Annotated in this window: 50 protein-coding genes (2 of these 50 cut by a window edge); 24 read left to right on the top strand and 26 right to left on the bottom strand. The window is 66.2% G+C overall.

Annotated features, from left to right (window positions below; all coding sequences use genetic code 11):
- A protein-coding gene (locus tag AC07OC_RS17295; protein ID WP_218339757.1) for a cysteine hydrolase family protein crosses the window boundary here: on the top strand, window positions 1–18 show its 3' end. Its footprint begins 558 nt before the window's first position; only the last 18 of its 576 coding nucleotides appear in the window; its start codon lies off the left edge, out of view; the stop codon is at window positions 16–18.
- 198 nt (window positions 19–216) lie between these two features.
- Window positions 217–696: a DUF421 domain-containing protein gene (locus AC07OC_RS17290; RefSeq protein ID WP_218339758.1), complete on the top strand. Its 480-nt coding sequence runs from the start codon at window positions 217–219 to the stop codon at window positions 694–696.
- Between the two features lie 20 nt (window positions 697–716).
- Here the strand turns inward: AC07OC_RS17290 and AC07OC_RS17285 are convergent, their stop codons facing one another.
- From AC07OC_RS17285 to AC07OC_RS17275, 3 genes are all read right to left on the bottom strand, one after another.
- Complete coding sequence (locus AC07OC_RS17285; protein WP_255591045.1) at window positions 717–1,100, bottom strand: surface-adhesin E family protein; 384 nt, start codon at window positions 1,098–1,100, stop codon at window positions 717–719.
- 285 nt (window positions 1,101–1,385) lie between these two features.
- Window positions 1,386–1,679: a DUF4148 domain-containing protein gene (locus AC07OC_RS17280; RefSeq protein ID WP_218296153.1), complete on the bottom strand. Its 294-nt coding sequence runs from the start codon at window positions 1,677–1,679 to the stop codon at window positions 1,386–1,388.
- A gap of 298 nt (window positions 1,680–1,977) precedes the next feature.
- Window positions 1,978–2,574, bottom strand: coding sequence for an ATP-dependent Clp protease proteolytic subunit (locus tag AC07OC_RS17275; RefSeq protein ID WP_218296154.1), 597 nt, complete (start codon window positions 2,572–2,574; stop codon window positions 1,978–1,980).
- A 95-nt stretch (window positions 2,575–2,669) separates the two neighbouring features.
- On the opposite strand from AC07OC_RS17275, the gene AC07OC_RS17270 reads away from it, so the two are divergent.
- The 4 genes from AC07OC_RS17270 (at window position 2,670) to AC07OC_RS17255 (ending at window position 6,637) form a co-directional block, all read left to right on the top strand.
- On the top strand, window positions 2,670–3,464 hold the full coding sequence (locus AC07OC_RS17270; protein WP_218339760.1) for a sigma-70 family RNA polymerase sigma factor: 795 nt from the start codon (window positions 2,670–2,672) through the stop codon (window positions 3,462–3,464).
- A 379-nt stretch (window positions 3,465–3,843) separates the two neighbouring features.
- Window positions 3,844–4,077 (top strand): hypothetical protein, encoded by a 234-nt coding sequence (locus AC07OC_RS17265; RefSeq protein ID WP_218339761.1) that lies wholly within the window; start codon window positions 3,844–3,846, stop codon window positions 4,075–4,077.
- Between the two features lie 134 nt (window positions 4,078–4,211).
- The gene (locus AC07OC_RS17260) at window positions 4,212–5,168 is read left to right on the top strand and encodes a universal stress protein (protein WP_218339762.1); all 957 of its coding nucleotides are present in this window, start codon (window positions 4,212–4,214) and stop codon (window positions 5,166–5,168) included.
- Window positions 5,169–5,374: 206 nt separating this feature from the next.
- Window positions 5,375–6,637: an MFS transporter gene (locus AC07OC_RS17255; RefSeq protein WP_218339763.1), complete on the top strand. Its 1,263-nt coding sequence runs from the start codon at window positions 5,375–5,377 to the stop codon at window positions 6,635–6,637.
- Between the two features lie 63 nt (window positions 6,638–6,700).
- Here AC07OC_RS17255 and AC07OC_RS17250 read toward each other — a convergent pair whose 3' ends face one another.
- Together AC07OC_RS17250 and AC07OC_RS17245 are read right to left on the bottom strand one after the other, a co-directional pair.
- A complete protein-coding gene (locus AC07OC_RS17250; RefSeq protein WP_255591046.1) occupies window positions 6,701–8,818 on the bottom strand; it encodes a putative bifunctional diguanylate cyclase/phosphodiesterase in 2,118 nt (705 codons plus the stop codon).
- Window positions 8,819–9,095: 277 nt separating this feature from the next.
- Window positions 9,096–9,908, bottom strand: a complete 813-nt coding sequence (locus AC07OC_RS17245) for an alpha/beta hydrolase (RefSeq protein WP_494601815.1) — start codon at window positions 9,906–9,908, stop codon at window positions 9,096–9,098.
- Window positions 9,909–10,161: 253 nt separating this feature from the next.
- Here AC07OC_RS17245 and AC07OC_RS17240 point away from each other — a divergent pair, with 253 nt between their 5' ends.
- From AC07OC_RS17240 to AC07OC_RS17225, 4 genes are all read left to right on the top strand, one after another.
- Window positions 10,162–10,455 (top strand): DUF4148 domain-containing protein, encoded by a 294-nt coding sequence (locus AC07OC_RS17240; protein ID WP_369641186.1) that lies wholly within the window; start codon window positions 10,162–10,164, stop codon window positions 10,453–10,455.
- Window positions 10,456–10,766: 311 nt separating this feature from the next.
- The gene (locus tag AC07OC_RS17235; RefSeq protein WP_492244617.1) at window positions 10,767–11,738 is read left to right on the top strand and encodes an AraC family transcriptional regulator; all 972 of its coding nucleotides are present in this window, start codon (window positions 10,767–10,769) and stop codon (window positions 11,736–11,738) included.
- 97 nt (window positions 11,739–11,835) lie between these two features.
- Complete coding sequence (locus AC07OC_RS17230; RefSeq protein ID WP_492244618.1) at window positions 11,836–12,759, top strand: leucine-rich repeat domain-containing protein; 924 nt, start codon at window positions 11,836–11,838, stop codon at window positions 12,757–12,759.
- Between the two features lie 115 nt (window positions 12,760–12,874).
- A complete protein-coding gene (locus AC07OC_RS17225; protein ID WP_218296164.1) occupies window positions 12,875–13,552 on the top strand; it encodes a hypothetical protein in 678 nt (225 codons plus the stop codon).
- Window positions 13,553–13,630: 78 nt separating this feature from the next.
- Here AC07OC_RS17225 and AC07OC_RS17220 read toward each other — a convergent pair whose 3' ends face one another.
- A complete protein-coding gene (locus AC07OC_RS17220; RefSeq protein ID WP_218296165.1) occupies window positions 13,631–14,002 on the bottom strand; it encodes a YciI family protein in 372 nt (123 codons plus the stop codon).
- A 125-nt stretch (window positions 14,003–14,127) separates the two neighbouring features.
- Between AC07OC_RS17220 and AC07OC_RS17215 the strand changes: the two genes are divergently transcribed.
- Window positions 14,128–15,201, top strand: a complete 1,074-nt coding sequence (locus AC07OC_RS17215; RefSeq protein WP_218339769.1) for a hypothetical protein — start codon at window positions 14,128–14,130, stop codon at window positions 15,199–15,201.
- 40 nt (window positions 15,202–15,241) lie between these two features.
- Here the strand turns inward: AC07OC_RS17215 and AC07OC_RS17210 are convergent, their stop codons facing one another.
- Window positions 15,242–16,474 (bottom strand): helix-turn-helix transcriptional regulator, encoded by a 1,233-nt coding sequence (locus tag AC07OC_RS17210; RefSeq protein WP_255594772.1) that lies wholly within the window; start codon window positions 16,472–16,474, stop codon window positions 15,242–15,244.
- Between the two features lie 282 nt (window positions 16,475–16,756).
- On the opposite strand from AC07OC_RS17210, the gene AC07OC_RS17205 reads away from it, so the two are divergent.
- Both AC07OC_RS17205 and AC07OC_RS17200 read left to right on the top strand, forming a co-directional pair.
- Window positions 16,757–19,642 (top strand): IPTL-CTERM sorting domain-containing protein, encoded by a 2,886-nt coding sequence (locus AC07OC_RS17205; protein WP_494601811.1) that lies wholly within the window; start codon window positions 16,757–16,759, stop codon window positions 19,640–19,642.
- Between the two features lie 57 nt (window positions 19,643–19,699).
- A complete protein-coding gene (locus tag AC07OC_RS17200) occupies window positions 19,700–22,057 on the top strand; it encodes a glycosyl hydrolase family 18 protein (RefSeq protein WP_494601809.1) in 2,358 nt (785 codons plus the stop codon).
- A gap of 168 nt (window positions 22,058–22,225) precedes the next feature.
- Here the strand turns inward: AC07OC_RS17200 and AC07OC_RS17195 are convergent, their stop codons facing one another.
- Window positions 22,226–22,801, bottom strand: coding sequence for an IPTL-CTERM sorting domain-containing protein (locus AC07OC_RS17195; RefSeq protein ID WP_492253894.1), 576 nt, complete (start codon window positions 22,799–22,801; stop codon window positions 22,226–22,228).
- Complete coding sequence (locus tag AC07OC_RS17190) at window positions 22,798–23,001, bottom strand: hypothetical protein (protein ID WP_494601807.1); 204 nt, start codon at window positions 22,999–23,001, stop codon at window positions 22,798–22,800. The genes AC07OC_RS17195 and AC07OC_RS17190 overlap by 4 nt, the downstream gene beginning before the upstream one ends.
- Before the next feature lie 108 nt (window positions 23,002–23,109).
- Here AC07OC_RS17190 and AC07OC_RS17185 point away from each other — a divergent pair, with 108 nt between their 5' ends.
- The 8 genes from AC07OC_RS17185 to maiA all read left to right on the top strand — a co-directional run bounded on the left by AC07OC_RS17185 (window position 23,110) and on the right by maiA (window position 30,153).
- Window positions 23,110–24,372, top strand: coding sequence for an aromatic ring-hydroxylating dioxygenase subunit alpha (locus tag AC07OC_RS17185; protein ID WP_494601805.1), 1,263 nt, complete (start codon window positions 23,110–23,112; stop codon window positions 24,370–24,372).
- A 2-nt stretch (window positions 24,373–24,374) separates the two neighbouring features.
- A complete protein-coding gene (locus AC07OC_RS17180; protein WP_056417184.1) occupies window positions 24,375–24,848 on the top strand; it encodes an aromatic-ring-hydroxylating dioxygenase subunit beta in 474 nt (157 codons plus the stop codon).
- Window positions 24,849–24,857: 9 nt separating this feature from the next.
- The gene (locus tag AC07OC_RS17175; RefSeq protein ID WP_492806882.1) at window positions 24,858–25,172 is read left to right on the top strand and encodes a non-heme iron oxygenase ferredoxin subunit; all 315 of its coding nucleotides are present in this window, start codon (window positions 24,858–24,860) and stop codon (window positions 25,170–25,172) included.
- Between the two features lie 27 nt (window positions 25,173–25,199).
- Window positions 25,200–26,477, top strand: coding sequence for an NAD(P)/FAD-dependent oxidoreductase (locus AC07OC_RS17170; RefSeq protein WP_494601801.1), 1,278 nt, complete (start codon window positions 25,200–25,202; stop codon window positions 26,475–26,477).
- Window positions 26,478–26,549: 72 nt separating this feature from the next.
- Window positions 26,550–27,257, top strand: coding sequence for a fumarylacetoacetate hydrolase family protein (locus tag AC07OC_RS17165; protein WP_218339774.1), 708 nt, complete (start codon window positions 26,550–26,552; stop codon window positions 27,255–27,257).
- Window positions 27,258–27,288: 31 nt separating this feature from the next.
- Window positions 27,289–28,413 carry a cupin domain-containing protein gene (locus AC07OC_RS17160; RefSeq protein ID WP_494601799.1) on the top strand — a complete coding sequence of 375 codons (1,125 nt, stop codon included), beginning with the start codon at window positions 27,289–27,291 and terminating at the stop codon, window positions 28,411–28,413.
- 97 nt (window positions 28,414–28,510) lie between these two features.
- Window positions 28,511–29,512 (top strand): Bug family tripartite tricarboxylate transporter substrate binding protein, encoded by a 1,002-nt coding sequence (locus AC07OC_RS17155; RefSeq protein ID WP_494601797.1) that lies wholly within the window; start codon window positions 28,511–28,513, stop codon window positions 29,510–29,512.
- A gap of 2 nt (window positions 29,513–29,514) precedes the next feature.
- Window positions 29,515–30,153, top strand: coding sequence for a maleylacetoacetate isomerase (maiA, locus tag AC07OC_RS17150; RefSeq protein ID WP_218296177.1), 639 nt, complete (start codon window positions 29,515–29,517; stop codon window positions 30,151–30,153).
- Window positions 30,154–30,156: 3 nt separating this feature from the next.
- On the opposite strand, the gene AC07OC_RS17145 is transcribed toward maiA, so the two are convergent.
- Complete coding sequence (locus AC07OC_RS17145) at window positions 30,157–31,143, bottom strand: 2Fe-2S iron-sulfur cluster-binding protein (RefSeq protein WP_218339778.1); 987 nt, start codon at window positions 31,141–31,143, stop codon at window positions 30,157–30,159.
- A gap of 97 nt (window positions 31,144–31,240) precedes the next feature.
- Between AC07OC_RS17145 and AC07OC_RS17140 the strand changes: the two genes are divergently transcribed.
- Window positions 31,241–32,170 carry a LysR family transcriptional regulator gene (locus AC07OC_RS17140; RefSeq protein WP_218296179.1) on the top strand — a complete coding sequence of 310 codons (930 nt, stop codon included), beginning with the start codon at window positions 31,241–31,243 and terminating at the stop codon, window positions 32,168–32,170.
- 157 nt (window positions 32,171–32,327) lie between these two features.
- Here the strand turns inward: AC07OC_RS17140 and fusA are convergent, their stop codons facing one another.
- From fusA to AC07OC_RS17075, 13 genes are all read right to left on the bottom strand, one after another.
- Window positions 32,328–34,361 carry an elongation factor G gene (fusA, locus tag AC07OC_RS17135; protein WP_218339779.1) on the bottom strand — a complete coding sequence of 678 codons (2,034 nt, stop codon included), beginning with the start codon at window positions 34,359–34,361 and terminating at the stop codon, window positions 32,328–32,330.
- A 706-nt stretch (window positions 34,362–35,067) separates the two neighbouring features.
- On the bottom strand, window positions 35,068–36,720 hold the full coding sequence (locus tag AC07OC_RS17130) for a hypothetical protein (RefSeq protein WP_494601795.1): 1,653 nt from the start codon (window positions 36,718–36,720) through the stop codon (window positions 35,068–35,070).
- A gap of 286 nt (window positions 36,721–37,006) precedes the next feature.
- Window positions 37,007–38,539, bottom strand: a complete 1,533-nt coding sequence (locus AC07OC_RS17125; protein WP_218339781.1) for a RimK family ATP-grasp domain-containing protein — start codon at window positions 38,537–38,539, stop codon at window positions 37,007–37,009.
- 1 nt (window position 38,540) lies between these two features.
- Complete coding sequence (locus tag AC07OC_RS17120) at window positions 38,541–39,653, bottom strand: GNAT family N-acetyltransferase/peptidase C39 family protein (RefSeq protein ID WP_494601793.1); 1,113 nt, start codon at window positions 39,651–39,653, stop codon at window positions 38,541–38,543.
- Window positions 39,650–39,772: a hypothetical protein gene (locus AC07OC_RS17115; RefSeq protein ID WP_255591048.1), complete on the bottom strand. Its 123-nt coding sequence runs from the start codon at window positions 39,770–39,772 to the stop codon at window positions 39,650–39,652. The genes AC07OC_RS17120 and AC07OC_RS17115 overlap by 4 nt, the downstream gene beginning before the upstream one ends.
- An 81-nt stretch (window positions 39,773–39,853) precedes the next feature.
- Window positions 39,854–40,246, bottom strand: coding sequence for a hypothetical protein (locus AC07OC_RS17110; RefSeq protein ID WP_218339783.1), 393 nt, complete (start codon window positions 40,244–40,246; stop codon window positions 39,854–39,856).
- 148 nt (window positions 40,247–40,394) lie between these two features.
- Window positions 40,395–41,099: a two-component system response regulator KdpE gene (kdpE, locus tag AC07OC_RS17105; RefSeq protein ID WP_255591049.1), complete on the bottom strand. Its 705-nt coding sequence runs from the start codon at window positions 41,097–41,099 to the stop codon at window positions 40,395–40,397.
- Window positions 41,071–43,866, bottom strand: a complete 2,796-nt coding sequence (locus AC07OC_RS17100) for a DUF4118 domain-containing protein (protein ID WP_218339784.1) — start codon at window positions 43,864–43,866, stop codon at window positions 41,071–41,073. Before AC07OC_RS17100 ends, kdpE begins: the two co-directional genes overlap by 29 nt.
- A gap of 59 nt (window positions 43,867–43,925) precedes the next feature.
- Entirely contained in the window at window positions 43,926–44,498 is a 573-nt protein-coding gene (gene kdpC, locus AC07OC_RS17095; protein WP_218339785.1) for a potassium-transporting ATPase subunit KdpC, read from the bottom strand.
- A gap of 10 nt (window positions 44,499–44,508) precedes the next feature.
- Entirely contained in the window at window positions 44,509–46,602 is a 2,094-nt protein-coding gene (gene kdpB, locus AC07OC_RS17090; protein WP_218339786.1) for a potassium-transporting ATPase subunit KdpB, read from the bottom strand.
- 9 nt (window positions 46,603–46,611) lie between these two features.
- Window positions 46,612–48,417, bottom strand: a complete 1,806-nt coding sequence (kdpA, locus tag AC07OC_RS17085) for a potassium-transporting ATPase subunit KdpA (protein ID WP_218296188.1) — start codon at window positions 48,415–48,417, stop codon at window positions 46,612–46,614.
- Window position 48,418: 1 nt separating this feature from the next.
- The gene (gene kdpF, locus AC07OC_RS17080; protein WP_218296189.1) at window positions 48,419–48,517 is read right to left on the bottom strand and encodes a K(+)-transporting ATPase subunit F; all 99 of its coding nucleotides are present in this window, start codon (window positions 48,515–48,517) and stop codon (window positions 48,419–48,421) included.
- A 277-nt stretch (window positions 48,518–48,794) separates the two neighbouring features.
- A complete protein-coding gene (locus tag AC07OC_RS17075) occupies window positions 48,795–49,769 on the bottom strand; it encodes a magnesium and cobalt transport protein CorA (RefSeq protein ID WP_218296190.1) in 975 nt (324 codons plus the stop codon).
- 182 nt (window positions 49,770–49,951) lie between these two features.
- On the opposite strand from AC07OC_RS17075, the gene AC07OC_RS17070 reads away from it, so the two are divergent.
- Window positions 49,952–50,662: a TorF family putative porin gene (locus AC07OC_RS17070; RefSeq protein ID WP_218296191.1), complete on the top strand. Its 711-nt coding sequence runs from the start codon at window positions 49,952–49,954 to the stop codon at window positions 50,660–50,662.
- Window positions 50,663–50,818: 156 nt separating this feature from the next.
- Here the strand turns inward: AC07OC_RS17070 and AC07OC_RS17065 are convergent, their stop codons facing one another.
- The 3 genes from AC07OC_RS17065 to AC07OC_RS17055 all read right to left on the bottom strand — a co-directional run bounded on the left by AC07OC_RS17065 (window position 50,819) and on the right by AC07OC_RS17055 (window position 54,945).
- Complete coding sequence (locus AC07OC_RS17065) at window positions 50,819–52,951, bottom strand: TonB-dependent receptor (protein WP_218339787.1); 2,133 nt, start codon at window positions 52,949–52,951, stop codon at window positions 50,819–50,821.
- Between the two features lie 174 nt (window positions 52,952–53,125).
- Window positions 53,126–54,658, bottom strand: a complete 1,533-nt coding sequence (locus tag AC07OC_RS17060) for a PepSY-associated TM helix domain-containing protein (RefSeq protein ID WP_218339788.1) — start codon at window positions 54,656–54,658, stop codon at window positions 53,126–53,128.
- On the bottom strand, window positions 54,655–54,945 hold the full coding sequence (locus AC07OC_RS17055) for a hypothetical protein (protein ID WP_218296194.1): 291 nt from the start codon (window positions 54,943–54,945) through the stop codon (window positions 54,655–54,657). The genes AC07OC_RS17060 and AC07OC_RS17055 overlap by 4 nt, the downstream gene beginning before the upstream one ends.
- 1,429 nt (window positions 54,946–56,374) lie before the next feature.
- Between AC07OC_RS17055 and AC07OC_RS17050 the strand changes: the two genes are divergently transcribed.
- On the top strand, window positions 56,375–57,138 hold the 5' portion of the coding sequence (locus AC07OC_RS17050; protein ID WP_494601788.1) for an IPTL-CTERM sorting domain-containing protein. It continues 2,029 nt past the right edge of the window; the window shows 764 of its 2,793 coding nt (coding positions 1–764); it begins with the start codon at window positions 56,375–56,377; its stop codon lies off the right edge, out of view.

Genomic DNA, 57,138 nt, shown 5'->3' with positions numbered 1-57,138 from the left:
TCCATCCGCAAGGCATGACGTTCTTCGCGGCCGTGCTCGCCCTGAGCGGCCACGAGGGCCACCAGAACACCACCTGTAGGACACGCCCAGCCGGCAAGCCGGCATTCCTCTGACGCCCGCTTCGCGGGGCGCTCGGATAGTCTAGCGATCACCGGCGCATCGGAAGGATGTCGATGCCGGTCGGTTTCACGGGTGCAGATCGAGACGGGTAAGCCTATGGACGTTTTTCAGCTGGGCGGTGCGTGGTGGGAGATGCCATTGCGGGCCGCCATCATCTATGCGGTGCTTCTCCTGCTGGTACGGATTTCAGGCAAGCGGACGGTGGGCCAGTTCACCCCCTTCGATCTTCTGGTGGTGATGCTGCTGAGCGAGTCGGTGTCCGCAGGTCTGAACGGTGACGAGAAGTCCGTCACGGCAGGGCTGCTTTCCGCAACGACGCTGATTGCGCTGAATGTCGCCGTCGCGGTCATCACCTCCCGCAGCGAACGGGTTCAGCAGTGGGTGGAAGGCCGTCCGGTCCTGATCGGCAGCAACGGGGAAATCTTCACGGATGTGCTGCGCAAGCACCATGTACCGCTGTGCGACGCGCAGCGTGCGCTGCGTGAAGCGGACTGCGACCCGAAAGACATGCAATTTGCGTTTCTTGAAGCAGACGGGCACATCAGCATCCTGCAGAAATCCGGGAAGAATGCGTGAGGCAACCGCACCGGCGGGCGCTACCCACGCACCTTGCATGCCGCAGAGATCATTCCCTTGTAAGGCTCTCCCGGCACATCCTTGAACAGCACGGGGGCCTTGCCTTCGGCGTACTCCTCGCGGCCCACGGCGTCGCCCTTCCAGGCCGGCAGCCCATAGTAGGTGAGCCACACATACCACGCCGTTCGGGAAGGGCAATGGACCACCACCCTGGCATAGTACGAGCGGTACTTCTGCCCCTTGAAGGAAGTCCGGGTCCTGTCTCTTGAAACGCGCAGATCGAGTACCACGCGGTGGTCCAGGCCCACGGGCTCGGGGCGCACCTCGATCAGGTTCTTTTCACCCTCCTGGCGGTCGCCATGCAACGTGAACCAGACGTCCTCGGCCTGCGCCGGAGACGACATGGCGGCTATGCACAGGAAAGTGGCGCAGATCATTGGGAGAACCCCGCTCTGGGACAAGGCCGTGTGGGAGGGTGGCAGGCAAGAGGCCCCCGCGCGCCCTCAATGGCGCCAATGCGGCCTCGGCAGCAGTTTATCGGTGCTTGCCGCCACGTGGAGACCACCCACAAAAAAAGGCCCCGATGGGGCCCGTTGTACTGCCTTGCGCTGCGGTGAAAACACTTCCCATGGCAGCGGCACCCGCGAAGTGCCGCCACCATGGAAAGGCCCGCAACTGCGTCAATTCAATTACATGGCGCTGAATTCGCCGTGAGGGATCTGGCCGGTGCGCACGGCTTCGGCTGCCTGGGCGCGCACGGCGCTGCGGTCGGCCGTGGATTGGTAGGTCACCACGCGGGAGCCTGCTGGCTCCATGTTGTGGGTGCGAGCTTCGACAACGGCTTCCGCCTTCACTTCGGCACGGGTGCGGTTCGTATCGAACTGCAGGGCGAACTGCGAGGAGTCGGCTTCGTCGGCGTGGGCGCCAAAAGAGGCGAAAGCGGCAACAGCGGCGATGGAGAGAAAACGGGCGGTGGTGTTCATGATAGAAATCCTTAAAGAAAAGCGTCTCAAAAAAAGCCGGAACAAAGCGCGAAGAGCCATGCTCACGACTGCTTCAAACCGGGTTCGGTGAGTCGCCTTGCGGGTTCGGCTCATCGATGGGTTGAACTGTACGCCGGTGGCGTGCACAGAAAAACCATCTGGTCGCGAACTAACCGTTCCAGTATCGGAAACAATCTCCGGGAACCAAATCCAAGGCCGGGTTTCCGGCCGCACCGGTGAAGGCTACCCAGCCTCGGCGTCCTTCGGACGGCCCTCCTTCGCCGCGTGCGCCACCAGATCAAGCGGCCCGCAGCTGGCTCTTGCGCTCGATGATCCGCGACACGAGTCCGTACTCGACCGCTTCCTCGGCCGACAGCCACCGGTCCCGCTCGATGTCCGCCAGCACCACGTCCAGCGGCTTGCCGGTTTCCCGCGCGATCGTGCGCGCGATGCGCTCCCGGGCCTTGACGATCTCGCGGGCCTGGATGGCGATGTCGCTGGCCGGCCCGCCGGAGCCGCCGCTGGGCTGGTGGATCAGAAAGCGTGTGTTGGGCAGGCAGTAGCGCCGCTCGCGTGGGGCCGCCAGGTAAAGATGGGTGGCCGCGCTGCCGACCCAGCCAGTGCCGATCATGTTCACCGGTGCTGCGATGAAGCGCACCATGTCGTGGATGGCGTCGCCCGATTCCAGGTGTCCGCCGGGCGAGCTCACCAGCACGTCGATGGGTTCGGCGCTGTCGGCGTCCAATGCGATAAGCCGGCGCGCCACGTCGGCGGCCACCAGGTCGGTGACGGTGCCGAAGATCAACAGGGTGCGCGACTTGAACGCCTTTTCCTCCAGATAGGAAGTGCGCGGCTCGGTGGCGCTGGGCGTCGTGGCGGTGTCTGGGGTGTTCATGGGCGGGATTCCTCGGGGTGGTGGAACTGCCTTGACGAACGAAGCGCGGATTTCGTGACACGCGGGCCCCGGCACGGCTGTGGCAAGATTTGCAGATGCATGACGAACGCCAGCCGGCCCTGATCGACGCTGACCGCCGCCGCCTGGTGCGCGCGGCCTCCCGCCTGCTGGGCCCCTCGGATGCCGAGGACGCCGTGCAGGACGCCTATGTCCGCGCGCTGGAGGCCGAGGCGCTGGAACTCAACGCGGCCCAGGCCTGGCTGCTCACCGTGGTGCGCAATCTGGCCGTCGACCGCCTGCGCCGGCGCCACTGGATGCAGCAATGGCTGGCGCAAGCTGTCGCCAGCCACCCCGTGCATGCGTCGCCATCGGCCGAGATGGATGCGGCGCTGGCGGAGGATGCCTCCCGCGCGCTGCGCCTGCTCGCCGCCCACCTGGCGCCAGCGGACGGGGCCGTGGTGCTGCTGCACGAAGTGTTCGAGCTCGGCCATGCCGAGATCGCCCAGGCCAGTGGCCGGTCCGAAACCGCCAGCCGGCAACAGCTGCGGCGGGCACTGTTGCGGCTGCGGCGCGCGGGCAGCGGGTTGGAGCCTCGGCCATCGCCCCAACGCGAATCGAGCGAAGAGGTGGTTTTCCGCATGTTCCTGCAATCGCTCCGGCTGCGTGATCCGCAAATACTGTGGGCGATGCTCGGCCAGCCGCCAGTCAGTGCGTCTGCGCGGGCATGCGTGGCCGCCGCCGAAGCCGTCTCCGCGCCGGCCGCGACCTCCTGTGGCGTGGTGCAGATGGGCGGGCAGCTTGGCCTGGTGCTCACGCTGGACGGCGTCAGGCTGTGTGTGCTGCCGCTGGGCGTGCGGACTGAGCACGAGCCGGAAACCGTGGCGCTCTAGCGGCCGCCGCCAGGCCCGCCCCCTCCAGGCCCGCGCGCACGATGGCCAGGTTCAGGGCCACAGGCGGCACCTGGCCCGGGTAGCCCGGGACATCCGCGCTATCTGGCAAGAAGCATGGGGCCTTTGGCCGCCAAAGGGGTGCACCTTGCGTACACTGGGCCCATGACCGCCACCTTCCCTCGAACCGCCGCCGCCCTGACCGCACCGCTTCGCGCGGCGGTAAGGAAGGCGCACCGTCAGCCAGCGCCAGCACATTCCTGAGCCCGGCGGCACCTTTTCCCCCTTTCAGCGCAGACATCCACCGCCGGGCACCCGCCTTGCGCGGTAGCGGCCGCCTTTTGCCCACAGGGCAACGGCCGGACTCGATGGAGTGCTTTTCATGCATACAGCGGATCACGGCGGGCGCACGCTCACCGAACCTGACTTCCCTCGCCGGTCGCGGCTGAGAGTCCCGCAGCTTCCCGCATTCCTTGCGGACCTGCCCCACACCGCAGAGATCGTCCGCTCCCGCGCCCCGCATGCCGAGGTGGCCGCCACACATGGCGAAACGCGCGCAGCCACGGCCGCGAGCGTCCGCCACCCGCCCGAGGCCTGGGGCGACTACGCCAGGTAGCCCCGCGGCAAGCAGCCACCGCGGCCCGCGGTGCGCCAGATGCACGTCCCCTCGCCGATCTCCATGCCCGCCCTGGTCTCGCCGCGCATTGGCGCCGCCAGCCGGCGCCGCTCTTTCAGAAAGCAGTTTTCCCCATGATCCCTCGCTCCATCCTTGCCGTCACCGATTTCTCCCAGCAGGGAGGCCACGCACTGGCCCGGGCTGCGCTGTGCTGCGCCGAGCACGGTGCGACGCTGAAAATCTCCTACCTTGCCGACCCCGGCGAGGAGCCGCCTCCGGACACGGACGTGCGGCTGGCACATCACGCGGTGCAGTTGGGGCAGCGCCACGACATCGCGGTGCAGGCGGCAACGCAGGCCGCAGGCGATGCCGAACAGGTCGCACGCTGGGCGGCTGGCGCCGATCTGGTCGTGTGGGGCACGGCACCCGTGCAAGGCCTGCGCGCCTGGTTCACCACCCATCCGGCCCTCAGGATGCTGCGCACTTGCCCACGCCCCGTCATCGTCGTGCGCAATCCGGCCCACCAGCCGTACCAGGGTCTGATGGTGGCCGTGGACTTCTCGCGGATGTCTCACGGCCTGGTCGACCTGGGCCTTGCGCTCCATCCCTCGGCACGGGTCGAGCTCTTTCACGCCATCAGCACCGCCGACGAAGGAAAGCTGCGGTATGCCGAAGTGTCGGAGCGCGCCATCCAGCTCTACCGCGAACAGTGCCGGCGCTCCGCGCAGGACAGGATGGTCACATTGACGGATTCGCATGATGCACGGCGCAATCGGCTGTCGTCCTCCATCGGGCGGGGAGACCCCGTTCGCCAGATTCTGGTGCAGCAGCAGCACAGCGCGGCGGACCTTGTCGTCGTCGGCAAACACCCGGCGTCGATGGTGTCCGACCTCCTGTTCGAGAGCGTTGCACAACGCCTGCTCCGGGAGGCACGCGTGGACGTGCTGGTGGTGCCACACGGCTTTCGACCCGCGTCCCGCACCTCTGCCGTGGAGCGGCTCGCGCCCGACCTTCCCGTGCGCCGCGTCAGGGCGGGCGCCCCACTGCGGCCGCACGCACCCGGCGCGTCGCCTCGACGCCAGAGCCCCTGACACGCCCGCCCAGAGGCGGGTCTCCACCAGACAAGAATGCTGTGGCCGGTCACCAGAGACGGCGGGAACGCAAGGGGCGCGCCCCGCCCCCGACGATGCACGGTGGATGAACACCCACAGTTCGCTCCAGGGCGAACCGTGCTCTCGCGCCAGCGGGCAGCATCGGTGGTCCTGCGGTCTTCACCGCGCCCGCCACTCTTGTCCGCATGCCTTCCACCCGCCGCCCCGTCTTCTATGGCGACACCGTAGTCCGCGCAGCCTTCGTCATTGCACTGCTGGGATGGGGCGCGGGCTTCTACGGCCCGCCAGTCTTCCTGCACGCGGTCATGGCGCGCACCGGCTGGTCCCTGTCCCTGGTGTCTGCTGCGGTCACCTTTCACTTCCTGGTGGGTGCAGGGGTCGTGATCTGCCTGCCAGGATGGCATCGCCGTTTCGGCATTCCCGCGGCGACACAGGGGGGCGCCGTCGTGCTCGCGCTCGGAGTCGCTGGATGGGCCGCCGCGGCACAGCCCTGGCAGCTTTTTGTCGCGGCGGCATTGACCGGCGGTGGCTGGGTTCCCCTGGGGGCAGCAGGCATCAACGCGATCATCTCGCCCTGGTTCGTGGCGCGGCGGCCTCTCGCGCTGGGCAAGGCATACAACGGCGCGAGCGTGGGGGGCATGGTGTTCTCCCCCCTGTGGGCGGCCATGATCGAACGCTACGGATTCCCCGTGGCAGCGCTTTGCGTGGGCACCGTGCTGGTGGGGATGGTCGCGCTCATCGCGCACACGGTGCTGCCCAAGTCACCCTCCACACAATCGCAGGTGGCGGATGGAGCCGACGGCAGCCATACGGAAGCAGGCGCGCCCCCTCCAGCACGGGACGGCACTCTTCGATGGTCGAACCGGGGCTTCCTGACCTTGGCGGCGGCCATGTCGCTGGGATTGTTTGCCCAAATCGGACTGATTGCCCAGCTCTTCTCGCTCATGGTGCCGGGGTTGGGAAGGCAGCAGGCCGGCGCCATCATGGCGTTGGCCACGGGGTGCGGAATGGGCGGACGCCTGGTGATGGCCCGCGTGGTGGGGCCACGGGCCAACCGCAGGCTTGCCGCGGCATGCAGCTACGGCGTGCAGGCCGTGGGGACTGCGCTGATGCTGCTTGCGGGCGCGCACCACGCAGGCATCCTGGTTCTGGGCATCATTCTGTTCGGCCTGGGCATCGGGAATGCGACCTCGATGCCACCGCTCATCGCGCAATCAGAATTCGCCCCCCCGGAGGTACCACGGGTCGTTGCGCGCTGCGTGGCGGTGGCCCAGGCCCTCTACGCGTTCGCCCCCATGGTTTTTGCGGCGGTACTCAGCCACGGGGCAGCGGGTGCCCCGCTGCTGGGCACCAACACCGGGCCTTTTTTTGCCATGGTGCTCTTGCTCCAGGTTCTTGCCGCCGCCTGTGTCCTGGCGGGTGGGACGGCCGCGGCGCGCCGCAGGTGAAAGCGTGGCGTCGGACTCCGGTTCATTGCGGCTTGCGGCATACCGGCCCTGGCGCGGCGGCCATCATGCAAGCTTGCCCATCCGGCGTTCCGTGCACAGGCGGAAGGACTCGGAAAACTCGTAGAAGGACACAGGGCGGCTGAACAGGTAGCCCTGCCCTTCCTGGCAGCCGCAATCCTTCAGGTAGTCGCGCTGCATTTCGGTCTCCACGCCTTCCGCCACGGTTTCAAGATCGAAGCTCCGGGCCATGTCCAGAATGGCGCGGACCACCGCGGTATCCCGCTCTGACTCGGGCGTGCTCTGGACGAAGGAACGGTCGATTTTCAAACGCGTCACCGGGTACTTCTTGAGGAGGCTGAGCGACGCATAACCGGTGCCAAAGTCGTCAAAGGCGATGCCGACGCCCATGCCCTTGATTTTCTCCAGCACGCCCAGCACCAGATCATCGTCATCGAGAACGATGTTCTCGGTCACTTCCAGCTCCAGGGCATGCGGGGGCAAGCCATGCCTCTGCAAGGTGGCGGCCACCTCCGCCGCCATGTCGTTCACCCGGAACTGGGCGCCAAACAGGTTCACGCCGATGCGGAAATCGGTGGCGCCGCAGCGGCGCCAATGCGCTGCCTGCGCACAGGCTTCGTCGAGCACCCAGAAGCCCACCACCGATGCCAGGGGCCCGTTTTCCAGCGCGGGCAGGAATGCAGCGGGCGAGAGCAACCCGCGTTGTGGGTGCTGCCAGCGAATCAGGGCCTCCGCACCGCGCAGGGAGCCATCGCTGAGCCTGATCTGGGGCTGATAGAACAGCACGAACTCGCCCTCGCTGACGGCGCGGTGCAGCTCGATGCTGTACAGCCTCCGGGCCGTCGCCTCCATGCGCAGAGTCGCGGCATACGCGAAGACCTGCCCTCGCCCATAGCTCTTGGCCTTGAACAGGGCGAGGTCCGCGTTGCTGAAAAGCTCCAGTGCTTCCTGCGCATCGCCCGGCGCCGCGGCCAGTCCGCAGCTCGCGGTGATGCGGATTTCGTGCACGTTCACGCTGATGGGCTCGGCAAGGCTGTCGACGATGCTCCGGGCCGCCGCCATCGATTCCCGATGGCTGGTGCAGCCGGGGATGAGAACCGCGAATTCATCGCCGCCGGTGCGCGCCACGGTGGCCAGCGAAGGCACGCACTCGACCAGGCGCTGGGCCGCTTCGCGCAAGACACCGTCGCCCACGCCATGTCCCAGGGTGTCGTTCACGTCCTTGAAGCCGTCGATGTCGACAAGCAGCAGGCATGCCCCGGCGGATCCCGCCAGTGCTTCTTCCATGCGCCGGTACAAGCTCGCGCGATTGGCCAATCCCGTGAGGAGGTCGGTCGTGGACAGCCGCCGGAGCTCCGCGGACTGCCCTGGGTGGCTCGACAGGTCCTGCAGATGGGCGTGGAAGGTCAGCTTGCCTTTGTCGCGCCAGCAAAAAAGCGCCACGCCCAGCGGGAATTCCGAGCCGTCCTTGCGCACCCCGGCCAAGCCGTCGGGAACCACCAGCCCGTCCGCCGTGCCGGCGGCGGCGGCCTGCGCAATGAGGCCTCCCACCGCGGCGCGGTGGCGCTCCGCCAGGAAATCCACGACCAGGCGGCCCGGACCGTCCGCCGGAACATGGCCGAAGATGGACGCGGCGGCCTTGTTCCATGCCATGACACGCAAGCTCTCATCGAACCAGACCACCGCCGTGGGCGAGGTTCGCGCATCGTCCTCGAAGGGCCGCCGGGCGCGTTCGGTGGAGTGTTCCAGCCTGCGCAATTCCAGACGGTCGCAGGCCATCTGCGCGAGATCCGCGAGCCGCGCACGGTCGTCGTCCGAGAAGTCGAAATGGGGAACACTGTCGATCACGCACAGCGCGCCCAGCGCCAGCCCGCCAGGGGAGTACAGCGGCACTCCCGCATAGAACCGCACGCCGGCGAATCCGGTGACCAGCGGGTTGTCATAGAAACGCGCATCCCGGCTCGCGTCCGGCACCACCATGACCTCATTCCTGGCGATGGCGTGCGCACAGAACGATACGTCCCGCCGCATGTCCACGCGCTGGCCTTCGAACCCTGTGCTGGCCGCGAAGAACACATGGTCGTCGCCAATGAGGTTCACGGCCGCAACGGGCATGCCGAAGATCCTGGCCGCGATCTGGACGACCGAATCAAGGCTTGGCAAAGGGCGATCACCATCAAGTCCGTAGTCGGAAAGCGCCTGAAGGCGGGCTGCTTCCGACTCGAGAATGGGGGGACACTTCAATGCAACATCCTCCAAAAAAGACGCCGCCCGCCGCTACGCGCAACGGTGCTTGCCAGTGGCTTGCCGGCGGGAACGGCACCTCAATATCGTCAAATCTCCACCTGGCCGCAAGTTTTTTTGGCACCCCGGGTCCGGCGGGCCAAGGGTTGCGAGCACCGCGCAGGGATGGGGCTTTCGCCGCGGCCTGCGGGCGGGCCTAGGACACGAACCGCTTGAGCGCCTCTTCAAACGCGGGCACGTCCGACCCCACATGCGTGGTGTTGTACTCGGCCTTGTGCATCACCAGGCCCGGCAGGCTCTGCGAGGCCATCTGATTGAAGAGGGGGATGCTGACCAGCGGGTGATTGCCGCCGCTCGCACCCGCCAGGAACAGCGTTGTGGGCAGGGGCTTGCCGTCGATCTGCTTTTCAAACGCCAGCACGCCGGCGGGGCTGGTGTGCTCGCCCACGCTGCATTCGGTCGAAAGGTAGTGTGAAAAGCTGGGCGCCACGCCTGCGCGGGCCTCCAGTATGAGTGCCGCCACCACAAAGTAGCCCCCATGGGACAAGCCTGAGAGGGCCCTGCGCCTGGGGTCGGCGCGGTACTGGCGCTCCACGGCGGGCACCAGTTCCTTCACGATGAAGTCGAGGTACCTGGCCGCACCGGGCATGAGGAAGTCGATGCCCCGCCATGCAGTGCCCCCAATGCCCACCAGGATGGCCTGCGTACCCAGCCGCTGCATCACCGCCTTGAACGTGTCAAAGCGCGAGATATTGGGCCCTCCGTACTGCGCATCGCCCTCGGTCGCATAGATGACGGGCAGCGTGGTTGTGCCCGTGGCATAGGCCTGCGGCAAAAAGACCTGGATGGGGTACGTGCTGCCATTGAAGGCCGACTTCATGGTCGAGTTGATCACCTGCCCCACCTCTGGCGGCGCCTCGCCGTCGCCCGAGCCTCCACCGCATGCCGCCAACGTGGCCGCGACCGCAATGAGCGCCGCGCGGCGCGTCTGCTGGAATTCTGTATGCACGTTCTGTCTCCTCCTGTCGGGGCATTGTGACATCCGGGTTCGCGGCGCGCAGGGGCTCTACCGGAGGCGGAATGATTGTTCTCAATACTGGAACAGTTAGTTCGCGACCAGGTGGTTTTTCTTTGGATACCCCAGGCGTACAGTTCAACCCATCGATGAGCCGAACCCGCAAGGCGACTCACCGAACCCGGTTCAGAAATGGTTTTTGTCCCGGCTTTTTTGAGACGCTTTTTTAACTTCAAGGATTTTCATCATGAACACGACCGCACGTTTCCTCTCCATCGCCGCTGTGGCTGCTTTCGCTTCTTTCGGTGCCCAGGCCGATGAAGCCGATGCTTCGCAGTTCGCCACCAAGTTCGAGACGAACCGCACGCGCGCCGAAGTGCAAGCCGAAGCCGCCACCGTGGCACAGACCCGCTCCATCGAACCCGCTGGTTCGCGTGTGGTGACCTACAAGTCCACCGCCGACCGCGCCGCCGTGCGTGCCCAGGCCGCTGAAGCCGTGCGCACCGGCCAGATCCCTTCGGGCGAATTCAGCGCCATGTAATGGGCAGACCAACTGCTTGAGTTGGATTGAAGCAGTTGCGGGACTTCCCATGGTGGTGGCACTTTGCATTTGCGGGTGCTGCTGCCATGGGGAGTGTTAACTGAACCGCAGGGGCGGGCAGGCAGATCGGGCTCCCTTTGGGAGCCCTTTTTGTTGGCACCAGGAGAAAGCGCGAGATGACGAAGGCCACGCGTTTTTCCCGGCATGGGGGAGACCCTGGAGATCCAGCGCTGGGGCGGCGGCCTTGCAAGCCACCACCGCCGGCTTAAACTGCCTGCCTCGCACAGCCGCCATCCGTTGCCGTCAATCCCATGCAGCAAACGCCCGACCTTCCCCAGCGCCTGCGAATTTCCTCTCGCGACTACACGGGGCGCGACAAGGCCGAGGCGCTGCGCGAGCTGTTTGGCCGCGCGCTGATGCGCGTGGACCTGTGGCCCTGCGAAGGTGCCGCCCCGCTGGACTTCACCGTCACCCTGATGCCCCTCGGGGCAGGGGCCGCCTATGCGCACAGCGCGCACACGCCTGCGCACTTCGAACACAAGCCCGCGCACCTGGGGGCCGGGGCGGACGACCTCTTGCTCACCACCACCCAGGACGGCTGCGCCATCCGCACCACAGGCGGCGACCTGGAGATACCGGCGGGTGGCTTCGTCCTGCACTCGAAGGCCCGCGCGCACGAGTTCATCCATCTCTGGGGCGGGCAGACCGCCAGCCTCCAGCTGCCCCGGGCCGCCCTGGCGCAGCAGGTGGCGCGGCTCGAAGAAGCACCGCTGCGGCTGCTGCGTTCCGACATGCCCGAGCCAGCCCTGGTCATGGGCTATGCGCAACTGCTGGCCGGCAGCCCCGCGCTCTCCGAACCGCTGCTGCAATCGGCCCGCTCGCACTTGCAGGAGCTGATGGCCAGCATGCTCACGCCTGCAGGGCAAGGCACGCAGCCTCCCGGGAGCGACGCGGTGGACGTGCCGCGCCTGGCGCTCATCCAGCGCGACATCCTGGCGCGCATCGCCCAGCCCGAACTGAGCCTGGCGCAGATCGCCCGCCTGCACCACCTCACGCCACGCCAGGTGCAGCGCCTGTTCGCGCGCGAGGGCACCTGCTTTTCGGACTTCGTGCGCGGCGCCCGGCTGGAGCGCGTGCGCGCCGCGCTGGCCGACCCCGGCCAGCGCCACCGCCGCGTGCTGCAGATCGTGCTGGACAACGGCTTCGACGACTTCTCCGCCTTCAGCCGGGCCTTCCGGCGGCGCTTCGGCATGACGCCCACCGACGTGCGCGCAACGGCCTGACACGGCGTGCGCCACGGGCGCGCACATGTCGTTTTGAACAAGGCGATTGTCGTTGCCGGCAACGACGCGGCGCGGCGCATTCCCAAGAATCGCCGGCATGACCGCTTTCATACCTGCCCGGCTCCTCGCCACCCTCGCCCTGCTCGCCGCCACCAGCGCGCAGGCCGCCATTCCTCCATCGCAGCGCCAGTACCTGATGGACTTCTACTTCGCCACCAATGGCCCCAATTGGCTCAACAACAGTGGCTGGGGCGGTGTGCCGGGCACCGAGTGCAACTGGGCGGGCATCGCCTGCGACGCGGGCGAGACCACGGTCACCGGCATGACATTCGTCTCCAACGCCATGTCCAGCACCCCACCCGGCACGCCGCTGCCTGACTGGGCGGCGCTGCCGGACCTCACGTCCATCAGCCTCACCGGCGGCGGCCTGACCGGCCCCGTGCCGCCCATCGCGGGGCTGACCCAGCTGGCGTTCTTCAACGTGGGAAACAACCAGTTCACGGGCCCGCTGCCCGACCCCTCGGGCCTGCAGCACCTCACGCGCTACATCACCGTGATGAATGCCTTCACCGGCCCGCTGCCACCGCTCACCGGCCTGCCCGCCCTGGAATGGTTCCTCGTGCGCGACAACCAGCTCACCGGCGCCATCCCGCCGCTCGCCGGCATGCCTGCGCTGCAAATCCTGTCCGTGCAGAAGAACCAGCTCACCGGGCCCATCCCCGCACTGCCTCCCGGCCTGCAGGTCCTGGTGGTGGACCAGAACCAGCTCACCGGCCCCCTGCCCACGGCGCCCAACTCGCTGCTCACGGGCCAGTCCATCCTGTGCCCCAATCCACTCCCCCCGTCGGCCAGCACCGACTGGGACGCCGCCACCGGAGAGACACCCTGGCACGCGCAGTGCAACGGCGCGCCCCCGGGGCCGGCCACCCCCGTGCCCACGCTGGGCCAATGGGCGCTGGCGCTGCTGTCGCTGGCCGCCGCCACGCTGGGCCTGCGGGCATTGCGGCGCAGGCAGGTTTGAGGCTTTTTGGCCTCCAGCGCTTTCCACACAAGCGCAAGCAGCTATAAAAATTGAAGCATCACCGCTGGCGCCGCGGGCCATCACACCCGCCCGCCATCCAGCCCGAGGAACCTCCATGCGCCATCTCCGCAACCACCGCAGCAGGCTCGCCACCGCCTTCCTGGCCTGCGCCATCGGCCTCCCGGGCGCCGCCCAGGCCGCGCCCTTCGCCACGACCTACACCGGGACCATCTCGACCACCGACTTCCCCGAGATCATCAGCGGCCAGAGCTACAGCGTCACCTTCGTGTTCGACAACGGGGGCAACTCCGCCTCCAACCAGGCATGGACCGGGGCGCACCTGAGGTGCACCTTCTGGCGCATGAACGACGCGCGCAACGTGGGCTTCGTGCAGGACCTTGCCATCTCCGCGCCCACGCTGGCCTTGGGCAGCGCCACCACCGATGGCGCCGGCGTGCTGACCGGCATGTTCACCGAGATCAATGGCGACCCGGCGGGCGCATCGTTCAGCAGCACGGGCATCACGCACACCGTGCCGGCGCACTGGTTCGCCAACGGCATCAACAACGTGTTCTCCGATGCCGCCCAGAACCGCAGCGTGCACGACGCTTCGGGGGGCGTGCAGACGCAGCAGCTTTCACGCTGGAGCCCGCCACAGCCCTTCAACAGCCCCTGTACGCCGGCCCTTCTGGCGCCCAGCGCCACGCCGGTGCCCGCGCTGGGCAGCACGGGGTGGGTGCTGCTGTCCGCGTTGCTGGCGGGCCTGGGAGTGCTGCGCCGCCGCAGGGCATGAGGCGCGGCAGAAGGCACCGCATGCCGGGTCTTAGTGGGGAGAGCCCCCGAAGCACCCTGGCGACAGGCGCCCGGGCCCTCACCGGGCCAGGTAGAAATCCATGGGGATGAGCTCGATGGCCCATCCGCCCTCTTCGCCCAGCGTGGCCGCCGGGTGCATGGAGGCGATGCGCAGCGCCTCCTCACGGCTGTCCGCCTCGATGATGAAGAGGCCGCCGACCACTTCCTTCGACTCCGTGTACGGCCCGTCACTGACGTGCGTCTTGCCGCCGAGCGGGCGAAGCGTTGCCCAGTTGTCCAGGTCGCCAAGCGACGCGGACACCAGGACCTTGCCGGTAGCGCGCATCTTCTCGTCCAGCGGGGGGCACTGGCGCACCAGCGCCTGGACGTCGTCCGGCGCCATCGCGGCGAATTTTTCGGGGGTGAAGTAGGCGAGGCCGAGGTATTTCATACGGAGGTGCTTTGAGGGTGGTGATGCACTGACGACGAAGCTGACGGTCGCAAATCGACCATGTGCAGAAAAAAAGTGCGGGATCCCATAATGCCCCCTTCCCGACTTGCATTCCCCCTCACCCCATGAATTCGCGGCCATCCTCCCCAGCCCTCACGGCCGCATCCCGGCAGCGGTTGTGGCAGGAGCTGGACATGCTCTGCGGCCTGGGCCTCGGCCTCGCGCCCGTGGCCCCCGAGGTGTGCGCCGTGCTGCGCATGCTGGTGGGTGCCGATGCGGCGGCCCTGTTCTGGATGGACGGGCAGGGCCTGCCGGAAGGCTTCCACCACGAGGATTCCCCTGCATCGGCGCAAGACCTGTTCCTCAACGAGTTCCAGCAACTGTTCGTGGGCCCCCACGAAACCAATGTGCTCGCCCTCGCCCGGCCCGATGGTCCGCGCGTCGGCAGGCTGATGGCGCCGGATGCCCGCTATTTCCGCTCCAACTCCTACAACCTCCTCGTGCGCGCCAGCGGCCACCACCACACGCTGGACCTGCGGGTGGAAGCGCAAGGCCGCACCCGTGCCATTGCCGCGCTGTTCCGCGCCCCAGGCAAGGGCTTCGGCGACGCAGAGGCCGCGCTGCTGGAGCGCGCATCGGCCAGCCTCGCGCGGGCCTTCCCGCACACGCCCCCTGCCCGCCCCTGGGACACCGGCCTGAACAGCCCGGTGGGCCATGTGCTGTTCGACGCGGCCAACCAGCAGCCGCAGCTCGCCGACACCACCGCCATCCAGTTGCTGCGGCAAGCCAATCTTCTCGGGCTGGGCGTGCACGGCACGGCGGCAACGGCGGTACTGCACGATCTCCCCCGGCGCCTGGGCAAGCCCCCGCAGGGCGCCGAGCGCATTCCCATGCCGGGTGGCTGGCTGGCGGCCGACGCCCATACCCTGCACCCCGTGGCGGGCGGGGCACAACAACTCTTGGTCACCCTGCAGCTGCTGCGCCCGCGCGGCATCGGCGTGGTGCGCCGCGTGTTCGAACTGCCGCTGAGCCCGCTGCAGCGGGAAATTGCCCTGCTGGCCGGCCTGGGCCATGCACGCACGGACTGCACCGAGCGCACGGGCGTGGGCAGCGCCGCGCTGAAGAAGCACTTGCGCACCATTTTTGCAGCCACCGGCACCAGCGGCTGGGACGACCTGGGCCACACCCTGCGCACCTGACTCCACGCCCCCCGGGGCGGCACATGTCCCGCTTCGCCATTCAGGGCGCTGTGGTCCGCGCCCCCGCTGCCACCGCCCCATCGGCGGCCTGCCCCGGCGCCAGCAGCATGAGCCGCGCCCCCAGCGCCACCAGGTCCTGCTGGCGCTGGGTGCGGGTCTTGAGCAGAAGGGTGCTCATCTGCGTGCGCACGGTGCGGATGCGCACGCCGCGCGCGTCGGCAAAGTCTTGCGGGGTCTGGCCGCGCATCAGCGCCAGCAGCAGGGCGCCCTCGGCCGGGCTCAGCCGGTAGGCCTGGCACACCAGGGCAGCGGCGGCCGCCGCGTCCAGCGTGCGCTCCATCAGCACCCAGGCCACGCCGGGGGCCGCGTGGTTCAGGCCCAGCGCCGCCAGATCGCCCACGGCCAGCGAGACCAGCAGCAGCCCGCCCGGCAACTCGGCGCAGCCGCTTTCACCATGCAGTGACTGCGTGAACAGCGCGCCCAGCGCAGCGTCCGCCTGCCGCACATTGGCAATGCCCGTGAGCAGCTTGCGCAGGCTGCCGTGCCCGGGGCTCGCGGCAAGGTGCCGCGCGCGGGCGTTGGCGTGCAGCAGGCGCCCGCCCGTGCCGAAGAACAGCATGCCCATGGGCAGGCGCTCCATCAGTGCCTCCAGCCCCTGCGTGCGCGTGCGCAGGGACAACATCTCGCGGTGCAGGAAGGCGGCGTGTTGCAAGGCGCCGAACTCCGCATGGAAGCGCCGTGCCTGCTCGGCCGTGAAGCCCTCGTCGTCGCGCAGGCGATAGACCGACGCGAACAGGTGGCCCCCCGGGTGCCGCGCATTCCACCCGCCGCCGAACATGCGCGTGCCGATGTCGTGCGGGCGCAGGAAGTCGTTGTAGAACGCCGTCTGCCGAAAGCGCCGTGCCGCAGGGGCGGGCGCATCCGTCACCACCGAGATGCCGCCCGGACCGGCCTGGGCGTAGCCCGCCATGGCGGCATCCCACAGCGGGTCCTGCTCGCGGTACAGCGCGGCGTAGCGCAGCGTGGCCTCGGCCGTCACGCCCCGGCCCACCAGCGCGGGCGCGCCCTCGGCCGAGGGGGTGTGCAGCCAGTAGCCCGGGTCCGGGTGTTCGGCAAAGCGCGGGCCCCATTGCGCCAGTTGCTCCGGCCCGCTGGCCAGCACGAACCAGCCTATCTGGTCCGCGCCCAGGCTGGTGGCATAGCCGTGCAGCGCCTCGCCCCAGCGCGCCTCGTCGGCCACGGTGCCCAGCAGTTCGGTCAATGCGTGATGCAAGCGTGTTTCCTTTTTTCTCATCGCCGGGCCGCCCCAGGCTCAAAAGCCGCTCACTGGGGGCTGCGCCCCACGCGCGGCGGGAAAGCGTGGGGCCACGCCTATCCCGGCGGCGCCGATTGTGCGGGGCCGCCGCGGCGCGCGCCATTCCCCCTCGGGATACCCCACGCCACTTGCGCGACGATTTGCCAACAAATGCACGTGCATCGGTCAGGTGACCGATAGGCAGAAAGCACGGGCGTTCCAAGAATCGCGGGCTTCTGCTTGCTCTCAGGAGACCCCCCAATGACCACCCCCGCATGGGCCGACACGGCCCGTCGCGTTCTGCACGCCGCCGCGCTGTGCCTGGGCGTTGCCAGCACCGCGCACGCCGCGGGCTGGCAGGCTGCCGGCAGCTTCACCGGCGCGCGCTACCAGCACACCGCCACACAATTGGCCGATGGCCGCGTGCTCCTCGCCGGGGGGCGCGGCGGCGGCGTGCTGGCCAGCACGCAGCTTTACGACACCGCCACGGGCCGCTGGACCAGCGGCCCCGCCCTGCCCGGCCCGCGCGCGGGCCACACGGCCACGCCGCTCCTGGACGGCACGGTGCTGATCGCGGGCGGAGAGGGCGGCACCGGCGCATCGGTGCGCGAGGCCGCCACCTTCGACCCGCAGGCCGGCGCCGTCAGCGCCACCGCCGGTACCATGGCGCTGCGCCGTCGCCAGCACACCGCCACGCTGCTGCCCGACGGCCGCGTGCTCGTGGCCGGTGGCCGGGGCACCGCCGGGCAAGACGGCCTGCAGTCCGCCGAAATCTACGACCCCGCCACCCGCACCTGGGACAGCACCGGCTCCATGCCCGGCATGGGCGCGCGCCAGCACACGGCCACGCTGCTCGCCGACGGCCGCGTGCTCGTGGCGGGCGGCATCGACAACGGCGACAGCGTCACCAACACCGCCGCACTCTGGAGCCCCGCCACCGGCACCTGGACCGCCGCCGCGCCGCTGCCGGCGCGCCGCGTGAACCACACGGCCACCCTGCTGCCCGATGGCCGCGTGTTCGTGGCCGGCGGCAACGACGGCGGCGGCGCGCTGGGCGACACCCTGCTGTACGACCCCTCCGCCAACACCTGGACGGCCAGCGGCGCCCTGCAGGTTGCGCGCACCCAGCACAGCGCCGCGCTGCTGCCCGACGGGCGCGTGCTGCTGGCGGGCGGCGCGGACGACGCCGGTGGCACGCCCATGGCGGCGGTGGAAATCTTCAGCCCCGCTGCGGGCCTGAGCAGCGTCTATGCCCCCATGGCGCAGGCACGCGGCCAGCACAGCGCGCTGCTGCTGCACACCGGCGAGGTTCTGGTGGCGGGCGGCGAGGGCGCGGGGGGCGGCGCGTTGGCGAACGTCGAACTATTGCAGCTCAACACCCTGGCCGCGCGCCACACCGCAAGCCTGGCCGCGGCGCGCCAGCTCCACACCGCCTCACGGGTGTCGAGCAATGGCGAGGTGCTGATCGCAGGCGGCACCGTGGGCAACAGCAGCACGGTCAGCAATACCGCGCTGCGCTACAGCCCCAGCATCGCGCAGTGGAGCAGTACCACGGCCATGCACGATGCCCGTGTCGAACACACGCAAACCCTGCTGCCCAATGACCGCTTTGTGCTCGTGGCGGGCGGCTACAACGGCTCCGTCGCCCTGGACAGCGCCGAAATTTACGATGCCAACACGGCGAGCTGGACGCGCACCTCGCCCCTGCTGCGCCCCCGCGCCGCCCACGCCGCCACCGTACTACCCAGTGGCGACGTGCTCATCGCGGGCGGCACGGGCTACGGCGCCGCCAGCAGCGCAGAGGTCTATCGCGCTGCCACCCTCCAATGGCAGGCCACGGGAGACATGATCCAGCCCCGCGACCGGCATCACGCCGCTACACGGCTGCCCGATGGCCGCGTCCTGGTGACCGGGGGCCGCAACGCAGGTAGCATCCATAGCAGCGCCGAGTTGTACACCCCCGCCACCGGCACCTGGGCGCCCGCCTCCGCGATGACTCACATGCGCGCCGGGCACGCCGCCACGCTGCTGCCGGATGGGCGTGTGCTGGTGGCTGGCGGCAGTGGCAGTACCGCGGCCTCGGGCACCAGCGCTGAAATCTTCGATCCCGCCACCAACACCTGGCAGGCCACGGGCAACCTGCTGACGGGCCGTGTCTATCACCGCGCCGCTGCACTGCCCAATGGCCGCGTGCTCGTCACCGGCGGCTCGAGCACCACGGCCCCCTTCGGCCCCGTCGCCAGCGCCGAGCTGTACGACCCTGCCACCGGCACTTGGCAGGCCGTGGACGCCATGCCGCAGGCGCGCACCGACCACACCGCCACCTTGCTGGCCAACGGCGAAGTGCTCATCACCGGTGGCATCAACGCCGGCGGCCCCATCGCCACCGCCTTGCTTTACGGCAACCCCAGCGCCGTGGCGGATGCCCGTCGCCCCCGCATCACGTCCTACCCGGGCCGGATGTCCCGCAGTGACACGCCAGAGTTGTCGGGTCTGCGCATGGTAGGCGCCGTCGAAGCCAGCAGCGGCGGCACCGGCCAATCGGCCACGCAAGTGCCGCTGGTGCGCCTTCAAGGCGAAGACGGCGGCGCCGTGGTGTGGCTGCCCATCGCACGCACCCGCCCCAATGGCGGCAGCGAAACCGTCATCGTCACCGGCCTTCTGCCAGCGAGCATGGCGCCCGGCCTGTATCGCGCCACGGTGTTCGTCAACGGTCTGGCGTCCGATTCGGTGCCCATCGAAGTGATGCCGGCAGGCGCACCCAACGCCCCCACCAACGTGACCGCCACGCCCGGCAACGCGCAGGTCACCGTGCGCTGGCAGGCGCCCGTGGGCGGCACCGCGCCCACGTCGTACACCGTCACCGCCCAGCCCGGCGGCGCCAGTTGCACCGTGCAGCACCCCGCCACCACCTGCACCGTGACGGGCCTCACCAACGGCGTCACCTACACCTTCACCGTCACGGCCAACAACACGGGCGGCAGCGCATCGGCCCCGCCCACGGGCGGCGTGGCGCCCGCGCCCGGGCCGGTGGTCGATCCGGGCGGCGCGCAGGCCATTCCCACCTTGAGCGAATGGGGCGTGCTGCTGCTCGCCGCGCTGATGCTGCTGGCCGGCCTGCGCGCACGCCGATTTGTTGTTGTTTAACTATCAAAAAGAGAGCTGCCAGCGCTTTACAGAAAAGCGCTGGCGGCCAGGAACACCATGAAAAACCTTACCTTCCACCCCTGGATCCCACGCGCCCTGGCCGCCTCGCTGCTGCTGGCCGGCACCCAGGCCTTCGCGCTGGAATGCGCTCCCGGCCAATGGCTGGCGGAGTACTTTCCCAACACCAAGCTGGCGGGCGCTGCCGTGCTGGAGCGCTGCGAGAGCGGCCCCATCGACTACTACTGGATGACCGACAGCCCGGCCCCCCGGCTGCCGGTGGACAGCTTCTCCGCGCGCTGGACCGCAAGCCTGCCGTTCGCCGCGGGCGCCGCCAGGTTCACGACATACACCGACGACGGCGTGCGCGTGTTCGTGGATGGCAAGCGCATCATCAACAACTGGACCGTGCACGGCATCACGATGGACACGGCGTCCGTGCGCCTGTCCGAGGGGCGCCACACCGTGCGCATGGAGTACTTCGAGGCGGGCGGCGAAGGACTCGCGCAGCTCTTCATCGACGGCACGGCGCCGAACACGCCACCGCCCCAGCCTCCACGCATCCAGGCTTTCACGGCCCAGCCCGACGTGATCGAGGCGGGCAACAGCAGCATCCTCTCGTGGAGCACGGAGAACGCCACGGCCTGTACCGCCACGGGGGGCTGGAGCGGAGAACAGGCAGGCACCGGCGGCACCAGCGTGCGGCCCACCGTCACCACCACCTACGGACTGAGCTGCCGCAACGCGGCTGGCGCCACCACGGCCGCATCGGCCACGGTGACCGTGCGCAAGGCACAGCAGCCCCCCACCATCGGCAGTTTCAGTGCCACGCCCGCACGCATCATGGCGGGCCAGAGTACCCAGCTGGCCTGGCAGGCCCACAACGCGACCACCTGCACGGCATCGGGCGGCTGGAGCGGGCCGCGCGCGGCCGAGGGCAACGAACTGGTGAGCCCCGCAGCAAACGCGGCGTACACGCTGACCTGCACCAACACCGCGGGCCAAAGCGTGGCCGCCACCACCCAGGTGGCGGTGGAGGCCACCAATCCGCTGCCACCCGTGGGCGGCGTGACGGCCGCCAGGACCAGCCGCGGGGTGAACGTGGGATGGAACCCCGCCGCCCAGAGCGGCAAATGGGTCAACGGCTACTACGCGGGCTGGTTCTGGGAAACCTACCCGCCCGAAGCCGTGGACATGGGCACCATGACGCACTTCGTCTTCGGCCGCTATGCGCCCGCGCTCGGTTCACTGCCCGGCGGCCGGGCGGGCGACCTGCTGGAGGGCGCCGGCTCGGGTCATCTGGCCAACGTGGAGGACGCGCTGATCGCCAAGGCCCACGCCGCGGGCGTCAAGGCGGTGATGATGGTGGGCGGAGACAGCGACGGGCCCGGTTTTGTTGCCGCCACCGCCAATGCCACGGTGCGCGCGCGCTTCATCAAGAACATCCTCGACAAGGCGGTGCAGAAAAACTACGACGGCGTGGACATCGACTGGGAAGAGAACCTCGACACGGTGGCTACCCGCGCCCAGGCCCTGGCGCTGCTGCGCGAGCTGCGCGCCGCCTCGGCGCTGCGTGCCCGCTACCAGGCGCCGAACGCGCCGCTGGAGCTGAGCTGGCCCGGCTTCTGGGTCAACAAGAACGACCCCGACATCACGCCCTGGCACGCGGAGGTGGCCGCCGCAGTCGATCGTTTCAACCTGATGACCTACAGCATGGCCGGCGACTGGGGCTGGCAGTCGTGGCACCACTCGCCGCTGTCCGGTGCGGGCGATCTGTACCCGACCTCGATTGAATCGACGGTGCAGGCCTATCTGGACATGGGCATCGCGCGCTCCAAGCTGGGCATCGGCATCGGCCTGTACGGTGCGTACTACAACCATCCCGTCACCGGTCCGCGCCAGAGCATGGACGGCATGCAAGGCTGGATGAACAACGGCGACTGGGAGAACAACTACCAGCGCCTGGTGAACGACAACGCCTTCAACCGCGCGGGCGCCACGTACCACTGGGACGACGTGGCCAAGCAAGGCTACATGACCTACTCGCCACCCTGGAACCGCGGCACGAACACGCCGGTCACCTACCTGAGCTTCGAAGACGAGCGCTCCATCGCCGAGAAGGGCAAATGGGTGCGCGAGCAGGGCCTGGGCGGAACACTGGTGTGGACCATCAACTATGGCTACCTGCCGCAGTCGAACAGCAATCCGCAGATGCAGGCCGTCAAGCAGGCCTTCATCGCGGACAGCGCCACGCGCTACCGCGTCTACCGCGACGGCGTGGCGATTGCCACGGTGACCGGCTCGGGCTACACCGACGTCGCGCCGCCGCTCGGCAGCCACTACTACCAGGTCAGCGTGCTGGATGCCGCGGGCAACGAGGGGCCACTGTCCGCACCCGTGACGGTGCAGCTCCCCTGACGGCCGACAGCGAAGCGGGCGCACTCAGCGAGGGCAAGGGCGCCTGAGCGGCGCAAGGGGCCAGGGCTCGCCGTCCACGAAGCCAGCCCCGCCTTGGCCGGTGACAGTGCGCTGGCGCACGCCGCACGCAAGATTCTGGAATCGGGGCTGCGGCCCAGCCTCCGAACCTCAGGCTGCGTACGCCCGCAGCCTGAGGGCGCCCGCCATGGCCAGTGCGGCAGCAAGGAACATCACCATCCATTCGGACAAGGTTGGCACAGGGGCGGGAACACTGGCCGCCATCACGGTGAGCGTTCCCGATGCGGCGGCGCCAGGCGGGGCATTGCTGGACGTGACTGGCGACGTCGTGTTGACGTGCGCGCCGATGACTGTCCCCCGAACACTCACGGTAATCGTGCAGGACTGGCCTCCGGCAAGCACGTTCGATCTGCTGGAAAAGGTCTCCGCGCCGGGGTTGATGGAGAACATGCCTCCCCCCGTCGCGAGCGTGCTGCATGTGCCGCCCGTTTGGGTGATGAGATCGATCCCCGCCGGCATGGTGTCACTGAATTGAACGTTGTTGAGCGCCACGGCAACGTTTGGATTCGTCACCGTGATCGTCGCGATGGAATTGCCGTTGGGCGCGACCACTGACGGGTTGAAGCTCTTGGCGATGACCGGTGCGACTTGCGCCGATGCGGTTGCTGCAAAGAGCGCACTGAAAAACAAAGCCGTGACGGCAAGACGCGGCGACTGGTGGTTCATTGCACTCTTTCTGGGTTGTGTGGGTGATTATTGACCGCCGCGGCGCAGCAGCGCGCCGACACACGCGGTGGGAGCAGCTCCATGCGACCCGCGCCTGGCCCGGACACCGTCATGCTGCGCCGCCCTTGTTCACCTTCCACCCACAACAAGGCCCCCAGGCCGCGCTCGAGAGCAATATTCATATCGGTGATGTGAAACATCACGCGTGTTCCATTGACTGATATAGCTTGGCGGCGAATGATCCGTCCCCAGGCGCTGGAATGCAGCCCGCATCGGAACCACCGACCAGCACCACAAAGGAGACGCCCATGCATGAATGCCCCGTCACCGTCTTTCCCCGGCAGATCCGCTGGGAGACGGACGGTACCAGCCGCATCCCGTTCCAGGCCTACACCGACGAAGACCTGTACCGCAAAGAACTCGACCGGCTGTTCTACAACGGCCACTGGTGCTACGTGGGCCTGGAAGCCGAGATCCCCAACGCGGGCGATTTCAAGCGCACCGTCATCGGCGAACGCTCCGTGCTGCTGGTGCGTGACAAGGATGCTTCGATCCATGTGGTGGAAAACGTCTGCGCGCACCGCGGCATGGCGTTCTGCCGCGAGCGGCACGGCAACCGCGACAGCCTGACCTGCCCCTACCACCAGTGGAACTACACCTTGTCGGGCGACCTGCAGGGCGTGCCGTTCCGGCGCGGCGTCAAGCAGGATGGCAAGGTCAATGGCGGCATGCCGGCGGACTTCAATCCTGCCGAGCATGGCCTGACCAAGCTCAAGGTCGCCACGCGCGGTGGCGTCGTGTTCGCATCATTCGACCATGGCGTGGAGCCGCTGGAGGACTTCCTGGGGCCCGCGATCCTGGGCTACTTCGACCGTCTGTTCGACGGCCGCAAGCTCACGATCCTGGGCTACAACCGCCAGCGGATTCCGGGCAACTGGAAGCTGATGCAGGAGAACATCAAGGACCCCTACCACCCAGGCCTGCTGCACACCTGGTTCGTCACCTTCGGTCTCTGGCGCGCCGACAACAAGTCCCAGCTGCTGATGGACGCGCAGCATCGCCATGCGGCCATGGTGTCCACCCGCGGCGCGGCCGGCAAGGCGGCCGACGTGACCCAGGTGTCCAGCTTCAAGGTGGGCATGGAACTGAACGACCCGCGCTTTCTCGACATCGTGCACGAAGACTGGTGGGGTGCGCCGACGGCCGTGATGATGACCGTGTTTCCGAGCGTCATCTTCCAGCAGCAGGTCAACAGCGTGTCCACACGCCACATCCAGCCGGACGGCCAGGGCGCCTTCGATTTCGTCTGGACGCATTTCGGCTTCGAAGACGACAGCGAAGAGATGACGCAGCGCCGCCTGCGCCAGGCCAACCTCTTCGGCCCGGCGGGCTTTGTGTCGGCCGACGATGGCGAAGTCATCGAGTGGTCGCAGGAAGGCTTCGAGACCAAGCCCGCGCACCGCACGTTGGCCGAACTCGGTGGCCGGGAGGTCGGCGACACGGACCACATGGTCACGGAGACGCTGATCCGCGGCATGTACGAATACTGGCGCAAGGTGATGGAGGCGTGACCATGGAGTTCCAGACCTACTACGAACTGACGCAACTCTATGCCCGCTACGCAAGTGCACTCGACGCCGCCGATTGGGATGCCTGGCCGGAGTTCTTCATCGACGACTGCAGCTACAAGCTGCAGCCGCGCGAGAACCACGAACGCGGTTTTCCACTCGCCACGCTGGCTTTCGACAGCAAGGGCATGCTGAAGGACCGCGTCTATGGCATCCGCGAGACGCTGTTCCACGACCCCTACTACCAGCGCCACGTGGTGGGTGCGCCGCTCGTCCACCAGGTCGGTGCCGATGGCCGCATCCACAGCGAGGCCAACTACGCGGTACTGCGCACGCGCCTGTCCAAGGAGTCCACCGTTTTCAACGTGGGCCGCACGCTCGATGAGGTGGTGCGCACGCCCGAGGGCCTGAAGTTCGCTTCGCGCCTGGTCATCTACGACAGCGAGATGATCCCCAATTCGCTGATCTACCCCATCTGAGGAACTGCCATGACCACGAACTGGATTGACGCCGCCGCGCGGGACGACGTGCCGCAGGATGACGTGATGGGCCTGGCCGTTGCAGGACGGGACATCGCACTGTATGGCGTGGACGGCGAGGTCTTCGCCACCGACAACGTCTGCACCCACGGCCATGCACGGCTGTGCGACGGCTTCCTGGACGGGCACGAGATCGAGTGCCCGCTGCACCAGGGCAAGTTCGATGTGCGCTCCGGCCTGCCCACCTGCGCGCCGGTGACCGAGCCCCTGCGCAGCTACCCCGTCAAGATCGAAGGCGGCCGCGTCTGGCTGGCCTTCGACTGAGCGCCACCGCCCTCACAAGGAAAGCCCATGACTGCCAAGCGACCAGAGGTTGCGGCCGCCGCATTGCCGGATGAAGGCGCGGCCGCCCGCCCGATCCATACCATCGTGATCGTCGGCACCGGCCAGGCCGGTGGCTGGGCCGCGCAGACGCTGCGCAGCGAAGGCTTCACAGGCCGCATCGTGCTGATCGGTGACGAGGTCCACCCGCCGCACGAGCGGCCACCGCTGTCCAAGGCGGTGTTGTCTGGCGCCGCACAGCCCGAGACGACGCGCCTGATGAAGCCCGAGGCCTTCGACGCCCTGGGTGCGCAATGGCGGCCCGGGGTGCAGGCGCGCCGCATTGACCGCGCCGCCAGGCAGGTGCTGCTGTCCGATGGCGAAGCGGTGCCCTACGACAAGCTCATCCTGTGCACCGGAGGGCGGGCCCGCCGACTCGCGGTGCCCGGGGCCGACCAGGTGCCGCTGCACACGCTGCGCACCATCGAAGATGCGATGGCGCTGGCGCCCGCGCTTATGCCCGGCCGTCGCGTGGTGGTGGTGGGCGGCGGCTGGATCGGTCTGGAGGTGGCGGCCACGGCACGCCAGCGGGGCGCTGACGTCGTGGTCGTCGAGACGCAGGGCCGCCTGTGCGAACGCACCGTACCGGCCGCGATATCGGAGTACCTGCTGGCGCTGCATCACTCTCAGGGAACCCGCGTTGTGCTGGGCGCTGGAGTCCTAGGCTTTGCGCGCGCGGCGGATGGCCGCTCGGAAGTGCGGCTCGCTGATGGCAGCGTGCTCGCGGCCGACACCATCGTGCTGGGCATCGGCCTGGTGCCCAACGACGAACTGGCGCGCGAGGCGGGCCTGGCCTGCGAAGGCGGCGTGCTGGTCGATGCCCGGTGCCGCACGTCCGACCCCGACATCCTGGCCGCTGGCGACGTGGCCGTGGCTCTCAACCCCTGGGCCGGGCGCAGGCTGCGGCTCGAGTCGTGGCAGAACGCGCAGGACCAGGGCATCGCTGCCGCGCGCTCGGCCCTGGGCCACGCGGTGGACTACCAGCCGCTGCCCTGGTTCTGGTCCGACCAGTACGGCATGAATCTGCAGATCTACGGCGTACCGACGCCCGCGCACCGTGTGGTGCAGCGCGGCGACCAGGCCAGCGGCGGCTTCGTGCTGTTCTACCTGGCCGGCGACGTGGTCCAGGCCGCCATCGGCCCCAATGCAGCGCGCGACCTGCGCTTCGCGCGCCGGCTGATCGAGCAGCGCAGGCCCGTCGATACCGAACGCCTGGCGGACCTGGGCACGCCGATGTCCAAGCTGTGAATCAGGCGCCCGTTGCTTACTGCCCAAGGTCTGAACCCACCCCACCACCACGTTCAAAAAAGGGAAACACCGATGACCTCCACCACCTATCTCTGGACTCCACCGCCGGTCTATGCGCTGCCGGTGCGTGGCCGAAGCGAGCGCCTGCCCATCCAGCGGCTGTTTTTTGTCGGCCGCAACTACCACGCGCATGCGGTCGAGATGGGGCGCCCGGTCGACAAGTCGGTCGAGGTGCCGTTCTACTTCACCAAGGCACCGTCCACACTGGTCGAGTCCGGTGCCACCGTGGCCTACCCGCCGGGCACCCAGGACTACCACCACGAAATGGAACTGGTGGTGGCCATCGGCGCGCCCGGCTTTCGCGTGCCCGAGGCCGAGGCACCGAGCCTCATCTATGGCTATGCCTGCGGCCTGGACATGACGCGCCGCGACCTGCAGCTCGTGGCGCGCGAGAAAGGCCGGCCCTGGGACCTGGGCAAGGACGTGGAGCAGTCCTCCGTGGTCTCGGAGATCGTGCCGATGCAGCAGGCCGTCCTGAGCCAGGGCGAGCTGGCGATGTCGGTCAACGGGAAGGTACGCCAGAAGTCCGACCTGTCCAAGCTGATCTGGAACATCCCCGAGCTGATCGCCGACCTGTCCAGGTTCTACCACCTGCTGCCCGGCGACCTGATCTTCACCGGCACGCCCGAAGGCGTGGGCCCGGTGCAGCCAGGTGACCGCATCGACGGCCAGATCGACGGCGTGGGCAGCATCGTGCTCCACGTCGGCCCTGCGGAGTGACACAACGATGAATCAAGGAGACAAACCCACCATGACCACCGACCTGACGCCTTCCCCCGTGCGGCTGCATGCCGTGGCGGGGCGGGGCCAGCCCGACCCCACGCCCGCGCTGGAGGAGCTCTACCGAGGCTTCGAGCAGGAACTGCTGGTGCCGCTCTGGACCGAGATCGGCGACCTGATGCCCCGGCAACCCCAATCCAAGGCCGTGCCACACCTGTGGCGCTGGGACCGGCTGAAGGCACTGGCCGCGCAGGCCGGCGAGATCGTGCCCGTGGGCCGCGGTGGCGAGCGCCGCGCGATCGCGCTGGCCAACCCGGCGCTGGGCGGCAGTCCTTTCGCCACGCCCACGCTGTGGGCCGCCATCCAGTACCTGATGCCGGGTGAAGATGCTCCCGAGCATCGGCACACGCAGCACGCCTTCCGCTTCGTGGTGGAGGGCGAGGGCGTCTGGACGGTGGTCAATGGCGATGCGGTGCGCATGTCGCGCGGCGACTTCCTGCCGCAGGCAGGGTGGAACTGGCACGCCCACCACAACGCCGCCACCGAGCCCATGGCCTGGATCGATGGCCTGGACATTCCGTTCTCGTACTACACCGAGAGCCAGTTCTTCGAGGTCGGGCGCGAGCGGATTTCGCCCGCCGAGCGCACCACGGCGGAGCGTTCGTACTCCGAAAGGCTCTGGGGCCACCCCGGCTTGCGCCCCGTCTCGATGCCGGGAGCGCAGCCCGCCACCCCGCTCCTGGCCTACCGCTGGGTGGACACCGACCGCGCGCTGGCCGATCAGCTCGCCCTGGAGGCCGAAGGCCAGGCCGGCACGCTGAGCCCGGGGCATGCGGCGGTGCGCTTTACCAACCCTGCTACCGGCGGCGATGTGCTGCCGACGATGCGCACCGAGATGCACCGCGTGCGCGCGGGCGGCGCGACGCGCGTCCATCGCGAGGTGGGCTCGTCCGTGTTCCAGGTGTTCGACGGCAGTGGCTCCGTGACCGTGGGAGAGCGCACTTGGCACGTGGCGCGTGGCGACTTGTTCGTGGTGCCATCGTGGCAGCCGTTCTCGGCCCAGGCATCCGCCTCGGGTGCGCTCGACCTTTTCCGTTTCAGCGACGCGCCGATTTTCGAGGCGCTGCACGCCCACCGCGCCCAGACCACCGGTTGAGCCGGAGGCCTCCGGCCCGCATGCCGCGCTTGCCCACCCCACTGATCAGCCACGAAACAACAGGCCGATTCCGGCCCAATGACAAGGAGACATAGCCATGATCACAGCCATCCGTACTTCCATTTCCCGCACGGCCGCTGCGCTTTGCGCCTGGGCCCTGCTGACCGCCGCGGGCCTGCCCGGCGCAGCGGCGCAGACATACCCCGCCAAGCCCGTGCGGTCCGTCGCGCCGTATTCCCCGGGCAGCGGTCCGGACGCGGTGATGCGCATCCTCAGCGAGAGGTTGTCGCGCCACTGGGGCCAGCAACTGGTCATCGACAACAAGCCGGGCGCCAACGGTTTCATCGCCATTGGCGACGCCAAACGCGCAGCGCCTGACGGCTACACCGTGCTGCAGGTGGACAACACGCACATGGCCCTGCAGCCGCATGTGTTCAAGCAACTGCCCTACGACCCGCTGAAGGACTTCGAGCCGGTGGCACCGGTGTACTTCACCAACTTCTTCGTGGTGGTGGCGGCCAATTCGCCGTGGAAAGACATGGGAGACCTGATCAAGGCAGCCAAGGCGGCACCCGGCGAGATCACCTATGGATCATGGGGCATCGGCAGCGTGGCCCATGTCGGCGCGGCAATGCTCGAAGCCGCGACCGATACGAAGATGATGCACGTGCCCTACAAGGACATGGGGAACGTCTACACCTCCGTCGCCACCGGTGACATCAAGTGGGCGTTCGGCACGGCGGCGACGGCCGGACCGATGTACCAGGCCAAGAAGGTGAAGTTCCTGGCGCTCGCCGCACCCAAGCGTCTGGCGGGCTTCACCGATATCCCGACCGTCGGCGAGGCGGGCGGGCCGGCGGGGTTCGAGGTGAAGACCTGGGTGGGTTTGTTCGCTCCTGTCGGCACACCGAAGGCGTCGATCGAGAAGATCAATACCGATGTGGGCAAGGTGCTCGCGACCGCCGAGGTCAGGGAACGCCTGGCGACGTTCGGATTCGAGCCCTACATTGGCCCGCCGAGCGAGCTGCTCCGCGCCATCGAACGCGATTCGCGCACGTTCGGTGATGTCGTCAAGCGCGCCAAGATCGCTCTGGACTGATCATGAAGCTCTACACCTTCTTCCGCAGTGGAACGTCCCACCGCCTGCGCATCGCGCTGAACCTGAAAGGCCTTTCGTACGAGCAGGTCGCGGTCGATCTGCGGCGCGAGGAGCATCTGGCGCAGGCCTTCAAGGCGATCAATCCACAGCAGTTCGTGCCGGTCCTGGAGACGGACGACCGCCTGATGACCCAGTCGCCGGCGATCATCGAATGGCTCGAAGAGCGCCATCCGAGTCCGCCGCTGCTCCCCACCGATGCCGCAGAGCGTGCCCAGGTGCGCGCACTCGCGGCCATCGTGGGCTGCGATATCCACCCGGTCAACAACCGGCGCATCCTGGAAGCCTTGCGCCACCGTTTTGGCGCGGACGAGGCAGCCGTGAACGACTGGTGCGGCACCTGGATCGGCGCGGGCTTCGACGCCATCGAAACACTGCTCGCGAGCGACCGGCGGCGTGGCGACTTCTGCTTTGGCAAGCACCCTACGCTGGCCGATGTCTACCTGGTGCCGCAGGTGGAGAGCGCGCGCCGCTTCAAGGTCGACCTGGCGCGCTGGCCGCGGGTGCAGGCGGTGGACCTGGCCTGCGGGCAACTGGACGCATTCCGGCAAGCCGCGCCCAGTGCGCAGCCCGATGCGGGCTGAACCTCAGTCGCCCTGCATGTAAAAGGCCTCGGCATGGATGTGGGCCGGCTCCATGCCCTTGCCCAGCGCCACCAGCGTGGTCGTCTCCACCATCGGCGGTGAGCCGCACAGATACGCATGCCAGCCGCGCAGGCTGGCGTGGTCCTGTTCGATGGCCTGGGTCACCAGCCCGCGCCGCTGCGCCGCAGGGTCCGCGCCCGAGGCCACCACCACATGCACCTGCAGCGCAGGATGTGCGTGGCGCAGCTGGTCCAGCCAGGTGAGGCCGTACAGCTCGCGTGGCGAGCGCACCCCGAAGTACAGGTGAATGGGGTTGCGCATGCCGGCGGCCACGGCGCCACGCACCACCGAAAGCACAGGTGCCAGCCCCGTACCTCCCGCCACGCACAGTATCGGCCCGGTGTGCTGCTGGCGCAGATAGGCTGCACCCAACGGCCCGCTGACCTTGACGGCATCCCCTGCCTTCAGTTGATCCGCGATGTAGCCGCTGACCCGGCCCCTGGGCATCAGCTGCACGTGGAACTCCAGCAGCTCTTCGCCCGGCAAGCTCGCCATGGAATAAGGACGCACGTGGGCCGGCGTGAAAGCGATCTGCGCGTACTGGCCCGGTGAGAATGCGATCGGCTTGCTAACCTTGAGCAGCAGGCGCCGGATGTCGACCGCCAATGGCTCGATGGCCGCGACAGTGGCCTTGGCCACACGCGCCCGGTGCACCACGGCCTCCTCGGGCGCCGGCACTTCGATCGTGCAGGCCTCGGTCACATAGGTCTGGCAGGCCAGCACGGCACCGTCCATGCCGTCCAGCGGGCGCTGCTGCTCACGCCCCCCATCGAACACCTCGCCATCGAGCACCCGGCAGCGGCAGATACCGCAGCGGCCGGAGAGGCAGGAGTAGGACATCGGAACCTGCGCCGCGCGCAGGGCGTCGAGCAGATTCACGCCCGGTGCGGCACGGATCACGCGGTTAAGCGGCTGAACAAGAATGTCCATGGCGGGCGGGCTGCGAGATCATTCATGCGATTGTGCATAAGAATCATCGGCTGCAATACCATTGCCGCTTCATATCACCCGCACTGATGGAGTGGCGATGGAGTTATCTGACATCGATCTGAACCTGCTGGTCTTGTTTCAGCAACTCATGGTCGAGCGGCGCGTGTCCAAGGTGGCCGACAACATGGGCCTCACCCAGCCTGCCGTCAGCAATGCGCTGGCCAAGCTGCGCCGAATCTTCGGCGACGAGTTGTTCCTGCGCACGTCGGGCGGCATGGTGCCCACGCCCTTTGCCGAACAACTCGGCGAACCGGTCGGATACGCGCTGGGCATGATCCACAGTGGACTGAACCAGCGCATGCAGTTCACGCCGGCCACGCTCAAGCGCACCATCACCATCGGCATGACGGACATTGGAGAGATCGTCTTCCTTCCAGCGCTGCTGGAGCGCCTGGGGCGGGAAGCGCCCGGTGTGACGCTGAATACCGTGCGCAACAACGCGACCAATCTGCGCGACGATATGGAGTCTGGCAAGGTGGACCTGGCCATCGGCCTGCTGCCCCAGCTCAAGGCGGGCTTCTTCCAGCGGCGGCTGTTTCGCCAGCGCTATGTGTGCCTGTTCCGCAAGGGCCACACGCTGGACCGGCCGAAGCTGCTGCTCGCCGACTACAAGGCGGCGGAGCACCTGGTGATCGTCGCCGCGGGCACGGGGCATGGCAAAGTCGACGAGTTGATCCAGAAGGCCGGCATCGACCGCCTTGTGCGGCTGAGCGTGCCGCACTTTGTCAGTGTGGGCCACATCCTGCAAGGCACGGCGCTGGTGGCGACGGTGCCCGAGCTCCTGGCACTCAAGCTGGTCGAGCCCTTCGGGCTGACATTGCGCACGCACCCGGTCAAGTTGCCCGAGGCGCCGATCAGTGTGTTCTGGCATGCCAAGGTGCATCGCGAACCAGTGAACCAGTGGCTGCGTGGCATGGTGTTCGAGTTGTTCGGCGGCGATCGCGCTGATGGCAGCGGGTCGCCGTGACCGCCGACAGTCTGGGGCCGTCCGCCAGCTCGCTCCTGAACCGACGCCGCCATCCAGGCTCCCATCGCAGACAAAAAAAGGGGCGCAGACATCCGTCCACGCCCCTCCCGTCTTGCGCTGCCAGGCCATCGATTCCGGCCTATCGCGCTGATTCAATTCACGGCACCAACGCAGCCATCTCCCCCGCAGGCACCACCCCATAGTGGTCCAGCTGCATCGAGTACTGCGCGCGGCCCGAAGACAAGGCGCGCAGGCTGCCGATGTAGCCGAACATCTCTTTCAGCGGTACCTCGGCCTCGACCGTGGCGGCGTTGCCGCGCTGGCCCTGGCCGCGCACGATGCCGCGACGGCGGTTCAGGTCGCCAATGCTGTCGCCCAGGTACTCGGCCGGGGTGATGACCTCCACGGCCATCACGGGCTCCAGCACCTGGGGTGCCGCTTTCGCAAAACCTTCGCGGAAGGCGGCCATGGCCGCCAGCTCGAAGGCCAGCGTGGACGAGTCGCGCTCGTGGAAGCTGCCGTCCACCAGCGTGGCCGCGAAGTCCACGGCGGGGAAGCCGGCCACCACGCCCGTGAGGGCGGCGCGGCGGATGCCGGCCTCCACCCCAGGGATGAACTCGCGCGGCACGGCGCCGCCCACGATGCGGTTGTCAAAGCGGATGCCTTCGCCCCTTGGCAGGGGTTCGAGCAGCAACCTCACCTCGGCGAACTGGCCGGGGCCGCCCGATTGCTTCTTGTGCACATGGTGTACCTCCACACTCTTCGAAATGGTTTCACGGTAGGCCACCTGGGGGCGGCCGACCGACACGTTGACGCCGTGGCGTGCGCGCAGCTTCTCGATCGAGACCTCGAGCTGCAGCTCGCCCATGCCGGACAGAATGGTCTGGCCGGATTCGGCATCGTGCTGCAGGCGCAGGCTCGGGTCTTCGCGCAGCAGGGACTGCAGGGCCTTGGACAGGCCTTGCTGGTCCGCGCTCGCCTTGGGCTCGATGGCCACATGGATCACCGGCTCGGGCACGCTGATCTGCTCCAGCACCACGGGGTGGGCCGGGTCGCTCAGCGTGTGCCCCGTCAGCGTGTCCTTGAGGCCCACGACGGCGGCGATGTCGCCCGCCACCAGCTCGTCGCGCTCGATGTGCTTGTCGGCATGCACTTCGTACAGGCGCGACACGCGCTCGGTCTTGCCCGTGCTGGTGTTGAGCACCACGTCGCCCCGGCCCAGACGGCCGCTGTACACGCGCACGAACACCTTGGCGCCGTGGTCGTCGGTGACGACCTTGAACGCCAGGGCCTTGAACGGGTCCGCAGCGGTCTCGCCGCCTTCGCGCACGATGTCGTCCGGAGAGGGCAAGTAGTCCACCACGGCGTCGAGCAAAGGCTCCACGCCGCGGTTCTTGAAGGCCGAGCCGGCCAGCGCGGGCACGAAGGCGCCGGCCAGCACGCCCTTGCGGATGGCGGCACGCAGCACATCCACAGCGATCTCTTCGCCGTTCACGTAGGCCTGCAGCGCGGCTTCGTCCTGCTCCACGGCGGCCTCTACCAGGCGGGCGCGTGCGCGCACGGCTTGCTCGAGCAGCTCGGCGGGCACGTCGGCTTCGCGGTAGGGCGCACTCGCGTCGTCCTTGTCCCAGATGCGGGCGCGCAGGCTCAGCAAGTCCACCACGCCGCGGAAGTCGCCTTCCGCGCCGATGGGGATCTGCAGCGGCACCACGCGCACGCCCAGGCGCTCTTCCATCATGGCCACCACGCGGTGGAAGTCGGCGCCCACGCGGTCGAGCTTGTTGATGAAGGCGATGCGCGGCACGCGGTACTTGTCGGCTAGGCGCCAGTTGGTCTCGGTCTGCGGCTCCACACCGGCCACGCCGTCGAACACGACGACCGCACCGTCGAGCACGCGCAGCGAGCGGTTCACCTCGATGTTGAAATCGATGTGGCCGGGCGTGTCGATCAGGTTGAGCTGCGTGCCCTTCCAGTGCACGGTGACGGCCGCGCTGTTGATGGTGATGCCGCGCTGTTGCTCCTGCGGATCGAAGTCCATGTGCGCCGTGCCGTCGTGCACTTCGCCGATGCGATGGCTCTCGCCCGTGTAGAACAGGATGCGTTCGGTGGTCGTGGTCTTGCCCGCGTCGACGTGGGCGATGACGCCGAGGTTGCGCAGATGGGCATTGCTGGTGTTGCGTGAATTTCTCATGGCGAATCTTTCAATCTCTTGCGGCTGCGCCCGGCTCTGCGAGCAGCTGCCGCCTGGTTGGCTATCTGCCAGCCCAGGCGAGATGGATTCGCCTTCAGGCTAGCGTTGAATGGGTGTTGTGCTGTCGCCGAAGCCCGGGCGCACGGAACTCAAGCTCCGGCGGCCGGGAATCGTGGCAATCAACTTGTCGTAGGTACGCATAGATTGGGTGGTGAGAAAGTCTGAAAAAACAAAAACCCCGGAGGTGGAGCCTGCCGGGGTTTTATGGACCGGAAGGCGCACAGCCCTCCGACACGCGATCGAGGGGCGCAACTAGGGGGCGAACGATGCCTTGATCACGTTGGTGAGAATTTTCATAAGAGCGAATTATCCTCCTCGCACAAAAAGCTTGCAAGCGACCTGGCTGCCTGCCTGCGCCTGCCGCCTCCGGCTCGGGCAAAGAACTGGCTGTTGCCTGGCCGCACGGCGTTCGAAACCTGCACACGGCAGGGCCGAATCGACGTTGCAGGCACAGCGGGCGGCAGGACGGCGCAACTGAATCGTGCGTGCATGCCTGTCGCTGCATCGAAGGTGGATGACCACTGTAGGCCACACAGCGACTGCCGTCACGCGCGATTTTCCAACGGAAGGGTGCCATCGGCGACAACAGTCACTGCCTGGTCAAAACTCGGCGATGAACGGCCAGCAGGGGCATGGGCAGCACACCTCATTCTCCTGTGCGCCGCCACACCAGCCCCAGCGCCTTGACTTTCTGCCAGGCACTGGCGCGTTCGTCTGAAAGCACGTCCAGAAAGTCCGACAGGCGTTTGGACTTGACCATGGTGTAAACCGTCAGCAAGGTGGTCAAGGCAAACACGACGGCAAAAATCCCCAGCTTGCGGCCCGGGGGAGCATCGGCCTCGGCCAGCAAATTCATGCCCAGGAAGCCCGTGGTCACGGTGCCGATCAGGCCAAAGATGGTCACGACCGTCAGCCTGACGACGGTGTTGGCCTGGCGGCGCAGGCTGTCCGCGTCCAGGTACTGGTTCATTTCGCCAATGCGCTCCTTGACCTCCGTGTACAGCGGGTCCAGCCCGAGGTGGTTGGCGCACATGCGGAACAGGGCACGCACCTGGGCCTGTTCGGACACCTCGTGGAACCAGTAGCGGTGCGTGAAGCGCAGAAAGCCGGCAAAGCTGTCACGGATCGTGCGCTTGAAGCGGCGCACGCTGGCGGCGTCGGCAATGTCCAGGTTTTTCAGTGCCTCGGCCAGCCGGTCCGAGAACATCAGCAGCGCCGCTTTCTGGAAATGCGCGATCAGGAACAACAAGAAATGCTGGTGCCGGAACTGCGCCAGCACCCCCCGGTCGCGGCAGACAAAAAACGGGCTGTGGGCATCGCCCAGCACCAGCAGCGAATGGCCGCTGCAAAGATACCGCGTGTTGGGAGCCGCGCCACTGTGGCTCCAGAATCGGTCGTAACAAAACCGCTTTTCGAAGTCGGCCAGATGCTCTTCGGCATAGGGCAGGCTGGCGTCGTCGCTGGAGGTGGCCGCCCCGGTCACCAGGCCGAGGCGAACGAAGTCGCTGCGGCTCAGTGCGCGCGGGTTGTCCAGCGCCAGGAACGCCAGTTGCGGCATGCGGTAGTACTCGATCTGGCGATAGCGCAAGGGACCGCTGCGCTCCGAATGGTCGCTCACCAGGGGCTCCAGCAGCCAAGCCCAATGGGCGGCGATGCGCGGGGCGCGGTGGCTGCTGACATGGGCCATGAAGAGGTCGCGCTGGTTGGCGTCGGACTGGGCCAGCACCTGCCCCGCGGCGTCCAGCCACTCGGCGCTGTACAGGCAGTGCTGCGCATGGCCCTTCGCATCCCAGCTGGCGGGGTAGCCGCGGCCAAAGCGGTACAGCAGTTCCTGCGCCTGGGCCAGCGTCAGGTCGCGGGCGCTGACCTCGACATTGAGCAGCACCAAATCCAGGTCGAGAAAAAAGTACAGGTCCACATGGACGATGTCGAGCGTGATCGGCGGCGCACCGGGGCGCAACACCGCCCGCACGGCGCTGACGTCGCTGCGCCGGAACACCCGCATCGGTGAACCTGCGGCGCTGCTGCCTTTCTGGCTGCGCCCCTCGCCGTACAGGAAGCGCTGCACGTAGGGCAAGAAGGTCACGAACTCGTTGTAGTGGCGCTCGTGAAAACGATCGCTGTCGCCCGTGAATTCATCCACCACCTCGCGCCAGGGCGAGGCCTCGCCCATGTCCGCCAGCACCTGCCAGGGCTTGGCGTGCCGCCCCTCGGAACCCCGCACCGGCATCAGGCGCAGGGGCCACAACAGGACCTGGCGCAACTCCCGCACGCAGGCGGGATGGGACTCGGTTGACATGCAGTGGCCTTTCGTCTGGTTCGTGATGCCGAGCAACACACTTGCGGCGTGGGCACCGTGCGCCGAGTGGCGGTTCATTCAGCCGTCACGGCGTGGGCGCCAGCGCCCATTTCACGTGGTGCAGCCAGGAAATCAATTCCGGATTTTCTCGCGACCTGCCGAAAACCGGGCTTCGGAAACCATGCTAACCAAAACAGCGGAGGATGGGTCCACCGCATCGGCGATCGGCCCATTTCCGAGCAGGCCCGCCGTCCGTAAAAAAACCGCCAAATCTTCCCGTCTCGAACTACCCAGGCGCCACCGCGTCAGGTTGCAAACGAGACGCGCTGCCACGCTGCGCAGTGGATGTGAATCGGCGTTCCACCTGCAACAGGAAGTGCGAGAGCAAAGTGGAATACAGCTTGTCGCCCAATGCCGCATCTTCCATGCCAACATCGAGATTGGGGTTGTCGTTGATCTCGATGACATAGACACCAGAGGCCGTGGCCTTGATGTCCACCCCATAAAATCCATTGCCAACCAGGCGCGCGGAGTTGACGGCTGCCGCCAGCACCTCTGTGGGCACATCTTGCAGCGGCACACCCTGCACCCGCCCCTCCGTGTACTTGCCATTTGCTGTGTGCTGCAGTATCTGCCAGTGCCCATTGCACATGAAGTACTTCGCCGCGAAGACCGCTTGCCCCGCCAGAACCCCGACGCGCCAGTCAAAGTCTGTGTACATGTACTCCTGCAGCAGGATGATTTCCGATTCCCTGAGCATGCCTTTCGCAATGTCCTGGAGATGCTCAAAGCTCTCCGCCTTCTTGACACTGCGGCTGAACGCACCATCCGGTACTTTCACCACCACGGGGTAGTCCAGCGTGTGCTCCATGCCGGCCAGCGTGCGCCGGCTGGCCATGCGCGTCACCGGTGTGGCAATGGCATGCTCGCGCAGAAGCTCCGCCAAAAAGGCTTTGTTCGTGCAGCGCAGGATGGACACGGGGTCGTCTATGACCGGCATGCCCTCGGCGACAGCCTTTCTCGCAAACTGAAAGGTATGGTGCGTCACCGCGGTGGTTTCCCGAATGAACAGCGCATCGAACTGGGTCAGGCGGGAGAAGTCCTTCTTCTCGATAAGCTCCACCGCAATTCCCATGTCCTGCCCCACATCAACCAACTTCTTGAGCGTCCTGAGACTGGACGGAGGAAGCGGGTCATCCGGATCGTGCAGGACCGCGAGGTCCATCCGGGGCAGGGGCATGGCGACCATGGGGCGCCAGCTGCGCCGCGTGTACTGGCGGAGCGCTCGAACAAAGACCTCATCGCGCGCAGGCTCGACATCGCGAAGGTCCAACGCCTGTATTCCGCCGAGCTGCCAGTTTGCGGACTGCTCCTGCCGTTCGAGGGTGATCTCCATCAATGGACAACGGAACAGTTCAAAGCTCTTTCGAGCCAGCGGCGCCAGCACGGGGTCCTCCATGACCCCGAAGAACACATGCAAGGTCAGCGTATTCACGGAGCCGGGGATTTCCTTCAGCGGACCGACCAGTCTATTGAGCTGCACGAACGCTTCATCAGGCTGCATTCGCTTGCGCTGAAGGCTGAGTATGGTGTCCACGCTGGGGGTGACCCGGTCGCCACGCGCCTCCGCCAGCAGGGAGCAGTAGTAGCCCATGCTGAGGTAGCCATAAGTCCGGCAAAGGTTCGTGACCTTGCGAAAACGCCCCCGGGCATCCGGCTCCTCCGCCACGAATTGATCGGCGGTGATGACTCTGATCTCGGGCTCGCTCCATCGAAAGTCTGCGAGCTTCTCCACCACGATCACATGTTCTGAAGACAATTTATTTCTTTCCGGAGATGACGACCGCGGCAGTGCGCCTGCGGCGCCCGTACTTGGCGATCTTCTTGAATTCACCAAAGCTGATGGACACTCCGCCGTCCGGGTCACTGGAACGCGCCATAGGGTCCAGAAGGCGAAAAACCGCGCCGTCAAAGCCGGTGATTGCCACCCAATGTGGCGTTTTCTCCCGGTGAAGCCGCCACAGACTGATGAGGACAATGGGCAGGCTTCCCATGCGCAATTGCTCAATCACGCTTTCTGGAGAGACGGGCCGGGCATGGACAGGAACACGGTGAGCCTCCAGTTCCAACCGGAAGTCGTTTTCCACCAGCTGGATGACGTCTTTCTTGAGAGGGTCGCGCACACTGTCCATGAAGAGTGATGCGCCAGCCGCTGCATAGACCGACACGTCAAAGCCGCGGCGCAATGCCGCATGCGCAAGTCCGAAAGGACCACACCCACCATGGCCCGCCGCCATAAAGACCGTTGTGGCCTCACGCCATAGGCGGATTTCGGCGGCTTGATTGACAGGGATGGACGGGTCCACGGCAGACATGGCCATCAGCAATGCGCAGGGCCCACAGGTGAAATCCAGCGTCTGGGCGTAGTGCCGCACCCGAGAGGCGTTCCCTTCTCGCGCCCGCGCGTCGTCGAAGAGGTCCTTCTGAAAGCACAAAGCGGCTTCGCCATCGCCGTAGTAGGCAAGCTTGCGGCCCATCCCCACGAATCCATGGCGAAGGAACAAGCGGTGTGCGCAGACATTGGAAGTCCTGCTCTCCAGCCTCAAAACCGCGCACCCGGCTTCTCGCGCGTCCCTGATCGCCGCGGTCAAAAGTTCAGCCGCCATGCCGGAACCCCGTGCGGCAGACGCCACAGCGATCGAGTACAGGCGAGCTACAGAGGATCCCTTGCGGCGCAATACCACGCAGGCCCCCTCCAAGACTTCGCTCGATCTGCACACGAGAACGCGGGCCGACGGGCTGGCCAGCATGCGTTGCCAACTTCTGAACGAGATTCTGTCGTTCTCGAAAGCCGCGCGCTCCAGCCGATCGAGCGCGGCCAGATCGCCACGGTTCGCCGGCTCCACCTTGCTCCGATGGGAAGACGGCTTCATCGAAGACCGCGCCCGGATTTGCGCGCGCCCCGGTCAGATAGCTTCAATGCCATCCACGCGACGCCGATCGGAACCAGCAGTACCAGCAGCGCCAGCGACACATGCACCCAGTCATCCATGGATCGACCTTCCGGGATCGCAACGCCTGCGATCCGACAGCCACGCTCCCATGGATGGGGCCCACTGGATGCGGAGCGATGTCAATGGCACGGGAATTCCTCAGCACCAGCGACTTTCACCACGCGGCCAAACTCGGCGTGCGGCAACACGCGCATCACGCAGCACACGGTGTGCAATACATCCTTGCGTTGCACAAGCAAGCTGAGACTTGCCCGCTCGCGGGGCCTGTCCAGACACATTCGGTACCCCCGCAACCGGGCGCCCAGAGCCGAATGAAGTGTCTTTCGCAAGTCCTGTGCGTCGGTGCATGAAGCGACCAGGGGCAGCGCCACCAGAGAGGCCGGACCGTCGCACTCCCCGGGGAAGGGCAGCATGGCCACCCGGTGCAGGCTGATCCCTGCGTATGTTTGCAGCATGTCTTTCACCACGGAGGCCACCTTCAAAAAAAGGGGGCAGTGGCATCTGTTGAACATGCACCCAGTCTAGAAAGACTGGTGTAAATCGTTCGTAAAAACTGGTGCGCCAACCGTCAATTCGTTGTCAAATTCCGCGGCCACATCACGCAATGGGGGAAACGCGCCAGGCGCACCGCTGCAGCCCTGGAGTTCATCGCTTGTGGAGTCACACCGCGAGTCGGTACCCCACTCCCGATTCGGTCAGCAAGTGACGAGGCTGCGCCGGATCTGCCTCGAGCTTCTGCCTGAGATGCCCCATGTAGATGCGCAGGTAGTGGCTCTGGTCCGACCGCATCGGCCCCCACACTTCGCGGAGCAGCTGTTTCTGGGTGATGACCCTTCCCGAATTGGCGACCAGCACCGACAGCATGCGGTACTCGGTCGGCGTCAGGTGGACTTCAACCCCGCCCTTGCGTACCAGCCGAGCGCTGCGGTCCACCTCCACGTCGCCAAAATGAAACGCTGGCTCCACCCCATCCACGGTGAGCCCATTTCCTGTCGCCGCACGCGGACGGCGAAGATTGGCACGCACGCGCGCCAGAAGCTCCCCCGTACCAAAGGGCTTGGTGAGATAGTCATCCGCTCCAGCGTCGAGTGCGGAGACCTTGTCGGCCTCATCGGTGCGCGCAGACAGGACGATGATCGGCACGGCGGACCAGCCCCGCACGTCGCGGATCAGGTCAATGCCATCGCCGTCAGGCAATCCCAGGTCCAGCACCAGCAGATCGGGCTGGCGGGTACCCGCCGCAGACAGTCCTTCGCGCACCGTCGCGGCTTCATGAACCTGCCATCCTTCTGCTTCGAGCGCACTGCGAACGAAGCGCCGGATCTGCGGCTCATCCTCAACCACCAGCACGGTACGTATTTGCATCGTATCCCGGGGCGGCAACGCCCCGCTCCATATCTTCCAAATCGGGATCGGGGGGAGGCTCTCGGCGCGGGAGCGTGATGGTGAATTCCGCCCCGCCCCCGGTTGCGCTGGCAGCGGAGATCGTTCCGCCGTGCGCGTGCACCACCGCCTTGCAGATCGCCAACCCCAGGCCCACGCCCGGTGTCGCCGATTCAGCCTGTCCCCGGGTGAATTTCTCGAACAGCAGGTGTTCCTTGCCACGCACAGAGGGTGGCAGGCCAGGCCCGTGGTCCGTCACGGTCAACACCAGACTCCCTTCTGTCGCAAACGCCTTGATGACAACGGGCGGTGCGCCGTACTTGGCGGCATTCTCAAGCAAATTCACCAGCACGCGCTCAATGAGGACGGGATCGAACTCCACCAGCGGCAAATGGGCGGGGATTTCCGTGCGAACGGTCAACTCCTTCAGCGCGGGCTTGGCGGCGCGTATCGAGGCGCCCACGACTTCCTCGACCGACTGCCAGTCACGCCGCAAGTGGACACTTTGTCCCGAAACATCACTTTCCAGCCTGGCCATGTCCAGCAGGTTGCTGACCAGCGCGTTGAGCTGGTGCGCCTGATGCACGATGGCTTGTGCCACGGCATCGTGCTCCTCCGTCGGCAACCCCTTGAGCGATTCGGCCAGCGTGATCAGCGCCGTCAGCGGTGTTCTCACATCATGGGAGACAGCGCCCAGCAAGGCATTGCGCAGCCGCTCGGACTCCATGTCCACCACCGCCTTTTGCGCGATGTGGACGTAGTGCACACGTTCGAGCGCGATGGCGATCTGCCGGGCCAAGGTATCGAGTTGCTGAGCCTGCTCCGGAATCAGCAGCCACCTTGGGTGCGCGGGCTCCAGCGCCAGCACACCGCGCACCCTCATGGGCGCCTTGAGGGGGACATAGCGCCATGCCTGCGCCGCCAGGGTGCTCGTGGCCAGCCCCGCGCTCTGTCCTTGTCGCAAGGTCCAGTCGGCCACACTTTTGTCAAATTCCTGGGGCAGATCATCGGGGTAGTGAAGGCGGTCCGACGCGTCCAATGCAACCACCACCGCCCTGCCGCCAAAATGCCCCTGCACAGCCGCCGCGCCGATCTCGATGACCTGGCTCGTCTCCAGGGCCGCCGACAGCTCGCGCGCAAGCTCGAACAGCGATTGGGCCCGGCGCTCCCGGCTGTTGGACACTCCGGCCGCGAACCTGAGGCCGGCTGTGAGCTGCCCCACCAGAAGTCCCACCCCCAGCATCACGGCAAAAGTGACCACGTACTGCACGTCGCTGACCGCGAAAGACAGCCGCGGTGATACGAAGAAGAAATCGAAGGCCAGCACATTGAGCAGTGCGGCCATCGCCGCAGGCACGCGCCCGAATCGCATGGCGACCCCGACAACGCCGACCAGGTACAACATCACGATGTTGGTCAACTCCAGGACGCCGTGCAACAGAGTCGCCATCAACGTGACCGCAATGCTGGCACCGAGCGCCCAGAGGAAGCCCTGCCAGCGCGGGTGTGCGGCCTCGTCGGTTTCCCTGGCCTCAACGCCTACTTTGTGGCTCCAGAGTGCCTGCGGCAACCGCCTCGAACTACCCGCGCGCGCCGTTTCCACGATATCAAGCGAGGGGGCAAGTCCCGCGATTTCCCGGCCCACCTCCCTGGTCGAAGGCCACTTCTGCCACCAGCGCCGCGGCGCAGGACGACCCAGGACCAGGGTGGCGCAATTGAGGTGAAGCGCCTGTGCAGCCAGGGCCGGCGCAACGTGGTCGCCCGTCAGCACCGCCGTCTCGGCGCCCAGCTCCTGCGCCAGTTGCAGCACGGCCAGAATCCTGTCGCGCTGCGGTGCGTCCAGCCTCTGCAGGCGCGGTGTCTCCACGTATGCGGCATGCCACTTCACATTGAGCTGCCCTGCCAGGCGCGCGGCCGCGCGCACGGTCTGCGCGGCATCTTCGTTCGGCCCGACACATGCCAGTATGCTGCCCGAGGTGTTCCAGGCGGCAGACACGCGCTCGCCGGGAGTGCCTGACTGTTCGATCCGCCATCCCAGGACGTCGTCCTCCACATGCTCAGCGGTGCGGCGCAGTGCGATTTCGCGCAGGGCAATCAGGTTGCCCTTGCGGAAGAAGCTCTGGGCCGCACGCTCAGCCTGCTGGGGGACATACACCTTCCCTGCACTCAGGCGGGATATCAGTTCATCGGGGGTGGCGTCGACAAGCACCACTTCGTCCGCGTCGTCCAGCACGGTGTCGGGCACCGTCTCATGGACCCTGATCCCCGTGATCGCACCCACGGTCCCATTGAGGCTCTCCAGATGCTGGACATTGAGCGCAGTCCACACATCGATGCCCGCGGCGAGCAGTTCCTGGACATCCTGCCAGCGCTTGGCATGGCGGGATCCCTGCACGTTGGAGTGGGCAAGCTCATCCACCAGGAGGATGGCCGGCTTGCGTGCAAGGGCCGCGTCCAGGTCAAATTCAAGGAGCAGCCGGCCACGGTACTCCACCTCCTTGAGGGGCAATGCATCCAATCCCGCGAGCAAGGCCGCCGTCTCGGCTCTGCCATGGGTTTCCACCACCCCGATCAGAACGTCGCGGCCAGCGCCACGCTCCCGCTGCGCCGCACTGAGCATGGCCCAGGTCTTGCCCACCCCTGCATTGGCGCCGAAGTAGATGCGCAGCTTGCCGCGCGTGGTCTGCTGCTCCTGCGCGCGCAGTTGCGCGATCAACGCATCGGGGTCTGGGCGCTGCATGTCAGCCATGGCGTGCCTGGCTCCAAGCGGGCCCCATGGGCAAGCATGACAAAAGGCGGGATGCGCTGCTACCGTGCATCATTCAAGGCAAGATTCAGTGCCAGTACGTTCACCCTGGGTTCGCCAAGCAGGCCCAGGATCGGCTTTTCGGTGAGCTTGTCGACAAGGGCATTCACGCTCGCCACGGGGACGTTGCGGGCCCGCGCCACGCGGGCGGCTTGGTACTGTGCCGCCGCGACGCTGATATGCGGATCCAGACCGCTGGCGGACGCCGTCACCAAGTCCACGGGCACCGGCGCCAGATTGCCGGGGTCGGCCGCGCGCAATGCCTCCACGCGGGCCTTGACCGCATCGTTCAACGCCGGATTGAGGGGCCCCTGGTTGGAGCCGCCCGACGCCACCGCGTTGTAGGGCATGGGCGCCGTGGCCGACGGACGCCCCCAGAAATGCGCGGGATCCGTGAAATTCTGGCCGATCGACGAAGAGCCAACGGCCTGGCCATTGCGCTGCACAAGGCTTCCCGCAGCCTCGTGGGGGAAAACGGCCTGCGCCGCTCCGGTAACGGCCAAGGGGTACAGCAAGCCCGTCAGCGCGCTGAGGGCTACAAACACGACAAGTGCTGGGCGAAGAATGTTTTTCATGGAAGGTTCCTCAAATCAGCCCTACGGCCACCAGTATCCAGTCAATCAGCTTGATGCCGACAAACGGCACGATCAAACCTCCGAGGCCATAGATCGCGAGGTTGCGGCGCAGCAGGGCCGCCGCCCCCACAGGGCGATACCGCACCCCTCGCAATGCCAGGGGGATCAGGAAGACGATCACCAGCGCATTGAAGATCACGGCCGACAAGATGGCAGACGACGGGCTCGCCAGCTGCATGACGTTGAGCGCGGAAAGCTGCGGATAGGTCGACACGAAAATGGCCGGAATGATGGCGAAATACTTCGCCACGTCGTTCGCGATCGAGAACGTCGTGAGAGAGCCTCGCGTCATCAAGAGCGCCTTGCCAGTCTCAACGACCTCCAGGAGTTTTGTCGGGTTGGAGTCCAGGTCGACCATGTTGCCAGCTTCCTTGGCGGCTTGTGTTCCGCTCCCCATCGCCACGGCGACATCGGCCTGCGCCAATGCCGGCGCATCGTTGGTGCCGTCGCCGGTCATGGCCACCAGTCGTCCTTCCGACTGGTACTTGCGGATCAGCGCCAGTTTGTCCTCCGGGGTCGCCTCCGCCAGGAAGTCATCGACCCCGGCCTCCGCGGCGATGAAGGCTGCCGTGAGTTTGTTGTCACCCGTGATCATGACGGTGCGGATGCCCATGCGGCGCAGCTCGGCGAAGCGCTCCTTGATGCCGACCTTCACGACATCCTTGAGTTCCACAACACCGAGCACCTGACGCCCTTCCGTCACCACCAGGGGGGTGCTTCCCCGGTACGCCACCTGGTCGGCGGCGGCCGCCACTTCGTGTGGCATGGCGCCCCCCAGCGCTTCCACATGCCGCGCAATGGCTTGCACGGCTCCCTTGCGCAGCATGGTTGCGGGCTGCCCGGACGCTTCAACGGCAGGGAGGTCGACACCGCTCATCCGCGTCTGCGCAGTGAAAGGCACAAGCAGCACGCCCTGCGGATTCTCGTCGGGGGTGCCCGAACGGCGGGCCAGCTCGACGATGCTGCGCCCTTCAGGCGTCTCGTCCGCAAGCGATGCCAGCAAGGCTGCGCGGGCCAGGCGGCCAGGTGAAACCCCTGGAGCGGGCAGGAACGCACTGGCTTGGCGATTCCCGTGGGTAATGGTCCCGGTCTTGTCCAGCAGGAGCACATCGACATCTCCTGCGGCCTCCACGGCCCGCCCCGAGGTCGCAATCACGTTGGCCTGCATCATCCGGCTCATGCCAGCCACGCCAACGGCCGACAGCAGTCCACCGATGGTGGTCGGGATGAGGCACACCAGCAGGGCCACCAGGGCCGTCAGAGAGACGACAGTCCCAGCCGCTGACGCCTGCACGCTGAAGATCGAAAAAGGCAGCAGGGTGACGGTGACCACCAGGAACACAATCGTCAATGCCACCAACAAGATCGTCAAGGCGACCTCATTGGGCGTCTTTTGCCGCTTGGCGGCCTCCACCATTCCAATCATCCGGTCCAGGAAAGACTCGCCTGGATTCACGGACACGCGCACCACGAGCCAATCGGAAAGCACGCGGGTGCCGCCCGTCACGGCGGAGAAGTCCCCACCGGACTCGCGAACCACCGGCGCAGATTCGCCGGTGATGGCACTTTCGTCGACAGAGGCTACGCCCTCGATCACTTCACCATCCAGCGGAATCACATCGCCCGCCTCCACCAGCACCACGTCGCCGCGGCGCAAGTTGGTGGCCTGCTCCGGCAGGAACGCGGAACCATGGACCGGCTCCTTGAGTTTCTTGGCCCAGGTTTCCTTGCGCAATCCACGCAAGGAGGCTGCCTGGGCCTTGCTGCGGCCTTCGGCCAACGCTTCGGCGAAGTTGGCGAACAGCACCGTAAACCAGAGCCAGACGGTGATGGCCAGCACGAAGCCCGGGCGCATGCTCGCATCCGCCGGTGCGTTGAGGGCATGCAGCCACAGCAGCGTGGTGAAGATGCTGCCGATGTACACGATGAACATCACCGGGTTGCGCCATTGAACCAGCGGGCTGAGCTTGGCCAGCGCCCCCCAGAACGCTGTCCGGATCAGGACAGGATCCAGCAGAGAAGTAGAAGTATTCTTTTTAGTCATCGGCAAACCTCACTTGGCCCAGAGCATCAGGTGCTCGACCATCGGACCCAAAGCCAGGGCAGGCACGTAGTTGAGAAGCCCCACCAGAAGCACGGTCCCCACGAGAAGAACCACGAACAGCGGCCCATGGGTGGGCATGGTGCCTGCCGTCACCGGCAGGCGCTTCTTCGCGGCCAGCGAACCAGCGATGGCCAGGACGGGCACGATCACTCCAAAGCGGCCAAACCACATCGCCAGCCCCAGCAGTACGTTGTAGAACGGCGTATTGGCAGACAGCCCCGCAAACGCGCTGCCGTTGTTGTTGGCGGCGGATGTCAATGCATAGAGGATTTCGGAGAACCCATGGGCGCCAGGGTTGGCAACGCCGGCCTGTCCTGCGCCCGCACTCACGGCAACCGCGGTACCCACGAGCACCAGGATCGGCGTCACCAGAATGGCGACCGATGTGAGCTTCATTTCGCGCACCTCGATCTTCTTGCCCAAATACTCGGGCGTCCGGCCGATCATGAGACCCGCCATGAACACGGCAAGGATGGCGAATACCAGCATGCCATAGAGGCCGGTGCCCACGCCGCCAAACACGACCTCGCCCAGTTGCATGAGAACCAGAGGCACCATGCCTCCCAGAGGCGTGAACGAGTCATGCATCGCGTTCACGGCGCCACATGAGGCAGCGGTGGTCACGGCCGCGAAAAGCGCTGACGCGGTGATTCCGAACCGCACTTCCTTGCCCTCCATGTTCCCGCCCGATTGCAGGGTGCTGACGGATTGGTCCACCCCCAGCGCACTCCATTGCGGATTGCCGGCCTGTTCCGCCGCGACAACGGCCACGACGGCCACGACGAACATCACCGTCATCGCCGCCAGGATCGCGACGCCCTGGCGCTGGTCGCCAACAACACGGCCAAATGCGAAGCACAAGGCCGCGGGAATCAGAAAGATCGCCAGCATTTGCACGAAGTTCGTCAAGGCGGTGGGGTTCTCATAGGGATGGGCGGAGTTGGCGTTGAAGAACCCGCCGCCGTTCGTGCCGAGCATCTTGATCGCCTCCTGCGAGGCCACCGGTCCCATGGCCAGCGTCTGGGTCTTGCTGGTCTTGCCCTCCATGACCGGTGCTCCGTCGGCACCTGTCACGGGCTGGCCTGCACCATCCAGCCTGGGCACTTCATAGGCCGTCTGCTCCAGGGTTGCGACCTCCTTGTAGGCGTCAAAATTCTGGATGACGCCCTGCCCGACCAGAACGAGCGCGATCACAAAGGAGGCCGGCACAAGCACCCAAGCCGTGATCCGGGTGACGTCGGTCCAGAAGTTTCCGACATATCCCTGTCCGTCGGTGCGCCGGGCCGCAAAGCCGCGGGCCAACGCGAACGCCACGGCGATACCGGTGGCAGCTGACAAGAAGTTCTGAACGGAAAGGCCAAGCATCTGCGTGAGATAGCTCATCGTGGATTCACCCGCGTAGCCCTGCCAGTTGGTATTGGCAACAAAACTGATGGCAGTGTTGAACGACGAGTCGCCGGATACCGCCCCCATTCCCTGGGGATTGAGCGGCAGCAGGTGCTGCAGGCGCTGCAGGCCATACACCGCCAATGCACCGATGGCATTGAACGCCAACAGTGCCAGCGCATAGCCGTGCCAGTGCATCGACTGATCGGGAGCCACCCCGGCCATCTTGTAGAGCGGTTTTTCGGCCACATGCATCCACCGAGGCAACCGGCCCTCACACAGGGCGGCCAGCCATTTGCCCAACGGCCATGCCAGGACGCCAAGCGCAACCAGAAAGAGCCCGAGCAGGCTCCAGGCAGAGGTTTCCATGTCAGAACTCCTCCGCGCAGATCAGCGCGAACACGAGATAGGCCAGCAAGGCAATGGCCACAAGCGCGCCAAAGCCATAAAGCACTTCGAGGCCGATCATGCGCGCTCACCCTTGGCCGGGCCGAATTTGCCCAGCAAAACCACGGCCTCGGCCATGGCCACCCACAGAGCCGCCAATGCGGCTATCCAGATCATGTCCATCGACAACTCCTGCATCAAAACGTGTGTTTGATTCTCAGGATGTCGCTGTAAAAAGTGTGCACAGACTGGGGAGGTCGCCGTAAAAACGGCGTAAAAATGCGGCCCTTGCGAGGGCCACCGATCTACCGGCGCCTGGCGGCTGGAACCCGCGCCCCGGACGGCTCCGCACCTGTTATCTAGAGCCAGCCCGCCTTGCGAAAGCGATAGTAGAGATAGCAACAGGTGGTGGCGATGAGGGCGATCGCAGCGGCGTATCCGTAGCGCCACTTGAGCTCCGGCATGTGCTCGAAATTCATGCCCCAGATTCCCGCGAACGCCGTGCACACGGCAAACAGACTGGCCCACGCAGCCAGGCGCTTGACGACCTCGCCATCCTCGATGGTGACCATGGACAGATTGACATGGATTGCCGTCCCGATCGTGTCGCGAATGGAGTCGATGGAGGTGTTGATCCGGCCAAGGTGGTCCACCACATCGCGGAAATACTCCTGAGAGCCAGCACAGATTTGTGGCACCCGGCCACCGTGCAGCTTGGCCGCACCTTCCAGCAATGGGGCAACGGCGTGCTTGAGCAGGGTAAGGCGCTGCTTGAGTTCATAGAGCCGCCGGATACTGGTCCGCGCGACACCCTTGGTGAATATCTGTTGCTCGATCGTTTCAAGCTCCACCTCGAGGGCATCGATGATCGGGAAGTAGCGATCGACCACCGCGTCCATCAGCGCATACAGCACAAATCCCGGCCCGCTGCGCAAGAGTTCAGGCTCTCTCTCACAACGCTCCCGCACATCCCAGAAGCCTCGCTCACTGCGGTTGCGCACCGACACCACATAGTTACTGCCCACGAACACATTGAGTTCGCCCAGCCTCGTGACGGTCTCGTGGTCGCCACCCGACTCCAGGAGATGAAGAACCACAAAAAGAGAAGGCCCGTATTCCTCGACTTTGGGCCGCTGATGGCCATGGCGGGCATCTTCCACCGCCAGGGGATGCAGGCCGAACTCCTTTTGCAACTCGTCAAGTTCTTCCGGGGTGGCGTCATGCAATGCCACCCACACGAAGCACCCGGGGAGCGATATGTGCTCACGGATCTCACGGACAGGAATGTCGGCGAGCTTGGTGCCATCCTCATACACGACGCAGTTGATCAACATCACAGCACCTCACGCAACACTGGATGCCGGCGATGTTGCCAGCGCGTCACGGTGTGTGGTTGGCGATTCGTGGCGTCCGTCGGCGCTCGGCAACATTTACGGCTTTGCCCGCATTCTTTACGAACTTTATATGCACGTTTTCCTACGCTTGCACCTTCTTTTGTTTCCGCAGGATTTCCTTCATGGCCTTCTCATGCTCCAAAGTGCTCGCCACTGCGCTCTTCGCCACCCTTCCCGTGCTGGCCAGCGCCCAGCTCACCGGCAACGTCAGCCTGACCACCAACTACAAGTTCCGCGGCCAGGACCAGGACACCTCCAAGGCCAGGGCCGTCAAGCCGGCGCTGCAAGGCGGCTTTGACTATGCCTTTGGTGAATCCGGCTTCTATGTGGGCAACTGGAACTCCAGCGTGGACTGGCTGTCGGGCAACTCGCTCGAATCCGATGTGTACGGGGGCTACAAGTTCAAGGCCGGCGACGCGGACCTGGACCTGGGCGTGCTGACCTACATCTACCCCGGCAACAGCAACGGCAACACCACCGAAGTCTATGGCGCGGCCACGTTCGGCCCCCTGACCGCCCGGTACTCGCACACACTGTCCAAGGACTACTTCGCCTACGCCGGCCCCGGCTTCAAGGGCCGCAACACCGGCTACCTGAACCTGGCGTTCGCGCACGAAGTGGCCCCCAAGATCACGCTGAAGGCGTCCGTGGGTTACACCCGCTTTGGTGGCGACATCACGGCCCCCAACTTCATGGACTACAGCGTGGGCGGTGCCTACGACTTCGGCTCGGGTGTGTCGCTGGGCGCTGCGGTGGCGGGCGCCAGCAAGAAAGAATTCTTCGGCCCCGTCAACAAGTCGCGCGTGATCGTCACGCTCACCAAAGTGCTTTGACTTCCTGAGCGGCATCGCGGCCCAGCGCCTGCCGTTGCCGCGGACGGACAGTACCGGCGAGGACCCACCGCCGCGCCACAAGCGGTCCTCGCCGGTGCTTTCGAAAGTCAGGCCACGCTGAAAGGCGCCATACCTTCGGCGGGCCTGTCCCCAGCATCAGAACGACACGGTCGCAGACACTTTGAAGGTGCGCGGTGCGCCTGGCATCACGAAGCCGTCGCCGAAGATGCCGATCCAGTACTTCTTGTCGGCCACGTTTTCCACGCTGGCGTTGAAGCGCACGGGCATGCTGCCGAACCTGGTGGCGTAGCTGGCATTCAGGTCCAGGCGATTCCAGGAGGGCACGCGCAGCTTGTTGCCCGAATCCGCCCACTGCGAGCTGGTGTGGACCACGCGACCGCCCACCTTCAGACCTTGCACGGGCGTTTGCCAATCCAGGCCGATGCGCGCGCGCAGCTCAGGCGTGCCGTAGGTATCGCGGCCGGTGTTGCGCTGCTCGGATTCGATGTGGGTAACGCCGCCCAGCAGCGACAGGTCCTTGGTCAACATGCCGTACATGCTCCACTCCAGGCCGCGCAGCCGCTGCTCGCCGTCATCGACCATGCGGTTGGCACTGTTGGTGACGAAGGAGGGGCGCTTGATCTCATAGGCGCTGACGGTGTGCGTGAGCGCACCCGCCTGCAGCTTCACGCCCAGTTCGAACTGCTTGGTCTGCTTCGGTGGCAGGGCCTCACCCGTGTTGGCGTAGCCCACTCCAACAATCTGGCCGGGCTCCAGGCCTTCGGTGTAATTGCCAAAGAGCGAGACGGAATCCCCCCAGGGCCGTACCACGGCGGCGAGCATGGGGGAGAAGCGGCTTTCGCTGTATTTTTGCAGCGGCATCTTCACGGTCTGGTGGCGCCCGCCCACTGTCAGCAGCACGGTTTCATGGGCAAAGGCCATGGTGTCGGCGACGGCCAGCGAGCGGTAGTCGTTCACGGTGGTGTAGCCGGTCCACTTGGGCGCTGCGGGAAAGGTGGGCGCCACGGGGTTGTACATGTTGGTGGTGTAGCAGTAGTTGCAGGCGGTGTTGACCGTGCCTTCCTTGTGCTTGAGGACATTGGCCGAAAGCTGCAGGCGGTGCTTGACGCTGCCGGTGTCGAACTTGCCGATCACGCCCGTCTCGGCCGTGCGGCGCTCGGATTCGGTGTGGACGTTGTAGATCGCGCCGCGCGTGGTGCCGTCCGCGCCGGTGACGAAGGCGCGCGTGCCGAACAGCAGGCCGTTGCCCTCGGCCTCGGAGCCACCTATCGCGAAGTACCCTTGCCAGTCGGGCGTGAAGTCGACCTCGGCGCGGGCCAGCGCGCCGCTGTTGTCGTACTGCCCGTGCGTGCCGCGGAACATGTTGGTGTCGCCCTCGGGCGGCGCCAGCAGGCGGCCCACGCCGGGGATCTGGGCGTTGCCCAGAAAGTTGAACATGCCCGGGCTGCCGCCCTCGATCTTGGTGACGCTGCTGTACACGTCCAGCGAGAAGCGCGCGCGGTCGCCCAGGTAGTCCAGCGCCAGAGCCCCCACGCGGCGGGTCTGGTCCTCCTCCTTGGCGCCCATCTCGCCGCTGCCATAGACGCCGTTGAAGCGGATACCCAGGCGCTTTTCATCGCCGAAGCGCTTGCCCACGTCGGCATGGCCCTGCAGGTATGAATGCGTGGCGTAGGTCATCGTCAGGTCGGCGATGGGCTGCGCCAGTGCGCGCTTGGTGACCATGTTGACGGTGCCGGCCACGCTGTTGTTGGGCGGCATGCCCGAGAGCAGCACGTTCGGGCCGCGCAGCACCTCGATGCGTTCGAACATCTCCACCGGCACCGCATTGGCCGGGGCGATGCCGTACAGGCCGTTGGTGGCGATGTCCATCGCGCTCATGTCCAGGCCGCGCAGGTTGAAGTTCTGCAGCAGGTGGTTCTTGTTGGTGATGAAGACGACCGACGAGTCGTTCTCCAGCACGTCCTGCAGCGTGAGGGCCGACCAGTCCTCGGCCAGCTCGCGCGTGTAGGCGTTGACATGCACGGGCGCCTCCAGGATGGACGTGGCGCCCAGGATGCCCAGGCGCGCGCCCGATGCGGCCTTGTGGCCGGGCGCGCGGGTCGGCAGGTCTTCACGTTCGTACTTGCTGCGCACATTGACTTGCTCCAGCGTGGCGGTGGCCGTGCCGCCGTCCGCGGTCTGCCCTGCGACGGAGGCGCTGAAAGCCAGCAGCGCCAGAGCGATGGGAGTAAGCCGGCCGGTGCGGCCAAAGGATGCTTTGTTGGACATTGCTTCTTGCCGTTATTTGATACGAATGAAAATAATTCTCATTATATTTCATGTTGTAACCGACACCCCGCTGGCGACTGAGTACGGTAGGCCTGTTTCTGGAAGTCAAATTGGCCTCCAGCGCTTATGTAGCAAGCGCAGGCAGCTATGAAAATGAAGTGTTGCGCATGCACATCAGGCAGCCACGCCGACCGGATGCACCTTGGCGCGCTGGCGCCAACCCAGCCATCCGAAGAACAGTGCCAGCAGCAGGCAGGTCAGGCCCAGCAGTACCCCGTCCGGACTGGGGTTCAGCACGGCGGCCACGGGTACCAGCGCATTGCAGATCGCCGTGAACCACAACAGGCCGGGCGCAGCGCGTTCCGTGCCGCGCCAGATCGCCCAGGCGATGCAGGCGAGAAACAGCGTGTAGTACACACCCTGGTGGAGCGCGTCGATGTCGCCCACCCTCGGCGCGAACCAGTGCGCCAGGGCAAGCGTCGCGGGTAGCGCCGCAGCGCAGCCCAGGCACACACCCTGCGTGAGCGCGGACACGACACGCACATGGCGCGGCCGCCTCATGGACTGCCCGTCTTGCGGTTTGCGCGCGCGCTGGGTCCGCGTCTCTATCCACAGCAAATTCCCGGTGTAGAACAGCAGCGCACCCGACAGCCCCAGCAGCAGGTACAGGATGCGCACCGTGTCGCCACCATAGCTGCCGAAGTGCAGCGCGAACAGGCTGCTGAGGAGCGCCGTCGACGCATAGCCGCTGGCACCCGGCAGATAGTTGCGATCGTAGATTTCGCCGCTGCCCAGGTTCACGAAAGCCAGGCCGTAGCGCGAGGCGCGCTGGAAGTGCCGTTCATCCACGCCCCCCACCAGCCCCACGGGGCCGCTGGGGAGCATCACGTAGTCCAGGCCCAGGGGCGCAAATCCCGGCGCCTGCTCCTGTACGCGGCGCATGATTTCGCTCGGAGGCAGCCAGTCTGCGCGCGCCACCTGCGGCGGCTTGACACTGTCGCGCGCGACGGTGGCGCGCAGGCCTTCCTGATAGACGAACTTGTCCTGCGCCAGGTAGACCATGTCGTGTAGCCCGAACACGGCGGCGCTCAGTGCGATGACAAGGTGAAACGGCAGGCTGGCCACGCCCAGCAGGTTGTGCACATCCAGCCACATGCGCTTGAGGTTGGATCCCAGGCGCAGATAAAACAAGTCCTTCACCAGCGAAGGCAGCAGCACCACGATGCCTGACACCAGGGCCAGCGCATAGGCCAGAGACACGAGGCCGATCAGCGGCTCGGCCAATTCCAGCGGAATGGGCAGGCCACCCTTGCGATGCAGGTAGTCCACAAAATTGCCGCTGGTGTCGTCCTCGCGCGGCATGGAGTGCATGCGGTGCAATTGACCATCGTTGCCCAGTTGCCACCACACCGCGTCCTGGCCGCGCACCATGTGCGCAAGCGCGGGCTGGGTGTGGTCCGCACTGGGCCAGCGCAAACGCACGCGGCCCTTGAAGTCCGGGTTCGCGTCGAGGAAGACTTTGGCCAGCGCGTCGCCGTCATTGCTGATCGCACGGGATACGGCGGCCGGTGGCTGGGTCCAGCGGGTGATCTCGGCTTCCAGCATCGAGAAGGCGCCAGCGTAGAAGGCGACGTACAACACCAGCCCGCAGAGGATGCCAACCCAGGTGTGAACCGCCAGGTAGTCGCGAACGGTCTGCGCCTTCATTGCAATACCTTCCAGGCGGTGAAAGCAGCTGCATTGGCCAGCAGGAAAACTGCCAGGCATTGCCGACGGCTTCGGGCCAGGAATGCCGCGCACGGCACGGCGGCCCACAGCAGGACCGCCAGCCACATGGCAATTTGGTCGCGTACCGGCACATGGCTTGGCAAGAGCCCGCCGTACATCAGCAGCCAACTGAGCCACAGTGCCAATGGAAAGCCAAGAAGAAAACCCGTCAATCCCTTGAAGAGCAGATGACGGGGCGCTGCGTCGGGATCTTTGCGACGACTCATCGCACAGCTCTTTTGGAAGCGCCACGGCGCCTGGCCTGGCAGTAGCTCAGGCAGGGTATCGCCAGCATGGCCACCCCCAACACAAAGGCGATGGACACGGCCAGCCCCATGCCGCTGGCGTGGATGCCACCTACAGCGACCAGCGCCGCCGCCACTCCCAGCGCTGCGTACGGCCACCTCTGGTGCGGCCCGTCCGCACGGGGGGTGGCGCGCAGAACCAGCCAGCCACACGCAAAGGTCAGAAGAATACCGATCAACATGTATGCAATTGAGAATAAGAATTGCTACCAATGTTAATCGGTCCCCGTGAACGCCCTGAACAGGGTGCCACCACAGGGCGCTTTTCGACCCGAAAACCCGTGCCCATGCCGTGTTCATCGCCCCCGCACGCAGCTCTGCGAGAGGTCCAGCCACAAGGCTTGATCACCTTCCGCGTGAATGAACCTGGCAGCGCACGCCACGCCACCGAATGGAAGGCCGCATGGGGAAGGGGGCCGGTATCGAGCACATCCGGCGGTTGCCCCCGTTTGCTTCAGTGCAAAGGACTTCATCTGCGGCATGGGGGGCGCCGCACTGCCGGGGATACCGAAGTGCAATACGTCCGTTCACAGGTGGGGCTCGCCGCACGTAGCGCAGGCATGGCCCCCATCGATCAGGCCGTGATCGAGATTGCAAACAATAGTCAATTCTCGGATTTTTGATTTATGGCGAGTTACCGTATGTGACATGAGTATTGGGCAGCTGGAGCAATTTGCCCCAACGTCCTATTTCGCCATGTCACAAAAATCGCTCGCCCCACTGATTGCACGGTTGCCTTTGCATGGGCACCTATGCGGAGCCTTGCTTGACAGCACATGACGGCTTGAAATCGCCGTGCGTGGCGGCCTGAAGAGCTGCATCGCAGGAAGGCGCACTTGCAGTCCGCGCATCAAACCGCTGATGAGCGAAATGCCGGCGGCAATTTACTCGAGACCGTGCCGAGGGGGATGGCTCGGCAGTGAGGTCCGCGTCCTGGCGTTCGGATGCAGTCGCACCTGCGCTGCACAGCGTCCAATCGGCGCGCTGTAGCACTTGTCGGCCACGGGTTGGGCCTGGAGGGCTGACCGGGAAACCCCGGAGGCGCCGGTTAGTTATCTGCAGATTGGCTAGTCCATTGGCGTTGGCACGACCGTGCGTCGTTTTCGGCGTATCGAATCTCGACGTGATTTCCGCACTGCCGTAACGCGCTGAATGTCCTTTGTGCGATGCCGCAGGCATTGCGCCCATTTTGGACAGGGGCAGGATTTTTTTCGCTGGGCCCCTCGTTTCATGACGCGGACCCACGATCCGAAAGTTGTTTGTTGTATGTCTGCTCACTGCTTCACCGTTCTGAGCAGCGTTTAAATCCAAAGAGGAAATCGTGTTGAAAAGAACAAATGGTTGGAGAACCATGCATGCCTTGGTTCACAAGTTCCTGAGCGGCGTGGCCGCGATAGGTGTTGGGGGGATGCTTCTGGCAGCGCATCCGGCGCACGCCGAATTCGTCAATGGCGGGTTTGAGGGCGGCACGTTTGGCAGCGAATGGATCAAAACGACTCTGCAGAACAACGGCGTGCCCACAGTTAGTACGCACACCATCAACCCCAAATCCATCAAGGATCTGAATCTTCGGGCCAATGCTGGTGACGCGGGATATGACCCCAATCTCTATACCACCACGGGGACGGCACCAGATGCCACGGACCTGTCCGTGGTGCTGGATGCAGGTGGCGCGGGCGCTCGCAGCCAACAGGATCATCTGCTCACTGGCGCCATCCCCGCTGCCTCCTTGCGCTGGCCCTTTGCTGGCAACAACAGTGCTTTGGTGAATCTGAATCCACTTGGATCTACCCAGGCAACGCGTCATATCGCCCGAAGTGGCAGCCCGACCCTGGGGAACCCGCCCGTGCAGTACACGAGCCATGCTTCCCGTGCCAGCTCCATTCGGCAACGCGCCCAAGTGACGGCTGCCGATGTGGACGCAGATGGCAAGGTACACGTTCGCTTCGCCATGACGCCCGTGCTTGACAACCCAGGATTGATCAAAGTGCTGGGCGGCACCGTGAGTGCTGCTTCCGGCTCCCCCATCGTCACAGGCACGGGGACCAATTTCACGGCCACGGTGAGCCCTGGAAACTATGTGCGTCTTGGCACAAACAATACGGATCGTCAGGT

The organism is Acidovorax sp. GW821-FHT10E04 (assembly GCF_059415185.1).
This window is presented reverse-complemented; position numbering and strand designations above follow the sequence as displayed.

Bases quoted from the DNA above. Each gene is read 5' to 3' on its own strand.
- AC07OC_RS17290 (WP_218339758.1), top strand. From the start codon at position 217: ATGGACGTTTTTCAGCTGGGCGGTGCGTGGTGGGAGATGCCATTGCGG.
- AC07OC_RS17285 (WP_255591045.1), bottom strand. From the start codon at position 1,100: ATGTCGTCTCCGGCGCAGGCCGAGGACGTCTGGTTCACGTTGCATGGC.
- AC07OC_RS17280 (WP_218296153.1), bottom strand. From the start codon at position 1,679: ATGAACACCACCGCCCGTTTTCTCTCCATCGCCGCTGTTGCCGCTTTC.
- AC07OC_RS17275 (WP_218296154.1), bottom strand. From the start codon at position 2,574: ATGAACACCCCAGACACCGCCACGACGCCCAGCGCCACCGAGCCGCGC.
- AC07OC_RS17270 (WP_218339760.1), top strand. From the start codon at position 2,670: ATGCATGACGAACGCCAGCCGGCCCTGATCGACGCTGACCGCCGCCGC.
- AC07OC_RS17265 (WP_218339761.1), top strand. From the start codon at position 3,844: ATGCATACAGCGGATCACGGCGGGCGCACGCTCACCGAACCTGACTTC.
- AC07OC_RS17260 (WP_218339762.1), top strand. From the start codon at position 4,212: ATGATCCCTCGCTCCATCCTTGCCGTCACCGATTTCTCCCAGCAGGGA.
- AC07OC_RS17255 (WP_218339763.1), top strand. From the start codon at position 5,375: ATGCCTTCCACCCGCCGCCCCGTCTTCTATGGCGACACCGTAGTCCGC.
- AC07OC_RS17240 (WP_369641186.1), top strand. From the start codon at position 10,162: ATGAACACGACCGCACGTTTCCTCTCCATCGCCGCTGTGGCTGCTTTC.
- AC07OC_RS17235 (WP_492244617.1), top strand. From the start codon at position 10,767: ATGCAGCAAACGCCCGACCTTCCCCAGCGCCTGCGAATTTCCTCTCGC.
- AC07OC_RS17230 (WP_492244618.1), top strand. From the start codon at position 11,836: ATGACCGCTTTCATACCTGCCCGGCTCCTCGCCACCCTCGCCCTGCTC.
- AC07OC_RS17225 (WP_218296164.1), top strand. From the start codon at position 12,875: ATGCGCCATCTCCGCAACCACCGCAGCAGGCTCGCCACCGCCTTCCTG.
- AC07OC_RS17220 (WP_218296165.1), bottom strand. From the start codon at position 14,002: ATGAAATACCTCGGCCTCGCCTACTTCACCCCCGAAAAATTCGCCGCG.
- AC07OC_RS17215 (WP_218339769.1), top strand. From the start codon at position 14,128: ATGAATTCGCGGCCATCCTCCCCAGCCCTCACGGCCGCATCCCGGCAG.
- AC07OC_RS17205 (WP_494601811.1), top strand. From the start codon at position 16,757: ATGACCACCCCCGCATGGGCCGACACGGCCCGTCGCGTTCTGCACGCC.
- AC07OC_RS17200 (WP_494601809.1), top strand. From the start codon at position 19,700: ATGAAAAACCTTACCTTCCACCCCTGGATCCCACGCGCCCTGGCCGCC.
- AC07OC_RS17195 (WP_492253894.1), bottom strand. From the start codon at position 22,801: ATGAACCACCAGTCGCCGCGTCTTGCCGTCACGGCTTTGTTTTTCAGT.
- AC07OC_RS17190 (WP_494601807.1), bottom strand. From the start codon at position 23,001: ATGTTTCACATCACCGATATGAATATTGCTCTCGAGCGCGGCCTGGGG.
- AC07OC_RS17185 (WP_494601805.1), top strand. From the start codon at position 23,110: ATGCATGAATGCCCCGTCACCGTCTTTCCCCGGCAGATCCGCTGGGAG.
- AC07OC_RS17180 (WP_056417184.1), top strand. From the start codon at position 24,375: ATGGAGTTCCAGACCTACTACGAACTGACGCAACTCTATGCCCGCTAC.
- AC07OC_RS17175 (WP_492806882.1), top strand. From the start codon at position 24,858: ATGACCACGAACTGGATTGACGCCGCCGCGCGGGACGACGTGCCGCAG.
- AC07OC_RS17170 (WP_494601801.1), top strand. From the start codon at position 25,200: ATGACTGCCAAGCGACCAGAGGTTGCGGCCGCCGCATTGCCGGATGAA.
- AC07OC_RS17165 (WP_218339774.1), top strand. From the start codon at position 26,550: ATGACCTCCACCACCTATCTCTGGACTCCACCGCCGGTCTATGCGCTG.
- AC07OC_RS17160 (WP_494601799.1), top strand. From the start codon at position 27,289: ATGACCACCGACCTGACGCCTTCCCCCGTGCGGCTGCATGCCGTGGCG.
- AC07OC_RS17155 (WP_494601797.1), top strand. From the start codon at position 28,511: ATGATCACAGCCATCCGTACTTCCATTTCCCGCACGGCCGCTGCGCTT.
- maiA (WP_218296177.1), top strand. From the start codon at position 29,515: ATGAAGCTCTACACCTTCTTCCGCAGTGGAACGTCCCACCGCCTGCGC.
- AC07OC_RS17145 (WP_218339778.1), bottom strand. From the start codon at position 31,143: ATGGACATTCTTGTTCAGCCGCTTAACCGCGTGATCCGTGCCGCACCG.
- AC07OC_RS17140 (WP_218296179.1), top strand. From the start codon at position 31,241: ATGGAGTTATCTGACATCGATCTGAACCTGCTGGTCTTGTTTCAGCAA.
- fusA (WP_218339779.1), bottom strand. From the start codon at position 34,361: ATGAGAAATTCACGCAACACCAGCAATGCCCATCTGCGCAACCTCGGC.
- AC07OC_RS17130 (WP_494601795.1), bottom strand. From the start codon at position 36,720: ATGTCAACCGAGTCCCATCCCGCCTGCGTGCGGGAGTTGCGCCAGGTC.
- AC07OC_RS17120 (WP_494601793.1), bottom strand. From the start codon at position 39,653: ATGAAGCCGTCTTCCCATCGGAGCAAGGTGGAGCCGGCGAACCGTGGC.
- AC07OC_RS17115 (WP_255591048.1), bottom strand. From the start codon at position 39,772: ATGGATGACTGGGTGCATGTGTCGCTGGCGCTGCTGGTACTGCTGGTT.
- AC07OC_RS17110 (WP_218339783.1), bottom strand. From the start codon at position 40,246: ATGTTCAACAGATGCCACTGCCCCCTTTTTTTGAAGGTGGCCTCCGTG.
- kdpE (WP_255591049.1), bottom strand. From the start codon at position 41,099: ATGCAAATACGTACCGTGCTGGTGGTTGAGGATGAGCCGCAGATCCGG.
- AC07OC_RS17100 (WP_218339784.1), bottom strand. From the start codon at position 43,866: ATGGCTGACATGCAGCGCCCAGACCCCGATGCGTTGATCGCGCAACTG.
- kdpC (WP_218339785.1), bottom strand. From the start codon at position 44,498: ATGAAAAACATTCTTCGCCCAGCACTTGTCGTGTTTGTAGCCCTCAGC.
- kdpB (WP_218339786.1), bottom strand. From the start codon at position 46,602: ATGACTAAAAAGAATACTTCTACTTCTCTGCTGGATCCTGTCCTGATC.
- kdpA (WP_218296188.1), bottom strand. From the start codon at position 48,417: ATGGAAACCTCTGCCTGGAGCCTGCTCGGGCTCTTTCTGGTTGCGCTT.
- kdpF (WP_218296189.1), bottom strand. From the start codon at position 48,517: ATGATCGGCCTCGAAGTGCTTTATGGCTTTGGCGCGCTTGTGGCCATT.
- AC07OC_RS17075 (WP_218296190.1), bottom strand. From the start codon at position 49,769: ATGTTGATCAACTGCGTCGTGTATGAGGATGGCACCAAGCTCGCCGAC.
- AC07OC_RS17070 (WP_218296191.1), top strand. From the start codon at position 49,952: ATGGCCTTCTCATGCTCCAAAGTGCTCGCCACTGCGCTCTTCGCCACC.
- AC07OC_RS17065 (WP_218339787.1), bottom strand. From the start codon at position 52,951: ATGTCCAACAAAGCATCCTTTGGCCGCACCGGCCGGCTTACTCCCATC.
- AC07OC_RS17060 (WP_218339788.1), bottom strand. From the start codon at position 54,658: ATGAAGGCGCAGACCGTTCGCGACTACCTGGCGGTTCACACCTGGGTT.
- AC07OC_RS17055 (WP_218296194.1), bottom strand. From the start codon at position 54,945: ATGAGTCGTCGCAAAGATCCCGACGCAGCGCCCCGTCATCTGCTCTTC.